Source organism: Microcoleus sp. Pol14D4, from assembly GCF_036701245.1.
GTDB lineage: Bacteria > Cyanobacteriota > Cyanobacteriia > Cyanobacteriales > Microcoleaceae > Microcoleus.
Window position 1 is genome coordinate 1 of the sequence record NZ_JAUBQM010000028.1, and the last position, 57671, is coordinate 57671.

Genomic DNA, 57671 nt, shown 5'->3' on the forward strand with positions numbered 1-57671 from the left:
CTGCCTATCTTTTTTTACCACAAGTTGGCTCAATCCTTACTAACTATGGGTTTGGGGCGGGTTGTCACCCCCCCAGGGACAGTTGACTGTTTGAACAATACCGATGCAACCGGAAACGATATTATTTGTTATTTGTTGGTTTTTGGTTGTTAGTTGTCAGTTTCAATAACCAATGCCCAATGCCTATATTTAACCTTCACCTAAATATGCTTTGCGAACAGTTTCATTTGACTGCAAATCGCTAGCAGTACCAGCGACTACAACCTGACCGGTTTGGATAACATAGCCGCGGTGGGCTACACTTAAAGCCATGCGGGCGTTTTGTTCCACCAGTAAAATAGTTGTTCCTTCAGCATTAATATCGCGGACGATACCAAAAATTTGACTGACTAACATCGGTGCCAATCCCATACTCGGCTCGTCCAATAATAACAAGCGGGGGCGCGACATCAAAGCCCGGGCGATCGCCAACATTTGCTGTTCGCCGCCGCTGAGAGTTCCCCCTTTTTGACTAATTCTTTCTCGCAAACGAGGAAATAAATTTAATGCTTTTTCCATATCCGACTTGATACCGAGAGTATCGTTGCGGAGATAAGCACCCATTTCTAGGTTTTCTTGCACCGTCATTCGCGGAAAAATCAACCGCCCTTCGGGACTTTGAGAAATCCCCAAACGGACGATCGCCTCTGTAGATAGTGCTTCTAAAGGCTTTCCCTCAAATAATATAGTGCCTTGGCGCGGCCGCAGCAGTCCTTGAATCGTGCGGAGAGTGGTCGTTTTCCCCGCCCCGTTGCTGCCGATTAATGTCACAACTTCTCCCTGCGAGACTGTTAGCGACACTCCTTTGAGAGCGTGGATATTTCCGTAGTAGGTGTGAATGTCTTTAATTTCCAACATAATTACTCTTTCTGCTTTGTGCTTTATTATATTATCCAGACTAATTATAAATTTTTATTGCATTTATTGAAAATTAACTTTTTTAGAGTAAGCAGTAATTTCACTTAGAGGAAGACTTAGCCTGAGCTCCCATAGCATCTATTTTTAGTGGTGGGGATACCAACTTTACAGAAAATTTAATCAAAAACAAAATTTCTTGACAGTAGCTTTACACAAATCTCTAAGTAAATAGGTAGTATTAATACGTAAGCAAAACCAACCGCTACAAGTTACGAATAACAGCACTTAAAATTTTTCAAATTTAAGGAAATCTACCATGAAATTCAATCACATTAGTGTATCGATCGCATTTTTATTAGCAACTCCTTTAGTAACCAGCTTGAGTGTAGGTATAGCGCCCAGCATTGCTGCCACAATAGCCGGTTCTGTGGCAGGAGTAACGATTGACAACTTCAGTCACACACCGACTGACACAGGTACTTCTACTAACACTAACGCTGAGACAATAGCTAACAGTGGTGCAGTCATTAGCCAAGCGATAGCTGAGGCAGTTTTTATATCTAACTGTCACGAATTACTGGCAGAAAATCTCTCGCAAAGTGAAGTCATAGGCAGCGGCAGCAACTATTCCGGTTTAGCCCAAAGTCAAGCAGCAGTTATCGGCGACTTCTTCATTGATGCCGAAGAAACTTTTTCATTCAATTTTCAGACATTTTTAGCTCTTTTAACATCAGTGGACAACCCTCAATCCGAACGCGCCAGGGCGAATGGCAGTATATCTTTCTGGGTGATTAACACTGTTACTAACATTTTGTTAGACTCTTTTCAATTTGCCAGCGGTTTAGACTCTTCTGGGGGAATTTATTTGAGTGGGTTCGCCAGCCAAAGCTTTAAGCCAACAAACATTAACTTTAATTTTATAGCTCAAGGAAGTACAGCAACAAGCCTCCTGTATACTTCTGGGGTGTATTCCCGGACATTCAACAGCGCTACTAACTTAACATTGGTAGAATTTAAAAACAATATCGCAGAAGCAGAAGCAGTTCCAGAACCGAGCACAGTATTAGCTACTGCAATATTTTTAGGATTGTTTGTCATGCAGAGAAAAAACAAGAAACAAATGCCGGAAGTCACATCAAAAGTTTAGGTAAACCCCCGAATATTAATCCGTAGGGTGTGCAAGGCGCACCTCCTATCGTTGCCGTTGAATTTCTAGTTATAAAATGCTGTCTTCCTAGGCAGGTTGATAAATATCATCGGTTTGCATGACAGATTTTTGGTAAACCCGCCCTAATTTTATTCGGTTAATTTGCCGTGAATTATATCCCTTATTCCGAGGATACACACTGCCCACCTCACTTATCTGTCGGCACACAATACCCATTATCCATGTCCATCTTCTTCTTTTCCCAAATATGCCTCAATCACGCGAGGATCGGCGCGAACTTCTGCCGGAGTTCCCTCAGCAATTTTAGTACCGTACTCCATCACACTCACGCGATCGCTAATTCCCATCACCACTTTCATATCGTGTTCGATCAGCAAAATACTCAAATCCAACTCATCGCGAATCCGGTAAATAAAGCGAGTTAAATCAGCCGTTTCGTTCGGGTTCATCCCTGCCGTCGGTTCGTCCAAAAGCAACACTTTCGGATCGGAAGCCAAGGCCCTGGCAATTTCCAATCTCCGCTGGTCGCCGTAGGAAAGATTTTTTGCCAACTCCGGCGCTTTAGAAGCACCTAAACCGACAAAATCAAGCATACTCAAAGCTTTTTTCTTAGCTCCCCGTTCCTCTAAAATCACAGCCGGAGTGCGGAGGATTGCGCCCAACAAACCTGTTTTTAATCGGCAGTGTCTACCTACTAAAACATTATCCAGCACAGTCATGTTGTTAAACAAGCGGATATTTTGAAAAGTTCTAGCAATGCCGAAAGTGGTCAGGCGATCGGGAGGCAAACCCGTGATATTCTTATTTTCGAGGAGCAACTGACCTGCACTCGGTTTGTAGATACCCGTAAGCATATTAAAAAATGTGGTTTTGCCCGCACCGTTGGGGCCGATTAAACTGGCTATCGCTCCTTTTTCCAAAGTTAAACTAACCTGGTTGACAGCAGTCAAACCGCCGAATTGCATTGTAAGTTGCTGTGCTTCTAATAATGACATTTTGGTTCTGTTTCCTGATATTAGTTAAGTTGTTAGAGAGTTGCCCCTTGAGTTTTAGGAAAAAAAAAGTGGAAAATTAAATGAGAGACAGTTCAGCTAAGTTTTAATATCTCTCCAGCGTCTAGCTTCAATGTGGTGCTGTTGTAGCAATCGGTTAAAGTCTTCGGTATCAGTTGTTGCAATGATTACGTCTATTCCTATTCTCTTAATAATGACGGCTTGAGCGGCTATGATTAAGTCTGCATCGTGGGCTACATAAGAATTATTGCGTGCAAAAGCCCATAGTTCAGCCGCTTCTTGCATTACGTTGCCTTCTTTAGAAGTAACTGGAAAATATACAACTCCTTGTTTTGTGATTAGTTCATCTAGCTTTTCAATAGCTTTACGAGCTTTTTCTTTCTCTTTTAGTCCTGATTTGCGATCGCTGATTCGTCGGATATGCTCGCGCCTTGCTTCATATTTCACGATTTCGGATATACCTACAGAAGATTTTTTTTCATCTATTAGCGTATCTAACCACTCACTGCATTCAATTGCTTCTCTAAGCGATTCCTTAACTTCGCTTTCAGGATTTTGAGCCAACCTAAATTTGCCTTGCTCAACATCAGGATGTATGAGTTTTCCCAGCACACCCGTATCTAAAAAAATTAACTTACTCATGAATTAGGTTGCAAGTTTTATGAGAGTTTTTCGAGCTCGTTAATATACTCTTCACGCCAGGAACGGAGAGTTTTAAGGAGTTCTTCTTTACCATCTGTTTTTACTGCATTGTTGGCTTTTTCATAGAGTGCTTTGTACGAAAATTTATCCAAAAAATCTTGGTTTTCGTGCCGATCTATTTCCCACAAAATTGCTTTGGCTGCTGTTCTGATGCCTATAGCTTGGCTGGTGATTTCATCTACTGGTCTTTTCTTAGCATAATCTTCAACTGTTTTATCGCTGATTACTGTGTGAGCTAAAGCTTTGGCTAATTCGCGACCTCTTTCTGTAAAGAAGCTTAGATAATTTTCTGCGATATCTAACAAATTAATTAGTCCTGTGTAAAACAATCTTAGTTGCTTTAATTCGTTGTCTTCAACAGATGCGGCAAGTGCATAAACTTTGACCGACATCATTGTTCTAGAAATCTTAGCCCAAACTTGCACATTTTCTATGCCATCAATAGCTTCCTTGGGAGCAAAGTCTTTGTACTTTGTCTTAAATGCTTCGACTCTAAGTTCAAGTTCTTCTAAGCTTTTAAATCTCTCCGCAGGATTGCTTCCTGATTCAATATGGAGATAAAGGTCGTAGATTGACAGCAGTTCTCTAATACCTTCCTCTGGTGCCAGAGCATCTTGAGATTGGAATGCTTTTTCTAAGGATTGTTGTATCGCTGCAAATTGTTCTCCAACTCCCTTAATTTCTTCGGTGTCATTGCTTTGGTCAATGATTTGTTTTGTTGCTAAAGTCATAGCTTTGAATAATTGGAGCGATTCTCGGGCCAAACTATACAGAGGATTGCTAATCCTGCTGCCGTGCCGGTCGAGCTTATTAATTCCTAGTTTAGCCTGCCTGAGAGCTGTTGGCAAATACTTTTGGAGGCATCTGGGTGCAGCAGTTACGATCGCCCGCGATATGCGGTATGCCAGCCACCAATTGTGTCAGTTTAGTCAAATCTCTTGACTGACGCACCCTAGTGAATTTTAGACGGGATTTTCTAGCGTACAAACAAAATAGAACTTAAAAAGATTAGATTCGAGGGAACGGCGAGGGCGATATTGTACGTGCAAATCTGCCGTCGAAAAGTTCTCAATAAGTTTGAGATTGAGTTCGTCAGCCAAAGTTGCGATATTGTCAAACCCAGTAATCCACGGTGTATACATACTTTCGTATTTATCTATGTAATCATTGATATCTTGGTAGCCCGTCGTCCTCAAAATTACCCGCTCTGACATATAATCAAAGGACAATCGAAAACTCTTCACATTGTCACGAATTTGTTCCAACGTCAATATTACATCTTTTTTGGCAAGCAAGGTTGTGTTGCCTTCCCACAAAAAATATGTCGGGCGCTCGAAATCCAATTCACTCTCTTTCAGTAAAGCTATTAAACCATCTTTGATGTAATCTCCGGGAATGTAGCGAACATTGGCGCTAATTTTGTTGGTTTTGAGAGTTTCTTCTTTTAATTGAAGAGTCGCGCGGTCGTCTATTTCAAAATAAGTGACTTTTTCGCCATTAATTCTAGCAGCGCGAGTATCCAAGCCAGAACCTAAAATAACTACTTGCTTGCAACCTCCTAAAATTTGATTTGACAAAACATCATCAAAATATTTAGTCCGCAACTTAACCATTTCTTTAGCGGCGGGAGAGTTTTGAGCTATTTTTGCAGCTATTTCTTTTGTTTCCTCATTGAGCCAAATTTTTACTACATTATCAGTGTAAAGAGGAATTGCCTCTTCGTTCTCTTCAGCTCTAAATTCCGCAACTATAAAAGCAGTACCAGTTACATTTTTCATGGCTAACCTCTCACGCTTACTAAGTAGTTGGTTACAAATAAACATTAGATGAGGAGGGGGGTTTTACACTCATAAAGTTCCTGGCATGGCAGGCTATATTTTTAGCTAAACCCACCTACAAAATACTATGTTTTTTGTCCTTACTTATTTATTGACTTCTCGCATCTGCTAAAGACTCATTGCTCGATTCAGCATCCGAATGCAGTTCAGCTTGGTGGAGCTTATCAGGAATCAGCCCCTCGGGCCGCACGATCATCATGACAACAAGAGTTAGGCCGAATAGAAATAAGCGCATTTGAATCGGGTCTAAACTGGTGGCCAGAAACTCTCGCAACTGGGGAATTGCAATCCTGGGGAGTACAAAAGTGTTTAGAAAACCCTTGAGGACTTGGGCTAATTGTGGCAGATAAAGCCGATCGGCAGACATGATAATGATAGCCCCCAAAATCACCCCCGTCATATTCCCCAAACCGCCTAAAATCACCATACACAAAATGATTACCGACACCGAGAAATCGAAAACGCTGGGAAAAATCGCGCTGATATAGGCGGCGTAAAACGCGCCTGCAAAGCCGGAAAACGTCGCTCCCATCGCAAAAGCCGAAAGTTTGGTTTTGACCAGGTTAATGCCCATCGCACTCGCCGCTAATTCATCTTCGCGCATGGCATTCCACGCCCTCCCCAAGCGGGAATCTCGCAGCCGCGAAATCATGAAGTAAGCAAAGACAACTAACAGTAAAATTAGGTAGTACCAGGGAAAGTAGTTGCCGGTGCTGAAAGTGCCGACGATGGGGAGAGATGGACGCCCGATCGGGTTTATTCCCGCTTCGCCGCCGGTGAGGTTAAAAGGTCGATCGCACCCAACCAGACACAGCACCAACTCGGGTTTACCCAAAACAGCCGCAACAATCTTCGAGACTGGTTCGTCGATCCGAATCGCGGTTAAATTCCTAAAGACAACCGGGATAATTTCGCCAAAACCGAGGGTAACGATCGCCAAATAATCGCCCTTGAGCCGCAGTGTGGGAATACCGAGGATTACACCCGCGATCGCAGCTACACCGGCCGCGATCGGCAGTACCACCCAAAAGTTCCAAGCAATATTTAACTGTCCAGAAGATAGTAAAGCCGTCGTGTAAGCGCCGATCGCAAAAAACGCCGCATATCCCAAATCCAACAAACCCGCAAAACCCACAGTAATATTCAAACCCAGCGCCAACATAATAAAGATTTGAATCTGTACTACAGTAGCAATCCAGCCGGTTTGAGCCTGAATGTCGATAAACGGAAACAGAATTAGAATAAAAGCTAATGTCACCAGAGTTGCCAGCCGCTGGCGTTCCCCCTGCAAACCCTGCAAAGCACCCATTAACGTAGCTGTCAAAATTGCGATCGTCAAACTGCAAATCCCGTACAGCAGCGTCGTCGGCAAAGCAACAGCAGGTTGACCAGACAAAGGTCTAATCAACACCCCTTCTACCACACTCGCAACTAACAGCCAAACTCCCAATCCCAAACCCGCTAAACTGCCGATCGCAGCACCCATTTTCGGGCTGTAAACCTTCTGATCCCGACAGCTCATAAATCCCGCAGCCGTACCCATCAGCCAGCCGATCACAGTGCCGCTCCAACCGCCGAATAACAAAACAGTCAAAGAGGCGATCGCCCCTAAAATACCGCTCGATTTGATCGCATTAATTATTTTTTTTGACATAGAAATAAATTATTAGCCATTAGTTATTAGTCAACAGTCAGTAGTTAGATGGAAGAATGTTAGGAATCGCAGTTTTATAGATGCGACTGACGCGGCCAGTGCCAATTTCTGCCTCAAGCAACTCGATCGACCGCTGGTTCGGGAAACTGCTGAGCGGGCTAGCTACAGTTTAGAGTCTTTTGAGAGCGATTGTTTCACCACAGCGATCGAAACTTCAAATATACTGGAACTGTTACCGCAACACACTTCAAACGGGCGATCGCTATATGGTACAAGCACCTCAAAAAACTATCACCCTCGACGAGTTTTTGCAACTCCCAGAAACCAAACCCGCTAGCGAATACATCAAAGGTGCGATTTTACAAAAACCTATGCCGCAAGGAAAACACAGCACAATTCAGGGAGAACTCATCACGAGGGTTAATGCAGCGGGCAAACCTCAGCGGATTGCTTGGGCATTTCCAGAACTTCGCTGCACCTTTGGCGGACGTTCTATTGTTCCCGATGTCGCGATTTTTGTTTGGAATCGCATTCCCCTAGACGCTGACGGCGAAATTGCCAATACATTTAACGCTCACCCAGACTGGACAATAGAAATATTGTCCCCAGCCCAAAGCCAAACCAAAGTCACAAACAATATCTTGCACTGTTTGAATGCCGGTTGTCAGATGGGTTGGTTGCTCGATCCAGATGAAAAAAACATTTTAGCCTATCCCGCAAGGCAGCAGCCTATTTCCTTGCAAGAACCAACAGATATACTTCCGCTGCCCAAATTTATGCCGGAAATGCAGTTGACTTTAGGCGAAGTTTTTGGCTGGCTCAAACCAGGGAATATTTAATTGGGCGTACAGTATTCCACTCAATTGAGAAGCGCTATCTTATACTTGGAAATAAAAATTCAATGTTGGCGATCGTCCCATTAAGTATTATTTCAGTAGTAGGAAGATGACGGCGAACGCTGACTATTTTTCATCCTTAACATATAGTTTAAGCTTTTGCTGCATGGGTAGTCGGCTTGCTCTCCTTACATAATTCTTCACCCTAGTATGCACAACAATCAACGAATTATCCATTTCACCGAGGTCTCGGCGACCGATTTCCCCACTTCCGACAACTACACGTACAAGTGCCGGGTGCAGATGCTCTCCGATGGGCGACAATCCTTGTTGCAAAAGGATTCCTTCAGTCGCAAGCAACCAAGCTAGTTATTGGCTCTGAAAACCAGGGAGACTGCACGATCGCGATTACCCCATGCTACGGGGAAGGAGACATCACTCAGCCTTGGCAAGATGCGGCAACGGTGACATTGGCGACGCAGGATTGCCTCAATGGTGAAAGCAGCGCCGAGTGAGAATTTCCGATCGCGAACTAGAATCTAGCACCTCAGTTGAAGGTGAAAACTCGCCTCACCCACAGTACCAGTGAAGGAAGTAGCAGCACACTGACGCTCTTGGGACATCAAAACGGAAATCGTCCCCTCCACGCGCCAGGAACTCAAAGCAACGGCAAAAGTCAATTCGAGATGTCCGAAATAGTTCCCCTCACACCACAAGAGAAAGTCATTTTAGCTATTTTATGCCAACTTTTATTAACATGACTTGACTGACATTCAAGACCTTCCATGTATTGTTATTTAATGTTCATTATTCGTTCCCTCTTTCACTCGCTCGCTCGGCTCTCATTTCAGCAACTCCGATTTTCTATAACTGCGATCGCTTGGGGAGAATCTTTCAGATACATGATAAAACTGTTGACTATTCCTATTCCTATTTCTATTTTGCACTTATAAATAGGAATTTTTAAGCAGAACTCGATATCAGACAATTAAAACAAGAATTACGCAGGAGAAAACCTGCAACCTTTTGGGGGAGCAGGCTGTGAAGACTCCCCCTCTTTGCTGGTTAGCGTACTCCACTTGACCAAGATATCTTCCAAGGTGTAAAGTTAGTTAGCTAGCGCTGCCCTTGTCTAAGTTCCACTAGCTTACTGCGTAGCTTTACAGGTCAGATGTTTTTTTATATCATCAGAGCCAACATGAAAATTCCAATTTATAGGAACACCACTTATCTCCTGATATCAATTCTTGTAGTTGCAGCTATTTGGCGATTTCTTCATATCGATCAGCCATTTATTGATAGCTTTAGTTGGCGTCAGTCAAGCACAGCCATGATGGCCGAAAATTTCTATCGCAAAAATTGGAATATCTTCTACCCTGAAGTTAGCTGGGATGGGCCAGGACCTAGCTATAATGGACGGGAATTTCAAACAGTTACTTATATTACAGCCCTTCTCTATACTTTATTGGGACAGCATGATTGGGTGGGACGCAGCGTCGTTGTCCTGTTTAGCTTGTGGGGAATATTTGCCTTCTATCAGTTAGTTTCTCGTATTTGGGATCGGGATCGCGCTCTTATGAGTGCCGCAATTCTCGCAATTTTTCCAGGCCATATATATGTGGATCGGTCTTTCCTTCCCGACCCGGCAATGGTGGCATTAGTTGTAACAAGTTTCTGGATGCTGATTGCTTACCTACAAACTGACCGCTGGTACTATTTATTGCTTGCCACCCTCTTTGCAACTTGGGGCTTTTTAACCAAACTACCAGGTTTAATCATTGGCATTCCGATGCTCTATACAATATTTGTTGTCCTGGGTAATCGAGGATTACTGCGCCCGAAAAAGCTGATAGTAATTGGAGTAGCTGCCATTTCCATCCTCCTGCCCGTAGCGGCCTATTATTTGTGGGCGAGGCATCTTGCTCTGACCTATCCACCTTACCACTTTGCTGGCAGCGGGAACTGGCTCTGGGATCATGGGTTACAGGAATGGTTACAAAAGAAATATTTTATCCCTGAACTTTATCATCTTATTTCTCGGAGGATTTGGACCTATCCCATCATGCTCCTTGTTGCTATTGGTTTATTCGTTCCCCCTCATTATAAAGTTCCTACCCAAGAATCAGAGCAGCAGCCAAGTAATGTAGCCACACGAGTACCAGGGATGTTTCATTGGTGGATACTTGCTTTTGCCATTTATTACTTCATTGGCGCTCAACAGCTCGTTACAAATTACTCTAATTTAAATATTGTTAACCCAGCCGCCGCCGCTCTAGCAGGAAATGGCGTGATAGCAATTGCTTCATTCGCCAAGCGAGCCGGAGGTTCATCTTCAGCATTAGCACTCATAACGGCAATACTACTAATCATTTCTGGAATTGGTTATAGACAGTTAAACCGATGGTGCTATTCTCCGGTGGCCAAAGATGGCTACGAACTAGGGATAGCTTTGCAGCAAATAACTCAACCAAGCGACCTTGTTGTTACTATAGCTAATCGTGGAGGTGGCGATCCCGTCGCTATTTATTATAGTCGCCGACGTGGCTGGGTTTTTCCTCCTGCTATTTATTGGGGTTCTCCTCCTTCGAGTCCTCAAGAGAGCATGAGAAAGAATAGTATTTATTGGAAATATCCCATAACCGATGATACTTTAATTGCCATCTTGGAAGATTTGATTACCCAGGGAGCAGATTGGATGGGAATTGTTAAATATGGCAATAAGCAAATTGCAAAAGATAACCCTAAATTGGTTGCATACATTCAAAAAACATTGGAACTCTATCAGGAAACACCCAACTGGGTCATTTATCGAATTCCTCCCAAAATTAAAACAACCAAGCGGTCAAACCAGGGTACTTTGGGGTCTTCTTTGTCGGAAGTAGATTATTGGAATGGCATGAGTGAGTGGGTTACTGGACAATCCATATAAGCTGTTTTGCATTTAAAGTGTGATACAAGCATTACCGCTGAGGGGGTGATAACTAGAGTCAAAACATTGATAGAATCAATGACATAGCCCTCATACCCCTCGGAAAAAATGGTAGTTTATTGCGCCTAATTCCGATTAATGAGCGTAATAATGTATTGACTTGCATTCCATGCCAACTCCCTGCCCCTCGCGGAGCCCAAGATTGACCATATAATCCAATTCAAAAACTACTATGGCGACGTATCGAGGACCCGTATTCAGCTAACTTACCCACATATTTTTGAATTCCCATTGCCTTGATTTTTTGACCTTGAATCCCAGCACAACTTTAAGCAACGGCGTTTGTCGCCCTCTGCGAGAGGTTTTTTCGCTCCCGAGCTCCCAATAATCCGCCTAAATAGTTCCTAAACTTCCGTTTTTGGGCTTGATGACCAAAGATATCGTCAAATCTTTGACACCATTTATCAAAGCAGGGGGGCATGGCGGCGGGGGTCGTCTCTTTCATTGCTCATTCTTTAAAACGTTATATGCTTGCTCTTCAAGCATTAGAACTTTTTAGCTCGTATTTTTTGTTTAAGTCCCGATAAGTATCTCTTGCCCTTCTTTAAACCCCCCAATTTCAAACCTTCTCCTGAACATTCTCGCCCAACAAACCCCCAGGCCGAAAAGCCAAAATCACCACCAAAACGCCAAACACCCAAGCATTAGTCCAGCGGCTCGACAAATACTGATCGCTCAAAGACGAAAGCAACCCAATCAAAACCCCTCCTAACATCGCCCCCACAATATTGCCAATACCCCCCAAAACCGCCGCCGTAAAAGCCCTCAAGCCCGCCGTAAACCCCATCGTAAAAACAATAGTATTGTTGTACAGACCAACCAGAATCCCAGCCGAACCCGCCAAAGCTCCCCCAATCAAAAAAGTCAGAGCAATAATCTGATCCACATTAATTCCCATAATTTTAGCAGCATCGCGGCTTTGAGCCGTTGCCCGCATCGCCTTTCCCAGACGAGTGTATTGCACAAACACATGAAGCAAAACCATCAATACCACCGCCACCACCAACACAATTAAATCTTTCGTAGTAAATACAATACTCGTTTGAATTCCCAAAGCTTTGAAAATATCAACTCGCGGTAACAAATCGGGAAAGCTTTTCGGAGCCGCAGAATTAGAACCCATTACGGGAATAAAAGCTTTCAATCCTCCCCAAAACAAGCCCATATTTTGGAAAATAAAAGAAACTCCAATCGCTGAAATTAAAGGAGCTAAACGAGGAGCATTTCGCAAAGGTCGATAAGCATACTTTTCCACAACAATATTCAACCCAGCACAAAACACCGAACATACAATTAAAGCGACTAACATCACCGGTATAGCAGTACCTAAAGATGCGCCATCTTGAATGCCAAAAGCCCCGAACACCGTTAGGGAAGCAAAAGCGCCCAACATATACAAATCGCCGTGAGCAAAATTGATTAACTCAATAATGCCATAAACCATTGTGTAACCCAAAGCAATAATTGCAATCAGCGCGCCGTTGACAAGGCCTACTAATAATTGTTGGATAAAAACTTCAGGATTGCTGACTATTTCTCCAACGATTTTTGGCAAATCAAATCCTGCGATCGGACCTAATAGCAAAATTATATAAACTACAGCTAGATATAAGAGAATACTTTTCCAGTTCTTCATATTTTTGAGTGATTGGGAATTGGGAATTAGGAATTGGGAGTTGGGAATTGGAAATTGGGAAATTAAAAAACTTGAATAATTTTTCTTCCTTCTTACCTCTTCTTTCTTCCCTCTTCCTTCTGATTAATTATTCTGTCTTGAGCGCATTCACGAACTCCCACTTGCCACCTTTAACAACATTTCCTGACATTGTAGTCAAGCTCGTGTCGCCATTGGTGTCAAAACTCCAAGTGCCGAGTACCCCGTTAAAATCTTTAGTTGCCAAGACAGCTTCGCGGATAGCAGCGCGGTCATTTTTGCAAACTTTATTAATTGCGCCGATCGCAACTTTAGCAGCTTCATAGGCGTAAGCTGCATAAGCTTCCGGTTCAGCATTATATTTTGCCTTGTAACTTTCGTACCACTTCGCGCCCGCACCAGTCAATTCTTGAGGAGGCAAGCCGCCAAAAGTAGCGTAAATTCCTTCGGCATCTTTGCCCGCCGCGTCAATTAAAGCTTGCTCTTTAATGCCGTCGGGCCCCATGAACTTAACTGCATCAGGCGCCATCCCGACATTTCTCATGTCTTTAATTATTTGTCCGGCATTGCTTTGAGTAGTGCCACCGAAGTAAATCAGGTCGGGATTTAAAGCTTTGATCTTATTCATTAACGCCTTGTAGTCGCTAGCTTTAATATCAATTCCCTCTCTTCCGAGGACTTGAATTCCCAACTTTTTAGAAGTTGCTTCAAAAACATCAGCGATGCCTTTGCCGTAGAGTTCTTGGTCGTCGAGAATGTAGACTTTTTGCACGCCTAAAGATTTCGCCCAGTTGGCAGCTACAGCCCCTTGAAGGTCGTCAGCGGGGACAACGCGGGTGAAATTGCGAGTGCCAGCGGGATAATAAACGTTAGGTTCTTTGGCTTCGCCTTTTCCTGGTTTAGTCAGTCCCGGATAAGTGTTGGCCGGGCTGATCATGACGATGTTAGCTTGGTTGAGCACGGGAATGGAAAGTTTGGCGGCACCGGAGTTATAGTGACCGATGACGGCAACTACCGAACCGTCAGCGACGGCTTTGTTGGAGTTAGAAGTTACTTGGGCCGGGTCCCATTTGCCGGCGGCGGCGGTGGCGTCATCGAAAACTTCGTATTGGATTTGGATTTTGCCGTCGCAAGCTTTCGAGTTGGTTTCGGCGAGGGCTTGTTGGATGCCGTTGACCATTGTTTGAGCTTGACCCAAGGCGCTGCCTGTCATCGGGAGCATGGAGACAATTTTGACAGTATTTGGGTCTCCGGGGCTGCTGACTGCGACGGGAGTGGCTGCGGGACTGGTTCCGGGGCTGCCTCCGGGAGTTGTGGCGGTGGGTGCTTGAGGATTTTGACAGCTAGCGCACAGAGAGGCTATTCCGGCGGCAAAAAGTAATTTCCGCAATCCTCCGACGCCGGGATTGTGTGTTGAGTAGGTTTTTGGGGGTGTGGCACTTTTGCCCCCTGATTTCTGGGAAAAGTTCATAGGTTGGTTTGTTTGTTGCTTGCGTCTTAGCATATTTTCACTCTGTAAGTCTGTAAGTCAAGAGTTAGCACAGATTTTCAAGTTTTACTTGAACTATTCAGACACACCACTGCAACAAGCTGTTTCTCTCGTTCCCGTGCTCTTCCTGGGAAGGCGTACCGAGCCAGCAAACGAGGCAGAGCCTCGCTCAATGGGTTTCCAGGATCTTCCGGGGAAGCAGTTAAAACCAATTAAAACCAGTTAAATCAGTTAAAAACTAAAAGGGAAAGGAAAATACAGATTTCCTTTCCCTTTCTCAACCCTCCAGCGTCAAATCAGGTTGATTGCGAGATTAAAGACGAATCTTTTTTTTCTTTTGATCGATCGACACTAAAATCTTCATAGTACGATCGCTCAGTATTCACATCCCACAAATCGTGCTTTTCGCCTAGAATATTTCTCACAGCCAGCATTCCCGTCAGCATGGAATGGTCTTGGTTGTTGTATCGGTGCATACCGTTTCGCCCGATCGTCTGCAAATTCTCAATTCCCTTCACAAAACCTTCAAGTACCTGCAAGTGTCCTCGATATTCGCCATCATAGACTGGATAAGCTTTGGGTTGGCGTATGACAACTCCATCTTCCACCTCGGCAGTTGTTGCTAAACCCAAACCAACCAACTCGCGAGTTGCTAATTCGATAAGTTCCGCATCCGACATTTCCCAAACGTCGTCGCCTACGCTACAGAAATATTCCATTCCTAAACAACTTTTGCTGGCGTCGGGAACTAAAGCGGCACTCCAATTCTTAAAGTTTTGAATTCGTCCAACTTTGACTTCGGGGGAGTGAATGTAAATCCAGTTGTCTGGAAACAAATCCTTGCGATTGACAATCAGCGATACAATCAAAAAATCTCGATATTTGAGCGATCGCGCGGCGTGCAATACCTCTTCTGGCGGCTGCGGTTTCAGTCTTGCTACCAGTGCCGATATCGGCATACTCGTAATGAAATTATCCGCCGAATATTGAACTACTTCTCCGTTGTGCTCCGCAGTAATACTTTTAATCTTATTACCTTCACGCTCAAAGCTAATGACTTTAGTATCGAGATAAACTTTGCCGTCTTTATTCTCCACAGCTTCCGCGAACTTTTCCCACATCATCCCCGGCCCCAAAGCCGGATAATCAAACTCTTTGATTAATGTTTTAGTGTCGTTGCTGCCAAACAAAGCATTAATAATTGCTGTCGTCAGCGACAATCCTTTAATCCGCTGTGCCGCCCAATCTGCTTGAATTTCCGAACAAGGAATGCCCCAAACTTTTTCAGTGTAAGTCTTAAAAAATGTTTTATACAAGCGTTCGCCAAAACGATTGATCACCCACTGTTCAAAAGTTTTTTCTTCCCGAAGCGGCCAAATTCTCACTTTCAGATAACTCAAAATAATCAGCGTACTCTCAATTATGCCCAAATTAAAGAGAGTATTGAAGGCACTGATAGGATAGTTAAAAAATTTACCTTGATAAAAAATTCGCGACAATCGCGGCACTTTAATAAACTCATTTCCCAGTACCTCTTGCCACAACTGCTGCACGGCTTCAACTTTAGTATAAAAGCGGTGGCCGCCAATGTCGAAACGATAGCCTTTGTAGCTTTCGGTGCGAGCTATTCCCCCAACTTTATCACCTTTTTCTAGTACAACAGGGATAATGCCTTGCTTGACTAGCTCGTAGGCAGCAGTCAAGCCCGCAGGACCTGCACCGACGATCGCAACAGGATAATGTTTCACTCAGCCTACCTCCAGCTTTTTTATCAAAACTATACAGTTATTTATAACTTGTCAAAGGGATCGATGCACCCGTGAATACCCTGAGAAACTATCGATCTACCTGATGTTTAAGCACAAATTACCTTGATTTATTGAGCCGATACTGGCAACCTAACTTTCCCAGTCACAGGCTTTTTTTGGTATAAGTAGCGACCTGTCCCGATCGCGAATGCCAGTCCGCTGTAAAAATAGAAAAGCCAGTGCCACGGAATAGTTTTCAGGGCAAATAGGATACCGTGTTTACGGTGAAAAAATCTGTAAAGGGGTGCATTAATTGCTACCAGTGGTATAGCCAGCAAACCAGCCAGTAGCAAAAAGCTCAGCGACCAGCACGTCCCCAAAATTGCCAGCAGCACTGCATAAGTTAAAATCACGCTGATGCGGTTTGAAACTTGCAAGTTGAGGTCGTTATTCAATTGGCGATCGCGCCAAATCAGTTCTGTCCAAGGCAGTGCTCGGTAGAAAAAGTCAGCTTTCACCATCCCCATAGGTTTCCACTGCTTTAAATGCTTCACCTGCAAGGTTTTGCACAGCCGAATGTTATAACCTGCTTGTTTCAAACGGTAGCCGAACTCAATATCTTCGATCGAAGCTTGGCGGTAACTCTCATTAAAGCCGCCCATTTGCAAAAAAATTTCCCGGCGAATCACTCCGCAAGCGCCCCAAAAAGTCGAAGCTTCTTCGTTACCTGTTTGGTGTACGTAGTGATGCAGCAAATTCCTGTACTGCGATAGAAAATCAGGATCTCCAGGAGCATCGTCGTAAGAGCCAATAAAAGCAGCTAAGTAAGGATTGTTTTTGAACACCGAAATCGCATAGCCCACGGCTTCTGGACAAACAGCGACATCAGCATCCACAAAAAACAGAATATCTCCCTTTGCAGCTTGGGCACCCAAATTCCTTGCCCGCGCTGGCCCCCCGCACTCGGGAATCCTGATGACTTTGGCGCCGAATTCCTTGGCCAGACGCCAAGAACCGTCACTTTCGCCATCTGCTACTACAATAATCTCGATCGGCCTGGGCACAGCTTGAGCCAGTTTTGACAAACAGGTGCGGAAGTAAGCGCCCCCGTTGTGGACTGGGATAATAACGGATACAGTGGGGTCGGCGGTAGAAATCATTACCTAAATTGTTTAAATTGCAGGGGCTAAAATTTGCTGGAATTTTATTGGTGCTACTTTACGAAGGGTAAAATCAGCTCTACTTTTTTATTTATAACTCGATTTCTGTTTGTCTTCAACTAGATTTTTTTCTGGTATTTTCGATTTGATTTTCCCCATTCTTACCTCTATTTTACGCCATATCTTGCTGAGACTGACCTGAGGTAGACAACAGCTTTACAAAATCTTTAAATATATCATTGTTTGTGTAAACTTGGGAAAAAGCCCCAGCAGCATTTTGATGCGGCTGTGTTGCAATGCACAAGACTTTGATTTTATAAGTAGGCACACCGTATAAAATCAAACATCGTTTATACGGACACCCGGAAGCTGTCAGGAGTTGCGCGGTACAATTTCTTTTACAGACCTCATCCGCGAGAGACTCCTGCACCAAGTCTCGATCGCGACTGCGGACTCAATGCACATTTTATGAGTTTTGGCAATATATTTTAAATATACGTCTTAAAATTTCCGACGCTGTACGATCGAGCTTTGGTAATTTGCTAACATACCCTTAGCCAGCTCCCTGTGAACCAAAAGTTTTACCTAAACCATTTTTTACATTACATGAATCCCTCACAAAATACTTTAAATCAGCCATTAGTTTCAGTCATCATACCAGCTTTCAACGCTGACAATTTTATTGCTAAAACCTTAGAGTCTGTCTTATCTCAAACTTATCAAAACATAGAAGTTTTAGTAGTTGATGACGGCTCTACAGATACAACAGCCGGAATAGTCCAATCTTTTGCTCAAAAAGATAGCAGGGTCAGCTTATTCCACCAATCAAATGCCGGTGTCGCCGTCGCCCGCAACCTAGCAATTGAAAAATCAAAAGGCGCATATATTGCTCCCATCGATGCTGATGATATTTGGTATCCGCCAAACCTAGAAAAACAAGTAAAATGCCTGACTTTCTCACCACCCTCTGTCGGAGTTGTCTATTCCTGGTCAGTTGATATAAATGAAAAAGACTTGCTCACAGGTGGATTTTATAACTCCACCATCGAAGGAGAAGTTTACACATCATTAATTTATAAATATTTTATAGGCAATGCCAGCTCATCTCTAATCCGCCGCGTTTGTTTTGCAAAAGTCGGCGGTTACAACGGCAAACTTAAACTAGAAAACGCTCAAGGCTGCGAAGACTGGGAACTTCACCTCCGCATAGCCGAACATTATCAATTTAAAGTCGTACCAGAATACTTAGTTGGCTATCGGCAGATTGCCAGCAGTATGTCTAGCAACTATGCAGCAATGGCAAAATCTCATTCTTTAATTATGGCAGATGTCAGACAGCAACATCCCGAAATTCCCAGCAGCATTTATCGGTGGTCTAGCAGCAATTTTTACATTTACTTAGCTGTCAAAAGCAACCGCAGCGGCAATCACCGGAGTACATTATCTTGGCTGTATCGAGCTTTCAAAGAAGATTTATCAATGGCACTTTTGCGCCATAATTTGTATCTGCTCTTAATAGAAAGTATATTAAAAATAATATTTACACCGCTAACTGTATCAGGGTTAGAGTTAAAACCAGCATCAGAATCGAGTGAAGGGACGACACTGGCGAGGATTGAGACGCGGACGAAGGCTCACAGAATGTTGCCGTCGCAGGTATACGAAAGAATGCGATTCAACAGTTTAGGAAATCTAAAATCTAAATAAACCAAAAATTGTAAAACCCGGTTTTTTGAATAAACCGGGTTTTATAGGAAGGGAGAGGGTGTTTAATTATGCCAGCTTGCTCGATTAAGAATCAGAAAAAAGGGTTAAATAAAAACATCTAAGTTTTCCATTCTTCCTTCTTCCTTCTTCCGACTTCCATCGAACTGACATCCGTTACATCCTCAGAAAGCGAATCCGTTGCCGAACTTCCTTCTTCCGTCTACTTAATCTCTCTAAGCGTGAGAAGCTGTAGCAGTTTGAGCTTGCGGGTGCTTACCATCGGGCGAAATAGATTCCCCTTCAATAAACGAGCGCAACATCCAAGCCATTTGCTCGTGCTGTTCCATCAAACCAGTCAAAAAGTCTGCGGTTCCGTCATCGTTAAACTCTTCACCGCACTGTTCAACGTGTTTGCGGAGATTGCGAATAATCAGTTCGTGGTCATCAACTAAACGCGATACCATTTCCGTAGCCAAAGGCAAATCGCCGATATGTTCTTTAATCGAGCCATACTTGAGAAAGCCCTCAGCAGTACCAATTGGATAGCCACCTAAAGTTCTCACCCGTTCGGCCATAGCATCGATATTTAGTGTTAACGCTTGATAGTGTTCTTCCCACAACTGGTGGAGCGATCGAAACTGCGGGCCCACTACATCCCAGTGATACTTTTTGGTTTTGATTAACAGCAGATAAGCATCTGCCAGGTCGTGATTCAATAGTTCGATAACGCCTGCACGCTGCTCGTCCGATAAGCCTATGTTTAACTTACGCATTGAAAATTCTTCCTTCAACTCTAACTTTACATTTATTAGAACAAATTACGCCAGCAACTTACATCAACCCAGAGGACGATCGAAGACGATCGCACTTTAGTAAAATATCTGCTTTTCAGGTTACAGTAATTGCAATATTGATACCCTTAGATAGATGCAATCAAACTTATTGTTCCCAAGCGCCTTTGTTTGGCGATCGCACCGATTGGGCTGCAGGTGAGCCCCTGCTCGATCCCGCTATATAAAAAGGCTGCCCTCTGATTGTTAGTAAAAATCAAGGAATTTATGTCTTAGTTAACCAACATCTCACACACTTAATTGTGTGGGCTGCTTTAAATGACGACATAGGGGACTTGGAATTAAATATACCCCAGTTATCCTAGAAGGCTAGGAAACAGATTTTCTGACATCAGCGGTGCTGACCTCTGTGATTGGGATACTAGATAATGATATTGAGTCAAACCGTTAAATCGACGTTCCAGGATGCTACCAAGAAACAGACGGGCGATCGCCGTCTAAACTTTATGGCAAAAGTGGCCGAAGACCCAAATCAAATACAGCCGTGAAACCCTTCGCCCCATCTAGTAGACCGCCGGGAGAAGTTGGGTGCTCGCTTCACCTTCAGGAACACTTGCTGCTGTGACCACCACAGCACTAAGCCGAAGGTATCAACGGCAGTGTAGCGTTTTCGGCCCCATGAAGGCTTTGTCAAACCCGACACTCGGATGAACCATCGTTGCAATGGCAACTGTTTAAACCAGGTTTTTAGCGGATGGCCCATCCAGGACATATAAAAAAGCAGTTCTCTGTGTTTGCGCGAAGGAGGAGCTCGAGGGCATTGCAGTTTGTCCTATCTGGGGAATACGAGGTAAAGTAGCGGTAGGAAAGATTTATCCATACTTTTACTAACTGTGCTAATTTCATTGTTAGCTGTAAACCATCATGCGGGAAATCTGCCAGAGCGTGGAAACCATATTTCAACTGCTGTTAGACGAACTTAAAAAGTCCACTCGCGCGTCAGAGCAGAACTGCCAAGATGTAGCAGGGCGACTCGCAGCAGAAGTCAACAGGATATGCACTGAAAGCCAGCGGATTCAATCCTCCGGAGATATAGAAGGTTCAGCCCAGACCCTCGCTCAGCACCGCTTGCAACAATGCCTCCACTATTACAATTTAGGCTCCGGACCCGGGCGAGTAGAATTGCACAGTACCCTCAGCGCGATCGTCTATCGCTACATCACTCCTCCGCAGGTACAGTCTAGTTATCAGGCGCGAGTAGAACTGATCAAAGATTTTTTGCAAGGATTTTATCTCGAAGCTTTAAAGGCATTCCGGCGCGAAACCCAACTGCCACCCACCTACAGTCCCCGCACTCGCTTAGAACTAGCAGAGTACATGGCCTTTGTAGAGCGCTTCGGCAAGCGGCGCATTCCTTTGCCTCGGAACCGCAGCCAGCAACTAATTATTTTACGGGCCCAAACCTTTTCCCAGCAGCAGCCCAAAGAAACCTCCGTAGATATGGAACAAGCCGCCGACGGAGGGGCTTCAGATTCCGACCAAACTTGGAACGACACCTCGGTGCACTCAGTGCGGGAAGCGATGGCCGGACAGGGTTCGGCGGCAATTCGTCCCCTCGGCGACGAGTCAGAGTCTCTGCGGCAAAATGTGATTGACGAATTAGTGGGTTACTTGAAAGAGCGCAACCAACAAGACTGCGCCGATTACTTCGTGCTGCGGTTGCAAGACTTGCCGACTAATGAAATAGAGTCGCTTCTGGGCATAACTCCCCGCCAAAGAGACTATTTGCAGCAGCGCTTCAAGTACCATTTGCTCAGGTTCGCCATGTCGCACCGCTGGGAACTCGTTCACCAGTGGCTGGAAGCAGACTTAGACCGCAATTTGGGTTTGCTGCCTTCTCAGTGGCAGGCGTTTGGCGAGCAAATTGGCCCAGAAGGACAGCGTTTGCTAAAGTTGAAACAACAAGGTCTGTCAGAGTCAGCGATCGCGCAAAGCCTCGGCAGCACGGTAGCCCAGGTACAGAAACGGTGGTTTAAATTGCTGGAACTTGCCTGGGAATTGCGAAATCGTTCAGATTCCGGAGAAGGGGCATCTAGTGATGAATAACGAAACGAACAGGGATGCAGAGGCTTTCGATCGCCATTTTTTAGACTGGATATTGCAGGGGCCGATCGCGAATACCTCTAACGAAGATGAGGAAAACCTCTATCCATCCCCTCGCTCAGAAGAGTGGGGCGACACAGAAGACAATTCCGGGGTGGAATACTGGGAATGGGACGAACCAGACCCGCTGGACTATCAAGTGGGGGCGCACAGCAATGCACCCGCACAACCGCAGACAATTGGAGAAATACCGACCGTGCAAGACCGTTTTCAGACCTTGTTAAAAGAAAGGCTTAGAGCCGAAATTGAATCTAACCCGCCGCTGTTCCCCTGGGAAACAGAATTCAAAAGCTACGATCACGATTACCCAGACGATGTAGCCCCGCAATGGGTTCCTCCCCTACACCTCTGGACTCCCCAACTACAAAATATCAGGTGGGGCCGCCTGCCAATTCCGATCGCCCAAGGGGTTTTTGCTCAACTGCTAGAACCTTGTCAGGAACTGGTAATGTCGTCGCTGCGGCAAGGATCGAAGTTAGTTCGCGCTGTAGATAGCTTGTTTCCGGGCCAGTCTCACGAACTCAACGAGTTAGCTGGTTTAGTGCTTCGAGGTTCTTTGCGGGGACTTCTAGATTTAGAAGATTTCCCGACTTACGAAGCGGCGAGTACCGATCAACAAATGGTGCTGTCGCTGTTGGCCGCGAGGGAAATCATTGAGTCCCTAACTTTGGATTGTCCTGTGAATCAGCCGCCTGTTTCGCGGGAGTGGCTGACTGGTTTGGGTTCGCTAACTCTGGAAGCTCAATACCTGTCGAACCGCAACAGAGAACAGCCAATGCCGTGTTTAAGAGTTGACTGCCAATTTCCGGGGGCAGGAAGTTTGGAACTCAAGGGAGGAGATGCCGAAGCAACTGCACATCGTCCGAATTCCGGGCATTTAAGTGTGGAGTTGTTTGATCCACAACCGAACAAGACTTATGCTCTAGAAGTTCGATTCCAAAACTTCGAGACCAGACCTTTGATGTTTGCTATTCGTCCAATTTTAACCGGACAAGATAGCAACTAGAAAGGTCTAATTAGAGTAAATAATTTAGGTTTTTACTCGCTGGTTTGACCTCACACAAAAACAAATGCAATTCCTCGACTACTGTCGTGGAAAGCCAAAAATTTTAGATCTTAGTTAAAGCCCGCAGATTCATCGGTGGAGTCAATCTAAAATCTAAAATCTCCAATCTACAATCTACTGCTCGTTGACTTGGATGGGTGCACATGACAACTGATAACCTGCGAAATATACCTGTTTTGGGTAAACTGTGGGAGCAGATCGAGGCCATGCCTCCGCCGGTGATTGAGGATTCTTTACTGCTGCGAATCCTAGTTCAGTTGTTGGTAATTGTGGGAATTGTAGCTACTGACGTTGCTGCTGAAGAAGCCCAGAACCTGTGGGCTGTGCCTGTTAGTATTGTGGGAGCAACTTGGAGTTGGTACCGCCGCCGCGATCGCAATGTAGCTGCTAAGTTCTGCATAGCTATTGGAATGCTGGTGGCGCTGTTCGCTTTTTTTAGCCGCTTGGTGGGAGAATTGAATGATACGCGGTTAGTTTTGGCGCAACTGTTAATCCAACTTCAAGTGCTGCACAGTTTCGATTTGCCTCGCCGCAAGGATTTAGGCTACTCGATGGTAATCGGGCTAATTTTGTTAGGGGTAGCAGCGACTCTCAGCCAAACCTTGACTTTTGCGCCGCTGTTGTTGGTGTTTTTGGCTTTAGCGCTTCCGACTTTGGTTTTGGATTATCGATCGCGCTTGGGATTTGTGAAGCCAGAATCCATTGGCGAAAAAGCACAAGGTAAAGGGAAAAATGAAAGCCTGTCGCTATTTGCTGCTACTTTATCCCCAAAGTATTTTGGTTGGCTGCTGCTGATAACTGTCGGGTTGGGGCTGACTATTTTTGCGTTTTTGCCGCGCCTCCCTGGCTATCAGTTGCGGACTTTTCCGGTGAGTGCTCCTATTCAATATCAGGGGGAGTTTGACTCGCGCAGCATTCTAAATCCGGGGTATGTCAGAGGGGGAAATCAAAAAGGAACTGGCGGAGGAAGGGGGAGAAACCCAGACTCTGGGCCAGGAGAGGTGGACTCTACTTTTTATTACGGTTTCAACCAGCGCATCAATCAAAATTTGCGGGGGGAAATGAAACCCCAAGTGGTGATGCGCGTGCGATCGCAGGCTGCGGGTTTTTGGCGGGTGTTGGGATTCGACAAATACACCGGTCAGGGTTGGGAAATTTCTCGCAACGAACAAGCTCAAAAGGTGAATAGACCTCGCTGGTCTTATCAATTTTATCTGAATCCTTTTCCCAATGCGCCTCGCACTCAAGAGGTGATTCAAAGTTATACTATTGTTGCTCAGTTGCCGAATTTGATTCCGGCTTTAAACAAGCCGAGGGAACTTTATTTTCCGACGACAGAGGTGGCGGTTGATGCCGAGGGGGGTTTGCGATCGCCTTTGGAATTAGCGGAGGGCGTGACTTATACGGTGATTTCAAATGTGCCTTTTCGCGATCGAGCTTTGTTAGGAAAAACTGGTACTAATTACCCGAAAAATATTCGCAAGTTCTATTTGGATGTGCCGCCTAAAATTGCCCAGAAGGTGCGAGAAAAAACTGAAGAAATATTGGCAGCAAGAACTAGAGTATCTCAGTCAGACAGACCGATCGATTCTCCTTACGAAAAAGCTTTGTACTTAGCTCAATATTTAAAGCAAAATCCTAATTACAAAATAGAAAAAGCTTTGCCTTACTTAGAGGAAGGTGAAGATTTAGTCGAGGGTTTTCTGTTTGGTTACAAAAATACCCAGGATGGCAAAAAAGTTACAGGTGGATATCCAGACCACTTTTCGACGGTACTGACAATTATGCTGAGGTCGATCGGGATTCCGGCGCGACTGGCGGGGGGTTTCGATACGGGAGAATTCAACCCATTTACTGGTTACTACGTTGTGAAAAATACCGATGCTTTCTTGATGACGGAGGTATATTTTCCCAATAATGGCTGGTTTGCTTTTAATCCGATTCCCGGTTATCCGCTGATTCCGGCTTCGGTGGAAGACAACCAGACTTTTAGTGCGATCGAATCATTTTGGAAGTGGATCGCGGGTTGGCTACCGACTCCTCTCAGAAGCGGGCTCGATTCAGTCATAGGTTTTGTAATTGGCTGGATAACTTTGATTGTGGGCTGGTTTCTGGGACAGTTTGCTAAGGGCTGGGTGGGGTTATTTACTGGCTTGATTGCTGCGATCGCCTTTGGCTTTATTGGCTGGTTAATTTGGCAACTGTGGCGCAAGTGGCGCCACCGCCGCTGGCTGGCGAAGTTGCCGCCGGTGGAGGGGGTTTATCAGGAAATGCTGAAGGATTTGGCGAGTAGGGGATTTGTCAAGCAGAAAGCTCAAACGCCTTTGGAGTATGCTGAGGCAATGCGCGGCAATCATGCAACTGATGAAGCTGAGGTGATTGATGAAGTTTCGCAAGCTTACGTGCGGTGGAAATATGGCGGCGAAGCGGGTAATTTGAAGCAGTTGCGGCAGTTGGTGGAAAATTTGAGGCGATCGCACTTGAAGAAACTCAAAAAGTTAAGATAAAAATCGGCGATAGAAAGAAACTGTTGGCGAATGTCTGATGGGCCAAACCCCTCAGACATTCGCCGTCCTGAATAGGCAAAATGATGGTTTAATAAGACACCATATTACAGCACTTTCCTATGCTATGAGGTACAGTAGCAGCAATGAGTGAACCAATGTCTTAAATGGTTCGGACTCATCAAATTAAGGGCAACTCCTATGATCCTGCCAATCATCTCTGGGGTCTTGGGAGACAACATTCGCAAAAAAGATTTAAGCTGCGACCACCACATTTCAAGAGGATTAAAATCACGAGAGTAAGGGGATAAACAAATAAGCCTTGCACCTACGCTTTCAATCATTGAATTGATTGAGGTTAGTTTATGGGCGGGTAAATTATCCATTACTACTACCGCACAAGAGCCACAACTGAGGGCATAAAAACTTCTTAATAAATACAGAAAATGCTGGACCGTCTATTGAGTCATTCAGGGTCATTAATGCCAGCACTTTCTTAAGACTAATTGCGCGAATAGCTGGGACGAACGCTCCTCCATAAAATGGTTTGATTTCTCCTATTCTTGTCCCCAAAGGAGCATGGGCATGACTTCTAACCAAACGAGCGCATCATGGCTGTTTCGTCTAAAAATATGCTTGTTTTGGGTCTCGATATTTCGGAGTTTTTCCCAATACTCAACTTTTAGTTTTTGTACTCTTTCTGTTCCGGCTTGGCTACTGTACCATGTTTTTTTTCGAGTGAGCCCTAATTTTTTTTGGGGCGACACAGGCGGTCCGACTCACCGATTTTCCAGTCTTCTATCCCCATCATTCACACAATTCGCTCAAAGTAGCATTGGGATGACGAGCTAAAGCATTCTCTCACTTCCGTTTCTGCATCATTTAAATGACTGAATCGGGGTTTTCCCCTCTGTTTGGGAGGTGAATTTTCCTCAGTTTGTTGTTGCTTGACCAGTTTTTGAACTAGACTTTTAGTAACGTCTAAGCGAGCAGCTACTTTTCTCGCTTGACATCTTCTCTGCCAAATGCGCTGTCACTATTTTTGAGCGGAGGTCTCAATAATAGGATTTCATGAGCTTTAGCTATCAGGTGCTTTTCACTTCATTGAATCTCATAAAATCGGCAAGTGCTGTATTTACTTTCCCCGATTTTAAATTTCTACTTTTAGATGAGGCTAAAAAATCTCTAAAGGCATAAATGTTGTAATATCAATGCTGCAAAGTACGGTGGCGTATAGATAGCCTGCCCGCTATCTGTAGGGAAACGGCACTGCTGTTTCCCTACCCAGAACTAGCCCGATCGCTCGTCTAATTCCCTACACATAACTAAGCTAAAAACTGGAATTGAGAACCGTTAACTGCCAATGCAAACGGACTCGCTTGTTCAAATGCACCAGTAAGTTCAAAGCTGTTGGTATTTAAAACTATCCCGACAATCTGTCCGGTAATTATGTTCTCAATCACCATGTCGTTGATAATTCCGTCATTATCGTAAGCAATCAAATTGTTGTCTTCAAAGAAAAGGTCTAGTTCTGTTAAACCGTCCGTCAAACCGATGCGATCGCCCTCGTCAAAGTTAAAATCGGTAATGACATCTGCTCCATTTATACCAAATGCTTCATCGTTGCTTCTGAGCACGAATATATCACCACCGAGGCCTCCCGTGAGTACGTCAACTCCCCGATCGCCTGCTAAGAAATCGTCGCCTTCATTGCCTTCTAAATCGTCGTCTCCTTGCCCTCCCCGCAGGATATCGTTCCCGAACCCTCCGAAGATCAGGTCATTTCCGGCGTCGCCCCTAACTACGTCGTTGCCATCATTTCCATCCAGGCGATCGTCATCTTTCCCGCCGTAAATGATGTCATTTCCGCCGCCACCACCGATAATATCATTGCCATTATTTCCTAACAGACGTTCGTTGGAATCCGATGAACCTCCTATAGTATCGTTGCCATCGAGTCCCCAAACTCCCCAGGGAAAAGACGACAAATTTCCATTCCCTACGTTAATCTCATCGGGTGTAGCGAATCCCAAAAGACGTGGCCCGCCCCCAGCAAATACAGGAAATCCCGTCACATCGCCAATGAGATTGTTAACCGTTAAAGCCATAACTATGTCCTTTCAAAAATCCTGTTAGCTGTATTATATATGTTAATTCTTGCCTTGCCAAATAGCAAGTTAGATTGAAATTTTGGTCGCAAGTTTATTTGCTAAATTAGTGACAAGCAACCTGCTTGCCAATTATTAATTACCTACCAATTACCAATTCCCAATTCCCAATTACCAGGGCTGTGCCTCATTCAACCCAAAGCTGCTATATATCTCACCTCGGAGTCAAATAGCATTAATTGCTGACACTATCCGCTACTGTCTACCGCTTATAATGGGTGTTACCCCCCAGGCGGTAAACACGTTAATATCACCTATAACGTCGAGACTGAGAGGTTGTTTGTGAATAAAAGTAAAAGTCCCTGGGCCCATCGTCCGAGAAAAAACCCAGTTTCCGATACCCATACACAAACTTTACAAACAGGATCTAAGCTCTTTACAAAGCCATAATCGCCGATCGCTGACATTTTTTGGCAAAATCCACTGCTTTCAGGTGTTTTACTCATGTCTACTCCTAAATCGTCTTCCCATCAAAACAACAACTCCGTAAAATCGCCAGCGACAGATATCGTCCCAACAAAGCAAGACAGTAACAATCTGCCCAGCGAACCAAGTATAGAACAGCTACTGGAAGCTTTGGCGGGCCAAGTACCCAGTCAATCTTCTGAAATTGAACCCTTGAAAACGTGGAAACAAGATTTACAGCGACTGTTTCAATTTCTCGGCGACCGCCGCGTTTTAATCGCAGTAATGCAACCGGGAACTTTTGCCCTGCGGTACGCTAACGCAGCATTTTGCCGCTTGGCCGGTTGGGAGGAAACGTCCTTGGCAACTCAATCTACCAACGGTTTGTTTGCAGAAACCGACATCACTCTGCTGCAACTGTTCGAGGATGGGGACGGCAAAACAGCAGAACAATTGTACCGCCGCCACCTTTTACACTGGGTATTTAAGCAATATTATCAAATTGACATCGACGGTTTGCGGGTGCTAGAAGAACCTGTCACGGCGAGTGTAAAAAACCCCAAACACCGAGAACCCAGATTCATTGAATTTTGGCTGGGTTCGGAACAGTTAAAAATTACTCGAATTGACTCAAAAATAGATGAATTTGCGGATGTTTCTTTAAGATTAATGCCTGTAGCGGAACGGGAAGCTTGGCTGATGCAGCCCAATCAACTGGAAAATTTAGCCGATCGATTGCAGTTGGATAATTATCGCGTAGAAGGTTTGCTGCTGCTAGAAGGTTTTGATGTCACTGTGCAGGAGCAAATTCGGCGGCTGACTCAGTTATTGATCGATCGAGATTCGATGCTGCGGCCAGACAAATTTGAGAAAATCGATCGGTGTTTGCGATCGCTCTTCAATGCTGACGGCACTTTACTGCTGCGGCCCGACGGCGAACAGGTACAGCTATTAGTTGCAAAAGAGGGCGAACATTTGCAGCCGATTCTTTATTCAATGCACTCCCTAGAAGCTTCTCACTTTTTGAAGGCCACAGCAGCAAATCAAGTTTGGAACGTGCCAGACTTGCGTAGGGAGTGCGAAACCGAGTGCGATCGAACTTTGCGGAGAATGGGAACTCGATCGATGCTGCTGGTGCCCCTGGTAGTCAAATCCGTCACCCGCGAGGGGCGCGGGCAGCGGATTTTGGGTGTTGTGGGGCTGTTGTGCGATCGGCCAAACCACTTCAACGGCATTGACGCTCAACACGCCCAAGAACTCATTCCCGCCTTCATTGCAGCCCTGCGGCAAGCCATCCAGGAGCGGTTTACCCACATTCACAACATCCACCCCGCAGTCGAGTGGCGGTTCGCCCAAGAAGCAGAAAGGCGAAGTTGGGGACTGCCTCCAGAAACAATCGTATTTGCTGACGTTCATCCGCTGTACGGAATTTCGGACATTCGCGGTTCTAGCGACGAAAGAAACCGAGCCATTCAAACTGATTTGCTCGAACAATTTCGCTTAGGTTTAGTCATAGCTGATGCCGTTTGCCAAACACAAACTACCCACCTCGGCGAGCAACTGCGGCTCGACTTGCTCGACTACATCCAGCATTTAAAACAAAAAGTAACAGTCGATATGGAGGTGCGAGCCGCCGAGTATTTAAACGAGCATTTAGAAGTATATTTTGACTATTTTGTGCAGTGCGGGCCCAAGGTTCAGGCAGCCGTTGAAGCTTACCAAGCAGCCTGTGAAAATGAACACAACTGCGTTTACAGCGATCGCAATCGCTACGACCAAATGCTGAACTTAATCAGCACCAAACTCCAAGAAACCTGGGCCCGCTGGCAAGAAAAAATGCAGCAAATTCTTCCCCACTACTGCGACATCGAATGCACCGACGGCATGGATCACATGATTTATGTAGGAAAATCGATCGATCCCAAATTTAGTCAGTTTCACCTACACAGTTTGCGCTACGAACAACTGCGAGCTATTTGCGATTGTGGCCGCACAGTTTTTCGCCTGCAAGCCGAGTCTCAAATTAACATGGAACTCGCACATTTAGTATTAGTGCAGAATACCACGATCGACATTTTTCACAACGAAAATACCGAAAAAATGTTTGATGTCAAAGGCACTCGCGACATCCGCTACGAACTTGTCAAAAAGCGGATCGAAAAAGCCGTTGACAAAGACGCACAAGAGCGGATTACTCAGTCAGGGATGTTGACTGTTGTTTATTCCACCGAGGAGGAGTGGGAAGAATATCAGCAATACTTGCGCTACTTGTCTCGCGAAGGTTGGGTAGAGCCAAAAGTTCAGACTGGTATGGTAGAATCACAACAAGGAGTTAGCGGTTTAAAATTCGCCCGCGTGCGTATTTTGCCTGAACCGGAATCTATTTCTACTATCTGTGAAGTTACAGTAGTCAGCGATTGAGAACCAGTTCAATTGCCTGTTTGACGCAGAGTGCGATCGCTCCCATCTCCTGTTGTTTGACGCGGAGTGCGATCGCTCCCATCCCCCTGAAAAATTGTGCAGCGAAAGCATTCGGGACTCACACACAAGACCAATATTACATTTAAGATGTTTGTTGACACCAATGACCCAGGCCACATTTTCACGTAGTGTATCTTCCCTGTGATTGCGAATCGCAAAATACACGATCGTAATCACACCAAATCAAGATTAAGTAGTGTTAATCTAATAAAAATTAGCTCCTGTAATTTCTAACTTAAGTGATGTTAACCTTATCAGAATACCAAATAACTTCTACTCTGCACGAAGGCGTCGAAACAATAATCTATCGCGGACAAACACCGACAGACACGCCCCCAGCAATTCTGAAAGTTCTCAAAGCCGAATATCCCTCCCTCGAAGCCATTACCAGGCTCAAACACGAATATCAAATCCGCCAAAATTTAGACAGCGAACAAATCGTCAAAGCCATCAGTCTCGAAACATTTGACCACCGATTAGGAATCGTTTTAGAAGACTTTGGCGGCGAATCCCTCGCCCAACTGCTGGAAAGAGAAACCTTGAGCCTGCCAGCAAATTTAAACATCGCCATCCAAATAGTCAAAGCCTTACAATACCTGCATTTTCAGCACATTATTCACAAAGACATTAAACCCAGCAACATTATAATTAACTCGCAAACAAAACAAGTAAAACTCACAGACTTCGGCATTGCTACAAAACTCAACAAAGAAAACCCGCAATTTAACAATCCCAACTCAGTCGAAGGCACATTAGCCTATATGTCACCCGAACAAACCGGGAGAATGAACCGCACCCTCGACTACCGCACAGACTTTTATTCCTTTGGTATCACATTATATGAAATGCTGACAGGAAAATTGCCTTTCCGCAGCAACGACCCCTTAGAAATAGTTTACAGCCACATCGCAGTTCAACCAATATATCCCCATCAAATCAATTCAGAAATACCTGTCGCCATCTCAGAGATAGTGATGAAATTGATGGCAAAGAATGCCGAAGATAGATATCAAAGTGCTGCCGGATTGTTAGCCGACTTAGAAATTGCTTTGCATCAGTTACAAACCACCGGACAAATTGCCGACTTCATCCCCGGACGCTTAGATATTCTCAGCCAATTGTTAATCCCCCAAAAATTGTACGGTCGGGAAAATCAGGTTAATGAATTGCTAGCAGCATTTGAACGTGTAAGAGGGGGCTTAGCCAACAATTTGTCAGAAAAACAAGCAACCTTAGAACAAAAGTCGCCCCCATCAGGAAGCAGCGAATTAATGCTAGTATCAGGCTACTCAGGCATCGGTAAATCTGCAGTAGTTAACGAAGTTAGCAAACCAATTACCCGGTCAAAAGGTTACTTTCTCAGCGGCAAATTTGACCAATTAAAACGCAACATTCCTTATGCCTCCTTAATCCAAGCATTTAACTCCTTGCTGCGGCAATTGCTAACAGAAAGTGCACTTTCATTAGAAATATGGCGCACTAAAATTTTAACAGCAGTGGGAACAGACGGCCAAGTAATTGCCGACGTAATTCCCAAAGTTGAATTAATCATCGGCAAACAGCCAGAAGTCCCAGAACTCGCCCCCGTAGAATCCCAAAATCGATTTAATCGGGTATTCAAAGAATTTATTCGCGTTTTCGCCCAAAAAGAACACCCCCTAGTTATCTTTTTAGACGATTTGCAGTGGGCAGATTCAGCAACATTAAAGTTGATGCAAATACTGATAACTGACCCTGACCAAGAATATTTGTTGCTAATCGGTGCCTATCGAGACAATGAAGTTAGTCCGACCCACCCCTTAATTCAGACTGTAGAAGAAATTGAAAAAAATGGTACAATAGTCAACAATATCGTGTTGCAACCGCTGGATTTAGCAAATGTGACGGAATTAGTGACGGAAACCCTTAACATTTCCACAGAAAAAGTAACAAATCTAGCCGAGTTAATCTGGAATAAAACGGGTGGTAATCCTTTTTTCTTGACTCAATTACTCCAAGCACTTTATCAAGACTCTCTTTTAAAATTTGAATTTGATCACATTACAAATGAGGAAAGTCAAAGTGGCTGGTATTGGAGTATCGATGAAATCCAAGCCATTGGAATCACCGATAAAAGTGTGGTGGAACTGGTAGCTTCTCGCATTGAAAAGCTGCCCGCACCCACGCAAGAAGTGTTGAAGCTAGCAGCTTGCGTGGGAGATAAATTTGCTCTAGATGTGCTGTCACTTGTCAGCGAAAAGTCAGCTAATACTACAGCAACTGAACTTTATTCAGCTTTGCAAGCCGGGTTAATTCTGCCCTTGAGCGATGCCTATCGCATTCCTTTAGTTTTCGATCGAGCCGAATCAATCAATCTCAAATTAGACACTTCGCGGGTTAGTTACAAATTTTTGCACGATCGCGTTCAGCAAGCCGCATATTCGCTAATTCCCGAAGACCAAAAACAATCCACCCATTTAAAAATCGGTCGATCTCTGTTACAAAACACTCCCGAAGAACAGCTAGAAGACAACATCTTTGATATCGTTAATCAGTTGAATGTCGGAATTGACACAATTAGCCAACAGTCAGAAAAGACGCAGTTAGCAAAATTAAATTTAACTGCTGGACGCAAGGCAAAAGCGGCGGCGGCTTATGAAGCTGCTGTTAGGTATTTGCGGGTTGCTATGGAATTATTGCCTGCGGATTCTTGGCAAAGTCACTATGACTTAACGTTAGCCATTTACGAGTCAACGGCAGAAGCTGAATACTTAAACATCAACTATGAAGATTCAAAAAAGCTGGTTGATATTGTCCTGCAAAAATCTAAAACTTTACTCGAAAAAGTGAATGTTTATGAACTTCAAATCCAGTCTTATAACGCTCAAAATAGAGTGGTAGAAGCCCTCAACACAGGACTGGAAGTGCTAAAACTGTTAGGCATTTCTTTTCCTCAAAATCCCCACGCGCTACATATTATGGCGGGACTGAGTAATACCAAACTGAGCTTGGGATTGAAACGAATTGAGGATTTAGCTAACTTGCCAGAAATGATTGATCCCGAAAAACAAGCAGCCATGCGGATTTTATCAGGGATTCTCAGCAGTGCTATTCAGGCAAAACCCCCACTGATACCGCTGCTGGCATTTAGGATGGTCAAGCTGTGTATTAAATACGGTAATTCCCCTTATGCAAGTATTGCCTACGTTTATTATGGCGTAGTTATGTGCAAGTTAGGGGACATTAGTTTGGCATACCAATTCGGTCAACTGGCAATTAGGCTGTTAGACAAATTTCCCTCCCGTTCAATCAAAAGTAGAGTTTATGCAACATTTGGTTCTTTTATTCACCACTGGAAAGCCGCTCTCAAGTCAGGATTAGGCGATCTCAAAGAAGGGTTTAAAAATGGGATGGAAACTGGAGATTTGGAATTTGCTGGTTATGCTATAGGTGCATATTGCTTAAACAAACTGTCGATAGGAGAGCCTCTTGATTTGGTGGATCAGGAGACTGGTAAATATATGAAACTAATGCAGCAATCTCAACTTGAAATGGCTGTACAGTATATAAGTATAGCTAGCCAGACAGGCCTCAATTTGCGCGGTCAAGCTGTCGAACCCTGTCATTTAGTCGGTGAGAGATTTAATGAAGTCAAAACGCTCCCCATTTTAATAGAATGTAAAAACTTTTTTTTAGTTGGGTTGGTTTATAATGCCAAAACTCAGCTTAATTTTCTATTCAGAAACTACGCGCAAGCATTAGAAAATTCAAGGTTATTTGAGAAACATGAGGAGTCTGTAGCCGGATTTGATGTGGTTGCTCTGAATAATTTTTACTCCTCTCTCAGTATCATAGCTTTGTATCCCCAAGCTGGCAAAATGGAACAAAAGCAATATTTGGAAAAAGTGCTGCAAAACCAAAAAAAGATGAAAAAATGGGCCGTTCATGCTCCCATGAATTATCAACACAAATACGACTTGGTTGCAGCGGAAACAGCGCGAGTGTTGGGGCAAAATACCGAAGCAATGGAATTGTACGATCGCGCAATTGATGGAGCCGCCAAAAACGGTTACATTCAAGAGGAAGCATTAGCCTATGAATTAGCAGGAGAATTTTATCAAGCTTTGGGTAAAGAGATAGTTTCTCAAGCATATCTGACTAAAGCCTATTATGGATATATCCATTGGGGAGCCATAGCTAAAGTTAAACACTTAGAATCAACACATCCTTTCTTAGCAGCACAGACGCGCACAATTCCAAGCCCAACCCTCGATGTCACCCGCACTGCTACGGGAAATACTACCAGTAGTAGTTTAGGCGATTTATTAGACTTAACTACTTTTATTAAGTCGGCGGAAGCCATTAACGGTGAAATTGTTCTAGAAAAATTGTTGACCAAATTAATCAAAATTATTTTAGAAAATGCGGCGGCTCAAAAAGTAGTGCTGCTGCTGCTGAAAAACGATATTCTCTGCATAGAAGCTACTGGCACTCATGCGGACGATCACGTGACACTTTTACCGTCTATTCCCGTAGAAAACCGTCAAGATGTTCCCCTGTCGGTGATTAATTACGTACACCGCAGTCAAAAGCATCTGGTTTTAGACAATGCTACTGTTGCCGAACCTTTTAATGTAGATACATACATTCAGAAATATCAACCCAAATCAATTCTCTGTTTGCCGATGATTTATCAATCTCAGCGGCGCGGAATAATTTATTTAGAAAATGCTTTGACAGTAGGAGCTTTTACAGCAGAGAGAGTAGAAGTATTCAAAGTGTTAATCTCTCAAGTTGCTATAGCTGTAGAAAATGCTGGTTTGTACGCGCGCGAGAAAGAGAAATCTCAACAGTTAGAAAAATCTTTCAATGAACTGCAACAGGCGCAACTGCAACTCATTCAAAGCGAAAAAATGTCTGCTCTCGGCAACTTAATTGCAGGGGTTGCTCACGAAATTAACAATCCTCTCGGTTTTATTGCGGGCAATCTTGATGCTGCTGCTGAGGCTAGCTTAGATTTGATTGATTGCTTACAACTTTACCAAGAAAAATTTCCTAATCCTGGAGATGAATTACAGGATAAAGCATCGGAGATTGATTTAGAATATTTGATCGAAGATTTGCCAAAAATGCTTTTATCTATGAAATCCGGTACAGAGCGCATCCGCAATATTAGCAAGTCTTTGCGGACTTTTTCCCGCGCTGACAGTGCGAATAAAGTGTCAGCAAATATTCATGAGGGCATCGACAGCACTTTGATGATTTTACAGTATCGTCTGAAAGCTAAAGATACTCGCCCGGCGATTAAAATTATCAAAGAATACGGAGATATCCCGCCAGTTAAATGTTATTTTGGGCAACTGAATCAGGTATTTATGAATTTGCTGGCAAATGCGATCGAGTGTTTTGACGAATCCAATCAGGGTCGCACTTATGCTGAAATTGAAGCTTTACCGAATACGATCGCCATTATCACTCATCTCGGGGAGGATAACAACAGCGTGGTGATTAAAATCAAAGATAACGGTCAAGGAATGTCCTCGGAGGTCAAGTCGAAAATATTTGACCATTTATTTACTACTAAAGGAGTAGGAAAAGGTACGGGTTTGGGGTTGTCTATCAGCAGGCAAATTGTGGAAGAAACCCACGGCGGTAAACTAACTTGCGAATCGGTGCTGGGAGAAGGTTCGGAATTTGCGATCGCCCTTCCCCTGAATTAAGATTATGGAACTATGGCGTGTTTTAAAACCCGGAGATCCCTCCTAACCCCCCTTAATAAGGGGGGGACAAGAGCATACTCAAAGTCAACCCCTACTCCCCTTTTTAAGGGGGATTTAGGGGGATCGAGACTCGGCTAAAAACTGCACAACACATATATGAAAATTTGTCAATGCCTAATTATTTCTGGAAAAGTCCGCTGTTCACAGTCTACATTCGGCAGTATGCAGTTACATTATTAGCTAAATGTAATAACTATATTTGATAGGAGTTTTTCGAGTGAACGCTGCCGAACAAGCCAAAAATATAGAAGTTGCCAGCAAAATTGCTGCGGTTGTTAATTTATTCAAGTCCGAATTCCCGGATGCAAAAGTCGATTTGAAACCTTGGATGAATGACCAGGATACCAGAGAACTTGTAGATCCAGATTCGATCGACATTGGCTTCCATTTTCCCGGTAGAAGCCGCTTGCTGCAAAGCCGCAGCATTTTGATTCAAATCCGATTTTACCAAGATCCGGTGGAAGGATATCGGCGGGCGATCGGAGTTGAGGCAGCCGGTTACGATCATAGCGGTCAACAGTGGCACTTTTCTACTGTGGAAAATTGGAATTTTCTCGGTCCAACCGAACCTGCGGTGGAGTCGGCGCAAAAACTCAAAGACTTTTGCCAGCAGATATTCGATTTGTTTAATCAATCTTTTTGAGGAATTCAGTTTTCACTGCGAACCTGTTTGTAGTAAGGACTTTAGTCCTTGCTATTATCGCAATTGTCGATCGACCTACAGCCAACCGGATAAACAGATTTGTAAGTAGTCGATCGCTTGCCAAACAAAGTATAGCGGTTATCGCGGACTTGTTCGTACACGCGATCACCCATCCACTTCATCCCCGGCATTGCCCGATAAGCAGCCACAAACACCTCGCCAGCAGGCAATATCCGTCCGATTTCCTCCGCCGCATCGCTGCCCTGCCAGCGACGTTCTGGATTCTCTGCATCTATCAAAATCATCCCCATTTCGCAGTCACCAGAAGTTATTCCAAAGCGCTCTAATTCCTCTAGATCTTGCATGGAAATATACTCAAAATTCTGGCCTTTATCTAAATTTTCTAGTAACTGCACCAAGGTAACGCAGAGATTGCAATTGCCGTCGTAAATTACGTTATATTTCATTAGTTGACTGTTGACTGTTGACTGTTGACTACTGACTACTGACTATTCCCCACAGGAATCTCGATCGCAAATTCCGTGCCTTGACCCGGTGCGGAATCGCATCTAAGCTGCCCGCCGTGCTTTTCCACCACTATTTGATAGCTGATAGACAGCCCCAAACCAGTACCTTTACCAGGTTCTTTCGTAGTAAAAAACGGATCGAACAGCCTTTTGTGAACATCTATCGGAATCCCCGGCCCGTTGTCAGCAATCCGAATCACAATATGAGAGGGATGGCGCATTGAATCCTCAGAAACAGCAGAATCTGCCTGCATCAAAGCATCCTGTTCATATTTTACATCCGTACAAATCCGCAGCGTCGGCGAAGGACAATAAGGAATAGGCGCCAGTTGTCCCTCTGCCCAGTGTCCAGTCTCCATTGCCTCTTCCAAAGCATCAATTGCATTGCCAATAATATTCATAAAAACCTGATTCAACTGTCCTGCATAACACTGTACGCGGGGCAAATTGCCGAACTCTTTAAGGAGCACAATTTTAGGACGCCCTGCCGTTTCTTTCAACCTGTGCTGCAAAATCAACAAAGTGCTTTCAATCCCTTCGTGAATATCCACCTGCTTTTGTTCGGCTTCATCTAATCGCGAAAAATTCTTTAATGACAGCACAATTTGCCGAATTCGCTCGGCTCCCATTTTCATCGAATTTAACAAGTTAGGCAAATCTTTGAGCAGAAAATTTAAATCTACATCATCTATCTCTTGTTTAATTGCCGGTGTTGGGTTCGGGTATTCCTGCTGGTAAAGTTGCAGCATTTTTAGCAAGTCTTTAAAGTAATCGTCAGCGTGCATGACGTTGCCGTAAATAAAGCTAACTGGATTGTTGATTTCGTGAGCAACGCCAGCGACTAATTGCCCCAAACTTACCATTTTTTCATTTTGAACCATCATGCTTTGAGTTTTATGCACGTCCCGTAGGGCTTTTGCCAATTCTAGATTTTTAGCCCTCAATTGACTTTCGGAAAGCTGCACCGCTTCTTCGGCGTGTTTGCGCTTGGTAATATCTTTGCGAATTGCTACATATTGATGAGGTTCTCCGCTGGTATTTAAGCAAGGTACAATCGTAGTATCCAACCAGAATAATGTACCGTCTTTAGCTTGATTTTTCATTTCTCCCCGCCAAACCTTTCCCTGGCGGATGGTTGACCAAAGCTGCTTAAAAAACTCGGCTGGGTGATAACCAGAATTGACAAGTCTGTGGGTTTTGCCGATCAGTTCTTCTCGGGAATATTTAAATTGTTCGCAAAATTGATCGTTGACATAGGTAATGACTCCGAATTCGTCGGTATTCGAGACTATCGCCGATTGATCTAAGGCAAATTTTTCAAATTCTAATTCTTGGAGAGTTTGGCGCAATTCTGCTTCGGCTTGTTTGCGATCGCTAATATCGGTAATCATCCGCAACACCCCCGAAAATTCGCCATCCGCATCGAACATCGGCGTCGCCGACACGATCGCCCACAAGTGAGATCCGTCTTTGCGAGTAAACTTAAAATCGTGTCGTTCGCGAATGCCTTGCCGCCTGCGCTGCACGTAACTTTCTGCTATTTTCCTAGACTCGCAGTCTATAAACTCAAATAGCGATCGCCCCTGCATTTCCTCTACAGTATACCCCAGCATTTCGGCCATCCGAGAGTTAGCAAAAGTCGTGATGCTTTCGCGGTCAAACATCCAAACGCCCTCCGAAGCCGTCTCGACAATGCAGCGATAATAATTCTCCCTCTGCCTGAGTGTTTCCTCTGCTTGCTTGCGATCCGTAATATCAGTTTGCACCGCAATAAAACCTTCGAGTTCACCAGTTTCTTCATAAATTGGGGCAATCGAAAGTGCCACCCAATAACCCTTTCCATCCTTTTTGTAATTGTAGATTTCCTGATTAAACGGCACGCCTGCAGCCAAAGCCAATCGCAGTTGAGCAATAGTTAGCGGGTCTGTTTGAGAGCCTTGCAGTACATCACCCGGTTTTTTTCCCTGCATTTCTGCCAGCACATAACCGCTAATCCGAGTAAATCCTTCATTTACCCATTCAATGCAGCCTTGAGCATCAGTAATAATCACACCATTTTGCGTTTTTTGAGCCACAATAGCCAACCGGGACAATTCGGTTTCATTTTTTTTTCTTTCCGTAATATCTTCAGCAATACCCAGAATGTACTTAGGCGCGCCCGAATCGTCAAACAAAGGAACTTTTTTCGTGTGCAAAATCCGCTTTCCCCGGTGGGGAAGTTGGATAGTTTCTTCTGGCAAATCGACACCTTTTCTCGTTGCTAGCACTTCTAAATCTTGTGCTTGCAAGTAATTTGCTTCCTCTGAGGTCAACAAGTCAGCAGCATTGTTTAAGAGCACTTCATCCCTCGAATAGCCAAACAATTCTTCGCTAGCAGTATTCCAATAAATAAATTTTTGCTCTACAGCATCTTTAATAAAGACGCTAATCGGCAGATTTTGGAGTACCGCATTCAGAAAATCTTGAGTGTTTCGCAGGTTCTCCTCAGCTCGCTTTCGTTCAGTAATATCCAAAATCACTCCGTCGAGATAGACAACCCCAGACAGAGAATTTGCGATCGGCGAAACCGGCGAAACCGGCGAAACCACAGCCGACAAAAAGCCCTCCATTTCCCCTTGTTCCTCTTGTTTTCCTCTAGCCTCTTCCGCCTCGCAGCAAACAGCTTTGCCTTTTTCGTAAACCCAGCTAATTTCGCCGTCAGCGCGGACAATCCGGTATTCAAGGATGTACGAAGTTCTGGTTGCTACACTTTTTTTGACAGCAGCATCCACATTTTTGCGGTCTTGAGGATGGATAATGCTGGCAAAAGAACGGACGCGATCGTTGATAAAATCAGAAGAGGGATAGCCTGATATTTCATGAACAGCCTCGCTCAAAAACGCCATTGTCCGTGTTAATTCCCCGTCGTCCGTCAACTCGCAGGTACAGCGGTAGACAGCACCGGGAATATTAGCTACTAAATTTTTATATCGTTCTTCGCTTTTTAACAAAGATGAGCCGTCTTCGTTATTACGATCGCCGTTCTTAAATTTAGAAGAATTGGAAGAAATTTGCATGGTTTTTTTTTCACTTGTGAGTGCGGGGGCAAGTGGTAGAGTAGATGACCCTATAAAAAGTGAATTTAATGTGCGAAATAATTCGTTATAAACTAATATAGTACAAAATTAGTTCTGCGAACCTTCAGAAAATTTGAGGGCGGGTAATAGGTAAAGCTAATCAAGGCTAGAGATATAGAAAACAGTTCGGAAACGCATTGTTTAACGGATTTAATGGATTTAACTCACGGCCAGAGCACCATACTCAAGAACAGGCTTTCCGGCCTGTTCCACAACAAGTGCATTTTCCTATGGGGTGGGCAGAAGAGTCCGCTCATAAAAAGCTTATTGAGAATGGTGCTCTAGGTGTGAGTTTAACGGATTCAACAGATGGATGTTGAGGTTCGAGGGAAAGAGGGAAGATTTTGCCATTTTCCCAGTCTCTCAGTCTCCCACTCCCCCTTCCCCGCTCTCGTTAGAATAAGATAAGTTTCCTTGCTACCGTGAGCCCCTCAAACAAAACACCATGACTCAACAACAACCCCGGATTTGCATTCTCGGCGGAGGCTTCGGCGGACTCTACACAGCCCTGCGCTTGAGTCAGTTACCCTTCTCCAAAACCGAAAAACCCGAAATTGTTCTAGTTGACCGCCGCGATCGATTTTTGTTCGTTCCCCTGCTGTACGAACTCCTGACCGGCGAACTCCAAACCTGGGAAATTGCCCCACCGTTTGCCGAACTCTTGGAAAACACAGGCGTGCGCTTTTGTCAAGGCACTGTTTCCGGCATCGATGTAGAGGAAAAGCGAGTGAAGTTGCACGACGGGCCTGAAATTCCGTGCGATCGCCTGGTTTTAGCTTTAGGCGGCGAAACCCCCCTAGATATGGTCAAGGGTGCCGTTGAATATGCTTACTCGTTTCGCACTCTCGACGACGCCTACCGCTTAGAAGAAAGACTGCGATTTTTAGAAGCCAGCAATACCGATAAAATTCGGGTGGCGATCGTCGGCGCCGGTTATTCGGGAGTAGAATTAGCTTGCAAATTAGCCGATCGACTCGGAGAAAAAGGTCGCGTGCGGTTAGTCGAGCAAAGCGACATGATTCTGCGGACATCACCGGAGTTTAACCGCGAAGCCGCCAGCCAAGCTTTAGAAAAACGGAAAGTGTGGATCGACTTAGAAACAGAAGTAGAGGCGATCGAAGCGGACACAATATCCTTACTTTACAAAGGACAATTAGATGTTCTCCCCGTAGACATAGTGCTGTGGACAGTAGGGACTCAAGTTAGTCAAGCAGTGCGATCGCTACCCCTCAAACAAAACCGCCGCGGTCAATTAATAGTCAATTCGCAAATGCAAATTATCGACCATCCAGATATATTTGCCTTGGGAGACTTAGCGGAATGTCACGATGCAACTAATCAAAAAGTCCCCGGAACAGCCCAAACAGCCTTCCAGCAAGCTGACTACACCGCCTGGAACATTTGGGCCTCCCTCACCGATCGCCCATTACTTCCTTTCCGCTATCAGCCCCTAGGAGAAATGATGACATTAGGCATTGACAACGCCACCCTGGCCGGTTTAGGAATTAAACTCGACGGACAACTAGCCCACATTGCTCGCCGCCTAGCTTATCTCTATCGGATGCCAACCTTCGATCATCAACTAAAAGTTGGTTTTAATTGGATTAGCAAGCCGATTCAGGATTTGCTTAAAAGTTAGTTGATTGTAGACTGTTAACTGTTTACAGTTGACGGTTTATTATTGATTGTAGGACTTATGAGGGCGGTTCCGAAACCGGGTTTTTCACGAAAATACTTCACTACTACGCGCATATTTGGTAAAAACCTGGTTTTTTCTGTCGGAGTGTAGATTCAGAGAATATTAGGCACGAGAAAAAATGCAAAATTCCACATTTCAACAGCCAAAAACTGAAATTCCACCGTTGATAGAGCGGGAGATTCTGTTCGGAAATCCTGAAAGAACCAGCCCCCAACTTTCACCCGACGGCAAGTATATCGCCTACATTGCACCAGATAAAAACAACGTTTTGCAAGTGCAATTGCGTACCGTCGGTCAAGCAGACGATCGCCAACTGACAGCAGATAAAAAACGAGGCATTCGCATCTTTTACTGGACTTACAGCGGCGAAGAGTTAATTTACCTCCAAGATGCTGAAGGTGATGAAAAATGGCATTTATTCTCAGTCAATATCCACTCAAATCTGGTTCGCGACTTGACACCATTTCAAGGCGTTCAAGCTCATCCGATCGCCCTTGACCGCAACTTCCCTAATGAAATTTTAGTGGAAATGAACATCCGCGATCGCCGCAAACACGATGTTTACCGCATCAACCTGCAAAACGGTGCCGTTGAACTCGACACCGACAACGCCGGTAACATCATGGGTTGGACTTGGATTGCTGACGCCCAATTTCAAGTGCGGGCGGCGACAGCCACAAATGCCGACGGCAGTACAGAATTGGTGTTTCGAGAAACTGCGGACAAGTCTTGGGAAAGCTTGCGACGCTGGGGGCCCGATGAGGAAGGCGGTGCCGTCATGTTCTCAGAAAACGGCAAAATTCTTTACATCACCGGCAATCACGATGCTAACGCCAAACGTTCGATCGCACTCGACTTGGAAACCAAACAAGAAACTGATATCGCCTCTGATCCAGAATATGATATCGGCGATATTTTGATACACCCGACCAACCGACAGATTCAAGCAGTTTCCTTCTACAAAGACAAGCAAGAATGGCAAATTTTAGATCGAAGCATAGCAGAGGATTTTGAGAATCTCGGCAAATTCCGCCCCGGCGAATTCTCCATCACCAGCCGCAACCTCGCCGATACTGCTTGGCTAGTCGCTTACAGGACAGACGACGGCCCAGTCTACTACTATACCTACGATCGCACTTCCAAAACTTTCACATTTCTGTTCAGCAACCAACCCAAACTCGAAGGGCTACCGCTATCATCAATGGAACCAATTTCTTACACCGCAAGAGATGGTTTAACCATTCACGGCTACCTGACAAAACCGGTTGGTGTCTCAACACCCGTACCGACAGTCTTGCTGGTTCACGGCGGCCCCTGGGCACGCGATACCTGGGGTTACAATCCACAAGCCCAATGGCTGGCAAACCGAGGTTACGCCGTTTTGCAAATCAATTTTCGCGGTTCCACCGGCTACGGCAAAGCGTTTCTCAATGCCGGCAATCGCGAATGGGCCGCTAAAATGCACGACGACTTGCTAGATGGCGTAAATTGGCTGGTAGAAACAGGAATTGCCCAACAGGATAAAATTGCGATTATGGGCGGTTCTTACGGTGGTTATGCTGCCTTAGTCGGATTGACTTTTAGTCCTGATGTTTTTGCCTGCGCCGTCGATATTGTCGGGCCAAGCAATTTGATTACGCTGCTGCAAACTATTCCGCCTTACTGGGAACCGAGAAAAGCAAGTCTGTATCACCGCGTGGGCAATTTGGAAACAGAACCAGAGTTTTTGAAATCGATCTCGCCTTTATCTTTTGTCGATCGCATCCAGAAACCTTTGCTAATCGCCCAAGGTGCCAACGACCCGCGAGTTAAAGTAGCAGAAAGCGAGCAAATTGTCAATGCCATGAAGCAAGCCGGCAAACCTGTAGAATACGTGCTTTATACAGACGAAGGACACGGATTTGCGCGGCCGGAAAATCGGCTGCACTTTTATGCGATCGCCGAAGAATTCCTAGCCAAATATTTAGGAGGCAGATTTGAACCTGCGGGCAACATTGCCAATCATTCTGGCGTGGTGAATCCGCAAACAACTCATTAGAACGAAGAAGGAAAAAGGAAGAACAAAGAAGGAATTACTCAAATCTCTTTTCTCTTCTCTTCTCTTCTTTTCCTCTGTGTTCTCTGTGTCCTCTGTGGTTGAATCATTCCGATGCAACCGGATGTGCGATAAATCCTCTTTCCTTTTCCCTTTTTCTTCTCAAATGACCAAAATTATTTTTCTAGACGCTGCAGGTACACTATTTGATGTTCGGGGCAGCGTCGGCGAAGTCTACGGAAAATTTGCCCAAAGGTTTGGAGTAACAGTTAAGAGTGAAGAGTTAAATGCTGCATTTTTCCAAAGTTTTGCCGACTCAAATCAGATGGCATTTCCCGGAAGAGAATTAGCCAAAATTCCCCAGCTAGAATTTGAATGGTGGCAAGCAGTTTGCGCGAACGCTTTTCAAATAGCAGGCGTTTTCAATCAATTCTCAGACTTTCCAAAGTTCTTTGCGGAACTATACGCTCATTTTGCCACCGCCGAACCTTGGTTCGTCTATCCCGACGTATTTCCTGCATTAAATAAGTGGCAGCAACAAGGAATTGAATTAGCAGTAGTCTCGAATTTCGATTCCAGAATTTATGCAGTATTAAAAGCACTAAAATTAGCTGAATATTTCACATCAGTGACAATTTCTACCGAAGTTGGTGCAGCCAAACCCCAGTCTCAAATTTTTACCGCCGCTTTGCAAAAGCACAACTGCATTGCAGAAAATGTGTTACATATCGGGGATAGTTTTAAAGCAGATTATTGCGGTGCTAAAAATGCCGGGTTAAACGCAATTTGGTTGAATCGCCAACAGGAAAAAATAGATTCAGGAAAGTTAAATTTAACTAATTTCCAAAAAGTAGAAGAGTTTCCTAGTCTGGATTTTATATAAGTCAGTCCTGGACGCACTCCCACAAAGAAACCGGGTTTTTTACCTAATCTGCAGGTTGCAACGTGTCTTTTCGTAAAAAAAAACCCGGTTTTGCATGATATCCCATGCGTCCAGGACTATAAATATGAATTTTATGAGGTCAAGGTTATGATTTTTATGAATTGACTTTGAGAGCTATTTATTGAAGAATATGGATAATTTAACCACAGAGAGCGCAGAGGGCGCAGAGGAAGAGAAGAGAGGGGTGATTTATATATATAATTTTAACTGGAAATAACTCTATGGAACCTCGACTCACTCAAACTCAATTAGCACAGGCGATCGCTGAAATCGACAAGTTATCGCAGCAGCGCGAGTTAGAATTGGAACCCGATCAGGTAAGAGAAATTTTACGGGAGTTGAATCTTCCTGATGAGCTTTTAGAAGATGCGATCGCCCAAATGCGCCGCCGGGAAGTCCTAGAAAAACAGCAGCGACGCAACCGCTGGATCGCGATCGCCTCGACAGCAGTTGTCATATCTGCGATCGGTATAGGTGTACTGTTCGGGCAAAATCAAAAGCAGCAAACTGCTCAAATTGTCGCAGGAGAAGACAGGATTGCCCTATCTCAAAAGGGTGGTGACAGCCTCACTCAAGTCAACCGTCAAATCAACCCCCGCATCTACTACCAGGTGACGTTGAAAAATGCTCCGATCGGCAATCAGTTGTCTCTGCAATGCGATTGGATTAATCCCAGCGGTGACATTGTTCATCAGGGCAGGTATCAAACTCGCACGATCGATACTGCGGTTTGGAATACCCACTGCTTTTACGATCTCGGATCTGCTGCTGCCCCAGGCAAATGGGAAGTTCGGATGTCCCTGGATGGGCGCGTCATCAGCACTCAGCCGTTCAAGGTAAAGTAGATGGGTGCGATTAGCAAACCTTCACACTTCTTAGGCTACTGGGGGCGGGACGATTCCCTAGGGGATAGCTTCGCCGCGCGTACAGAAATGCTGCAATGTTTAGCCCCAGACTACTGCATTCGGCAGGGCAAATTATCCGAGTGGGCGATCGCCTCTGAATCTGTACTCACGGCTGACACAGTGACGCTGAATGCTTGCGGGCGCGATCGGGCGACGGATTTTCCGGGAGATGCTTGGGCGGCGGTAGAATCCCAACAGCTAAGGCTGGGGCGCGATCCGTTTGGGCGAGTGCCGCTTTATTGGATACAGTTGGGAGAAACTATTTGGTTTTCGACGCGGATGCAATTGCTGCTACCGCTGATTGCTTCCCCTCAAATTAGCCCGATCGCCCTCCACAGCTATGCTTGCTTTTCCTACGTGCCCGCGCCGTTAACTCCGATCGAGCAAATTGCCTCCGTAGCAGCCGGAAGCGAGATGATTTGGGAAATCGCCGATGTTAACGATCGGCCGAAAGTACGCGCGGCGAAGCTATCCTCTAGGGAATCGCTGCAATCGGCTTGGCAAGAAGCGCCCCAATTACTGCGCCGTGAGGATCAGGCGATCGCACAATTGCAAGGGCTGTTGCAACAGGCGATCGATCGACAAGTGGCCGATTTGCCGATCGACGAACCCGTGGGCGTTTTACTCTCCGGTGGGATCGATTCTTCCCTGGTGACGGCGCTGCTAGTGAAAGCAGGCTTGCAAGTGCGCGCCTATGCCCTCGATTTTGGTGTCGAAGCCTATTCCGAACTGCCCTACGCCCAACAGGTGGCGGACTTTTTCCAGATTCCGCTGATCCGAGTGGCGGCGACGGGCGATGCAGTGTTGCGGGCGATCGGGCCAACCGCCAAAGCCCTCGATTTACCCTATGGAGATGGCACGACGGCTGCACTGTTTTTGCTCAAACAGGCGGCGGCGCAAGACGTGCGAGTTGTATTCAATGGCGAGAATGGCGATCAGCTATTTGCCGGATGGACAAACAAACCTTTGATTGCCAACGGAGTTTACAGTGCAGAACATCCCGCCGGAAAAGAAACTTTTGAACAGCAGTATTTGCGGACGTTTCAGCGATTTTATGGTTATGAAAAACAGATTTTTTCGCCAGAAATGCTCGATCGCATCCAGTCTCACGATTTGAGCGTTTACCTGCAAGACGCGATCGATCCCGAAACCTGTCCTTCCCTGCTAGCGAGGCTGCGGCGCGCTTCGCTGATGCTCAAAGGTGCCCAAAATATTCAGCCGAGGGCAACGGCATTGGGGTTTGCTTGCGGTTTGTGGGTGCGATCGCCCTTCTGCGACCCGGACCTCACAGCATGGACGTTTCAACTCCCTGGCGAGCTGCTGCTGCAAGGTGCGTGCGAAAAATACATCCTCAAAAAAGCGTCTGAACGCTGGTTGCCGCCGGAAATTGTCTGGCGGGAAAAGCGCGGTATGGGTGTGCCGTTGAAGGTTTGGTATTACCGGGAGTTTTGGGCTGCGATCGGCGATCGGCTGAATCCGAATCTGTTGCGATCGCAAAATTGCTGGCAGCCCCATTTGGCCGACTCGATGTTATCGGGAGAACTTGGAGTTGCCATGCGCGATCGCTATATTGGCAATAATCTCTGGTTGCTGCTGATGTGGCAGGCATGGCGAACCGAGGTTTTAGGCGAAATTCCGGTTAAGCGATCGCTGGATCATGTGTTTTGGTTGCCGCCTGCGATCGGACAACGCATTTGGAAATATCGAAGGAGGTTGACTGTTGACTGTTGACTACTATTCACTCGATTTTACAATCTTCCCTCTTCCGAACATCCGTTAAATCCGTTACATAATCCGTTGCCGAACATCCGTTACATCCGTTACAAAATCCGTTGCCGAACTTCTTCTATATGACTGAATCTTTGCTACACAATGAAACCAAAACACATTCGCCGCCGTTCTCCGAAGCATTAGCCAAGCGACTTTTGTCAACTTATGGTTCGCCCTTATATGTGTATCAGGCCGAGATCCTCAATCACACCCTTGAGCATATTACGCGATCGATCGACTATCCCCGCGTTCAGTTTCATTTTGCTAGCGTCACCAACGGCAATATTGCTCTGTTGCAATTGATTCAGCAAGCTGGTTGGGGGCTACACGCGAATACACCGGGGGATGTTTTTTTGGGGCTGAAAGCGGGTTTTACGAGCGATCGCATTGTCTACACCGGCAGTAACCTCAACAGGGCGGATATTCAGCAATTGATCGAGTGGAAGATCGAGCGATTTAACTTCGATAGTCTGTCGGAACTCCAAGATTTTTGCGAATATTGCGGGAGTCAACAGCGATCGATCCGTGCCGAAATTGGACTGCGCCTCAACTCACCGGAATTGACGGGAGACAGTCGGATTGGAGTACGTGCCGCCGAATTTGAGAAAGCCAACAAAATCGCGCAGCAGCAGGGGTTGAAGATTACCGCATTGCATTTTTATCGGGGGACTGGAACTAACGCCACGAGTGCTTTTACGCAGGCGATCGATCGCCTAATTGCGATCGCCCAACAGTTGCCCGATTGGCGAACCCTCGATTTTGGCGGTGGTTTTGGCTATCCCTACCGAGGCGGTGCGGTGTTTGACTGGCGGGAGTTTGGTGCGGCGATTGCTGAACGATTGAGTGCGCTATCTCGCCCGATCGAGTTGGTGATTGAACCGGGACGATCGGCGATCGCAGGTTGTGGCGTTTTGCTTGCGAAAGTTGTGTCGGTGAAGTGGTTGGGCGATAGGCAAATTGTCGGTGTGGATACGACTGTATCAAATCTATCGGTGCCTGCGGTGCACGGGGGCTATCGGGCGATCGCAACTTGGGAAACTGGCGATGTATCGCGACATGAAACGGATATTTGCGGCAACACGACTTATTCGCGGGATTATTTGGGGCGCAACTGTTGGCTACCGAAACTCAAAATTGGAGATGCGATCCTGATTTTAGATAGCGGGGCTTACGGCTATGCGATGTCGTCACATTTTCTGCACCGCCCCCGCCCTGCTGAGGTGTTGATTGATGCTAAGGGCGATCGATTAATTCGACAGCGAGAAGAGTATTCCATTTTGTTAAACGGGCAAATCTTTTAAGAGGGCATTGGGCATTGGGCATTGGGCATAGTTTCTTCCTTGTTCCTTCTACTTATTATCTCTCTTCTCTTCCTCTGCGCCCTCTGCGCCCTCTGCGGTAAAACCCTCCCAAAACAACCGTCAACGATATAAGTCCATTAAATTAATCAGGAGTAAGCGAAATGGGAATGAAATGCGTCCAGTGTCAAACCGACAACATTTTGAGCGATCGTACCAGGAACTCAGGTCGCTGTAAACAGTGCAACCATCCGTTTGTCTTTGAACCGAGTACCGTCACTGATAAAAAGTTGGCATTCACCGATCCGTTTTTCAAAAATGCGATTGAAAATATTTCGAGCCAAAATATGTTGTTTTTTACGCAGAAACAGTTTTTGTATTTTATTGACCAAAAGCTTAAATCTCGCGCGCCCGAAACCAGTTGGATTTTTCTCTACTTCTTTTATAGCGGATTTATAGGCATTTTCGGCATTAACTGGGCTTCTGCTATTTTTTCGTCCCAATTAGCAGTTGTTATTCCCTTCGCTCTCTACAATTTGATTTGGATAGGGCTATTGTTCCACTACAGCAAATCTCCTGCTCAAGGTATTCGCGGCAGAAGAAATAATGCTAAAAACCTCCAGATTTTAGGGGGAATTCTTTTAGTGCTGGGCATTTCAGGAAGCCTAATATTTGATTATTCTTCAGGATACATCGTAGCGATTACACTAGGGCTATTGTCCTACGGACTCGGCATTTCACAAAAAAAACGCCCACAGATAACGGGTGAAATATTTCTCGTTAATCAAGCGCAGAGCGATAAATGGCTGCGAGACTGGCAAACAGTAAACGGCACATTAGAAAAACTGCTCCCTGCTGCTCGTCAAGAGGCTTTGCCCGCAACCATCGATCGCGAAGTCAGCGCCTACAGCTTCGATCGCGCAATTATCTGTGACAGTGACGAAATAGCTCAATTCCTCATTGCTAACAATGTCCATTTTGAAAACAACTGCGCCATTCTTAGTATTAGTGGCTATCCCCAAAGCATCTTCAGTACCGTAATAGAAATGCTGCGCCGTAATGCCGATTTAAAAGTCTATGCACTGCACAATGCGAGTCCTGGTGGCGTTGGTTTGGTAAATCAACTGCGGACTAATCCCGAGTGGTTTGCGAATCAACAGGTGACAATTTTTGATTTGGGAATTTCTCCCCGTCAAATCTTAGCAACCCGCGATATGTTTGTGCAGCAATCTCAAACAATGGCACAAACGGCCCGTCAATTACCCGACGCTGTAAGGCAAAGTTTAACAGCCGAAGAACTAGCATGGCTAGATGCCGGCAATTTTGTGGAATTGGAATCGTTTACGCCGCAGCGGTTGTTGCGGGTAGTGAATTACGGACTTGCTCAGAGTGGCGATCTGCAGGGTAACGAGGGCTTAATATTAGTGGATGATAATGTTGGATATGGCGGCGGCTATGTGTTTGTCTCCGATAGTTTTGGTTAGGGCGTGTTTTCAAACTTTATATTAGACTTATTAATAATAAGCTTAAAAAGTCTTGAAACTTAGTCTGAATAAGATTTTTAGCGCTCTTTTGTTAAAATCATAAAAAGCTTATTTTTGTAAGGGCTTCAGCGATTTTAAAATGAGGAGCAAAAAAGCTGAGATTAACTCGGTGAGTAAAGGTTTCAGATTTTTTAATTTCCCCCCACGGGGGGAAGTTGAGTTTAAATTGTGTGAAATTTGCCTTCAACTTTCTCTCGTCTGGTTTTGTTTGTGTAGGCGCGGTTTCTAACGGCCCGGACTTCTAACTGCCTGGACTTATTTAAGTCGTATACTCCGCATTAATCTTCACGTAGTCGTAACTCAAATCGCATCCCCAAGCTTTCGCAAAACCGCTGCCATTCCCCACACTAACCTGAATTACAACCGTATCAGCCTTCAAATATTCTCCCTCCGCAGCCGCTTTCATATAATTACTTGCAGCAGCGCGATCGAACTCTTTAGGTTGTCCGTTTTCCATCATCAAAAAATCCCCCAATTGAATCCGCAAATTCTCTTGATCGAAAGGTACACCAGCGCGCCCAGCCGCCGCCGCAATTCTGCCCCAATTCGGATCGCGTCCGAAAATAGCAGCTTTCACCAAGGAAGAACCGACAATTGTTTTGGCAATTTTACTCGCAGAAACTTCATCTAGCGCGCCGCTAACTTGCACTTCTACCAAACAAGTTGCACCTTCGCCGTCACGGGCGATCGCCTTTGCTAAATGCACGCAAACTTCTGTCAGCATCGCCTCTAATTTTTCAGCATCTGCCCCCATTTCCGTAATTGCGGGCGTGCGGGATTGACCGTTTGCCAAAGCAATTAGCGAATCGTTGGTACTGGTATCGCCGTCAACAGTAATTTGATTGAAACTTCTGTTAGCCGCCCGACTCAGCATTTCTTGCCACAAATGCGACGACACTGCTGCATCGCAAGTTACAAATGCCAGCATTGTTGCCATATTCGGGTGAATCATTCCCGAACCTTTGCAAATGCCGCCGATGCGGACGGGTCGATCACCAAACATGGTTTCCAGGGCGATCGTTTTCGGCACTAAATCAGTCGTACAAATAGCCTTAGCCGCCGCATCGGAACCAGTTTCCGATGCCTCAGCAACTAATCGCGGAATTCCCGCCCTCAGCGGCTCCATTTTTATCCGCTGTCCGATGACGCCAGTGGAGGCCAAAAGAATCGATTCTGGAGGAATATTCAGCGCTTCTCCCAACAATTTGGCACTTTCGAGGGCATCTGCCAAACCTTGTTCGCCCGTAGCAGCATTAGCTTGTCCCGCATTGCACAAAATTGCTTTCGCGCTGGGTTTAGCTTGCAAACGCTGGCGGCAGTAGTCCACGCAAGCGGCCCGGACAGTGGAGGTTGTGAAGACTCCGGCGGCGATCGCGTCTACCTCTGACAAAATTAAACTTAAATCCGGCAAGCCTGAAGGCTTCAAACCCGCTGTAATTCCCGATGCTCGATACCCTCTGGGTGCTGTAACTCCGCCGTCAATTTCTTTCCAGTCCGACATGATGACCTCCCTAGTAGCCTTCAATCTGCTGAAAGGGGATTATACCATTTTAGATTTTAGATTTTAGATTTTAGATTTCGGCGTGAGCGCTCAGTCGAACGATTTTAGATTTTAGATTTTAGATTCCCCATTCTTTTGGACCCAATTTGCCATTCCCAATTCCCAATTCCCAATTCCCCATAAAACTAATCGCGGCTTCCAATCTAGAGTTAGAACTCAAGAAGAAGTCGCGACGGTTTTGTAATTGACATTATTAATTTTTAGCTGGCAAACAACACACTCGATTCAACTATCTCGCCGTTGAAAAAAGGAGTTATTTGCGATCGATACTCGCTGGAGAACCAGCATCTAAACCCACTTCAGCAGCCACACGGCTCAGCATGGATTCCTGACGGTTTTTGACTACGTGTTGATGGCGCATCATCAGGTTGCGGGCTTGTTCTTGAGTTGACATAACTGATTTCTCCAAATTATAGGTAATAACTTCGTAGACAATAGTCGAAATTGAGATTGCCCTAGCTCATAGTGGCGTTGCTGCGATCGTAACTGGCTTGAAAGCTGGGCTGCGGTTTGCCTTGAATGTGACCCCAGTAGTGCGTATCTTCCATCCCGACTTCGGTGGCGGTGCGGTTGAGCATGGATTGCTGGCGGTTCTTCACCAGTTGGTGGTGGCGCATCATCAGGGAGCGAGCTTGATTTTCGGTAGACATATGCGGTTCCTCCGTATTCTTTAGATTAATGTTGGGCTGGTTTTTTCTTCTCTTCTATCACTATAACAGACAATTCTGTATCTAAAGCTACCAAATTAAAATTGTCACAAAACTTTACAATTGGGCTATGGGGCGAGAATCTCGATCGAGGTTGCGGGGAGTGCGATCGGGCTTGGGCTAGTAGATTCAGGCCCAACCCCAAGCAGCAGTTGGCAAAATTTGACAATATTTATCTTCTAAGTGCCACATTTTAGTGGCTACCTAATTGCCAAGCGCAAAAATAACTTTATAGTTTGGTTCAGAGTTATAGATGCAGAATTTTGCCTCTCAAGAAAGTCGAATTTGCCTTAGTTAACAGTAAATTTAATAAGTAGCGAATCACAATTAGATTTACAATGATTAAGCAGCTATGCTCAAGCATACTCAAGTTTTTTGTAGTCAACTAGATAATAGAGTTGAGCCCAAGTGAACCGCCCTCGCCATCCTAAAAAAGCGAGCTTTTTTTGTTAATAAAAATAGATTAAGTCCCAGCAGCCTCCCCACAAAAAAGAGCGATCGTCCTCCCCTAGAAAAACAATCGCCCACTCACCTATAATTTCAATTAACCTCAAGTCCCGCCCTTAAGAAACGATGCTGTACCCACAATTACAGAGCTCCCCCTAGCCTCTTTTTCAGGAGGATGCCAGGAGGAGCCAAAGGCTCTGACGTTAGTTTTTCAAGTTGTGGGTACAGGGTAGCCCTTAAGAAATGCGTGCCGGGGAATAAGCGGCCCTAATCGTCAAACAGTAGACTGGTACTACATAAGACGTTAAGTTGACACGAATGCTACTCGGCGACTTCAGCTTCAGCTTCCGCTTCAGGTGCATCTGGCACATCCTGCTTGATCGTCAAATAGCGAATCACTTCTTCGCTCAGACGCATCGCGCGCTCCAGGGTAAAAATTGCAGCGCCCGGAGCTGTATAGTTCATTTGAACGTATACTCCGTCCCGGTGCTTGCCGATTTCGTAAGCCAAACGGCGCTTGCCGCGGTGCTGAGTTTCGATGTTTTCAGCACCTTGATCGCGCAAAATAGTTTGATATTTAGCGATCGCCTGGTCTGTCATTTCTTCACCCAAATCAGGGCGCAGAATGTACATAGTTTCGTAAATAAACGGTTTCATGGCAATAATCCCCTTATGGACAACAAGGCTTCTCACGAAGCAAGGACTTATTATCATATCCCAACAATGAACAATCTCAAAACTAAAAAACCAAATTCCCCAAACCACACTCCCTCGCGGTGGAACACCCTGTGGACGTACAGCATCATGAGCGCGATCGCACTTTTAATGCTGTTTCCCTTGCTGTGGCTGCTCAGTACCTCCCTCAAATCCCCCAACGAAAACATCTTTCAATTTCCCCCGCAACTGTGGCCACAACAGCCCACCCTCGAAAACTTCATCAAAGTTTGGCAAACCAACCCCTTCGGCCGCTACCTGTTCAACAGCACCCTAATTGCCGGCCTCACAGTTAGCATCAACGTCCTCTTTTGCGCCCTCGCCGCTTACCCCTTAGCCAGACTCAAATTTCGCGGCCGCGAAGCCATCTTAATCACAATCATTTCCACAATCATGATTCCCTTCCAAATAGTCATGATTCCCCTATACATATTGACAGTACAACTCGGACTAAAAAATAGTTATTTAGGCGTAATCTTTCCCGGACTAGCCTCAGCCTTCGGCATATTTTTATTACGACAAGCATTTCTAGCAGTTCCCAAAGAATTAGAAGAAGCCGCTCGCATCGACGGCTGCAGCGAATTAGGAATTTGGTGGCACGTCATGATTCCGGCAATTAAGCCAGCTTTAGTCACTCTAGGAATTTTCGTATTTATCGGTTCTTGGAGCGACTTTCTGTGGCCACTGCTAGTTTTAGACAGGCCGGAATATTACACTTTACCTTTAGGGGTAGCCAATTTAGCCGGGACATTTTCTTTAGATTGGCGTTTAGTTGCGGCGGGTTCTATTATTTCTATTGTTCCAGTTTTGGGAGTATTTTTGCTATTGCAAAAATATATTGTACCAACAGAAACTGCGGCGGGAGTCAAAGGATAGAATCAACACAAAAAATCTGCGTTTATCCGCGTTCATCTGCGGTTAAAAATTAAAATCTTTTGAATTCACAAATAACCAAATTTATTTGTGATGGACGAACGGCCAGAAATCCGCTGGATTGTTGACGACCGCGCTGGGGTTGTAGATATCATCGCTTTTGCAAATGCGATCGATGCCGAAGACTGGCAAAAATTGCGATCGCACTTAGCTGCCGAAAGAGAGATCGACTCTTCGGAATTTTGAGGAATCAAACAAACTGTGGTAATTGTCAGCCACAATCCTGAAGTGCATGGCGCTTTACCGGGCAAATCGCAATGAAATCTGATTCACAACTGAAATGCGAACTGATTTTTCATAAGTAAAAATTTCCTCCTATCTGGGAGTGAAAACTGCACTGGGGTAAGCAATGCGCTTGTGATTGAACTGTTCCCAAACCCGCACAAAAATCTCGGCAATTAGAGACATATCCTCCCGCGTTAAATCCGAATCAATCAACTGATTATCCTGCCAGCGAGCCCTCAAAATCCGATTAACCATATTCAAAGCCTCTTCATGAGTAGCATCCTTGAGCGATCGCAAAGCAGCCTCGCAAGAATCCGCCAGCATCAGAATCCCCGTTTCCCGCGACTGCGGAATCGGCCCGTCGTAGCGAAAATCCTCCTCCCTCACTTCCCGACTTGCGATCGTTAACTTTGAATTATCCGCATCTGGCAAAGCCCTCTTTAAATCTTCTATTTCTTTTGCAGCAATTTGCTGCGCTTGGTGGTAGAAATAAGCAATTAACATTGTACCTTGGTGCTCGGGAATAAACGCCTGAATCGCCTTCGGCAATCGATGCTTCCGCGCCATCACCAAGCCCTCGGTAACGTGCTTTTTAATAATCTCCGCGCTCGCCCAAGGGTCATTTATTTCATCGTGTTTGTTGGTCCCGCCCATTTGATTTTCACAAAATCCGAGGGGGTCGTGCATTTTTCCAATATCGTGGTATAATGTGCCAGTTCTGACCAACTCAACATTGCAGCCGAGCTCCCGGGCAGCAGCCTCCGCCAAACTCGCCACAAACAGCGTGTGCTGAAAAGTGCCCGGAGCCTCGGCAGCCAACTTCTTCAACAGCGGGCGGTTGGGATTGGCAAGTTCTGCCAGTCGGATCGGCGTAATCAAGTCAAAAACGTGTTCCAAATAAGGGCTGATACCGATCGCCACAACGCTCCAAGCCAAACCGGCTAAACTTTGCGCGCCCACCGTACCGAGCACGACGTACCAAATCGCACCGGCAGCCGCGCTGGCAATCAAAGTCCCCACCAGATAAACCGTACCCTGAGTCAAGCCGACAGCCAAGCCCAAAAGAGCCAATTCCTCGCGCGATCGCAGCCGCCCGGCCATAAAAGCGCCCAGCAAACCGCCCGCCCCGCTAGCAACCAAATGAATCAACTCCACATTTAAGCCAATGGGCAGCAGCGCCGACAGCAGCCCCACCACAGTCACTCCCACCGCCGAACCGTAGAAGCCGCCCGCTAAAATCCCGATCGCGGGCAAACTCGTCCAAGGCAGGCCCAAACTAACCAGCACCGGCGCGCTCAAAGTCAGCAGCAGCAATAGCAAATGATCTCTGCGGCGCAAGCGGTAGTGCCTTTCCACCAGCAGTACGATCGCTATTGCCCCCGCCACTAAACAAACAAAGCCTGTCAGCCCCAGCCAATTCACCCCCCGCCGACTTAAACCAAAATAGTCCAGCAACAGGAAATCTTGCTGCGAGATCTCTTGTCCTTGTGCAACAATTATCTCGCCCTGATCTACTGCGATCGTCACCGGTTTCACCTTTTGCGCTGCTAATTCAGCTAGCTGTTTGGTTTCCTCGCGATCTCTCACCAGATTTGGCTGCAAAATCGCTGTTAAACCCTCCACCGCCAAAGATTGAGACTCTAACGGCACTTCATCAGCCACTTGCAGCTTCACAGCTTCTTTCAAAATGTCTTTTGGCAAGCCCTGCGGGATACCTTGAGCCACCATCCTTTTTGCCGCCCGACTCATGCCGGTTTGGGTTTTCTGCCAAGCTGCATCCGACAAATCAAACAACGAAGTATCGTAAATCTGTGGGAACTCTGAAACCGAAGGTTTTCCCAGCGCCTCGACAGCATTGAGATAGCGCCGACGAGCAGAGGAAATACTGTCTGTCAGGCGTTGAAAGTCTTGTTCCCGGGCCGATCGGCTATAAGCTTGCAGTTGAGCGATAGCATCTTGCCGAGATTTGTTCTCCGTCTGCCCAGCAACTGCAGGGGAACTCAAACTCAATCGCTCGGAACTAGCACTTTTGTCCCCAGCTTGCGCCAAAATCGATCGCCACTCCCACTCGGGACAGCCCCGCAAGTAAACCTGAGCAGCATTTGAGAGCACTGAGGGACTCGCAAACGGAAACAGGCCTACCGCCTCCCGCAGCTCGCTTCCCTTCTGCAAAAATTGTTGCAATTCTTGATAAATTTGTCGATCGACCGCAGGATCTAGCATTAATATCGCTACAGCCCCGATCCGCGCTGCTTTCCGCTGTTCTTCAGTAGTTTTGTAATCCGCGACATTAGCAGTATCAGGAGCCTTAATCGTCTGAGGAGCTTTCGTTCCCACATCAAGTTTCGGCTGGTTGTAGAAGCGATGGCCCAGAGTGCTACTTAGAGAAACTACCGCGACCAGCGCCAACAT

The 57671-nt window shown here is 45.4% G+C and carries 42 protein-coding genes and 1 pseudogene (1 of these 43 running past the window's edge); 22 read left to right on the top strand and 21 right to left on the bottom strand.

Annotated elements, in window-relative coordinates:
- Positions 1 to 189: 189 nt before the first annotated feature.
- Positions 190 to 897, bottom strand: a complete 708-nt coding sequence (locus QUA33_RS12560; RefSeq protein WP_333100273.1) for an ABC transporter ATP-binding protein — start codon at positions 895 to 897, stop codon at positions 190 to 192.
- A gap of 316 nt (positions 898 to 1213) precedes the next feature.
- Between QUA33_RS12560 and QUA33_RS12565 the strand changes: the two genes are divergently transcribed.
- Entirely contained in the window at positions 1214 to 2044 is an 831-nt protein-coding gene (locus QUA33_RS12565) for a PEP-CTERM sorting domain-containing protein (protein ID WP_333148870.1), read from the top strand.
- A gap of 236 nt (positions 2045 to 2280) precedes the next feature.
- Here the strand turns inward: QUA33_RS12565 and QUA33_RS12570 are convergent, their stop codons facing one another.
- The 5 genes from QUA33_RS12570 to QUA33_RS12590 all read right to left on the bottom strand — a co-directional run bounded on the left by QUA33_RS12570 (position 2281) and on the right by QUA33_RS12590 (position 7272).
- Positions 2281 to 3060 carry an ABC transporter ATP-binding protein gene (locus QUA33_RS12570; protein WP_333148871.1) on the bottom strand — a complete coding sequence of 260 codons (780 nt, stop codon included), beginning with the start codon at positions 3058 to 3060 and terminating at the stop codon, positions 2281 to 2283.
- 96 nt (positions 3061 to 3156) lie between these two features.
- The gene (locus QUA33_RS12575) at positions 3157 to 3720 is read right to left on the bottom strand and encodes a hypothetical protein (RefSeq protein ID WP_333148872.1); all 564 of its coding nucleotides are present in this window, start codon (positions 3718 to 3720) and stop codon (positions 3157 to 3159) included.
- A 17-nt stretch (positions 3721 to 3737) separates the two neighbouring features.
- Positions 3738 to 4511, bottom strand: a complete 774-nt coding sequence (locus tag QUA33_RS12580) for a hypothetical protein (RefSeq protein ID WP_333148873.1) — start codon at positions 4509 to 4511, stop codon at positions 3738 to 3740.
- A gap of 231 nt (positions 4512 to 4742) precedes the next feature.
- Entirely contained in the window at positions 4743 to 5558 is an 816-nt protein-coding gene (locus QUA33_RS12585; protein WP_333148874.1) for a class I SAM-dependent methyltransferase, read from the bottom strand.
- 148 nt (positions 5559 to 5706) lie between these two features.
- Positions 5707 to 7272 carry an ABC transporter permease subunit gene (locus QUA33_RS12590; protein ID WP_333148875.1) on the bottom strand — a complete coding sequence of 522 codons (1566 nt, stop codon included), beginning with the start codon at positions 7270 to 7272 and terminating at the stop codon, positions 5707 to 5709.
- A gap of 266 nt (positions 7273 to 7538) precedes the next feature.
- On the opposite strand from QUA33_RS12590, the gene QUA33_RS12595 reads away from it, so the two are divergent.
- The 4 genes from QUA33_RS12595 (at position 7539) to QUA33_RS12610 (ending at position 11037) form a co-directional block, all read left to right on the top strand.
- The gene (locus QUA33_RS12595; protein ID WP_333148876.1) at positions 7539 to 8111 is read left to right on the top strand and encodes a Uma2 family endonuclease; all 573 of its coding nucleotides are present in this window, start codon (positions 7539 to 7541) and stop codon (positions 8109 to 8111) included.
- Between the two features lie 287 nt (positions 8112 to 8398).
- Positions 8399 to 8623 (top strand): hypothetical protein, encoded by a 225-nt coding sequence (locus QUA33_RS12600; protein ID WP_333148877.1) that lies wholly within the window; start codon positions 8399 to 8401, stop codon positions 8621 to 8623.
- A 42-nt stretch (positions 8624 to 8665) separates the two neighbouring features.
- Complete coding sequence (locus QUA33_RS12605; RefSeq protein ID WP_333148878.1) at positions 8666 to 8869, top strand: hypothetical protein; 204 nt, start codon at positions 8666 to 8668, stop codon at positions 8867 to 8869.
- Positions 8870 to 9306: 437 nt separating this feature from the next.
- Positions 9307 to 11037 (top strand): glycosyltransferase family 39 protein, encoded by a 1731-nt coding sequence (locus QUA33_RS12610; RefSeq protein ID WP_333148879.1) that lies wholly within the window; start codon positions 9307 to 9309, stop codon positions 11035 to 11037.
- 334 nt (positions 11038 to 11371) lie between these two features.
- Here QUA33_RS12610 and QUA33_RS12615 read toward each other — a convergent pair.
- The 5 genes and pseudogenes from QUA33_RS12615 to QUA33_RS12635 form a co-directional block, all read right to left on the bottom strand.
- A pseudogene (locus QUA33_RS12615) lies at positions 11372 to 11542 on the bottom strand (IS701 family transposase); the annotation flags it as partial.
- Between the two features lie 114 nt (positions 11543 to 11656).
- Positions 11657 to 12733 (bottom strand): branched-chain amino acid ABC transporter permease, encoded by a 1077-nt coding sequence (locus QUA33_RS12620; RefSeq protein WP_333148880.1) that lies wholly within the window; start codon positions 12731 to 12733, stop codon positions 11657 to 11659.
- 127 nt (positions 12734 to 12860) lie between these two features.
- Positions 12861 to 14222: a branched-chain amino acid ABC transporter substrate-binding protein gene (locus QUA33_RS12625; RefSeq protein ID WP_333148881.1), complete on the bottom strand. Its 1362-nt coding sequence runs from the start codon at positions 14220 to 14222 to the stop codon at positions 12861 to 12863.
- Positions 14223 to 14536: 314 nt separating this feature from the next.
- Positions 14537 to 15988, bottom strand: a complete 1452-nt coding sequence (locus QUA33_RS12630) for an NAD(P)/FAD-dependent oxidoreductase (RefSeq protein ID WP_333148882.1) — start codon at positions 15986 to 15988, stop codon at positions 14537 to 14539.
- Between the two features lie 128 nt (positions 15989 to 16116).
- Positions 16117 to 17148, bottom strand: coding sequence for a glycosyltransferase family A protein (locus tag QUA33_RS12635; protein WP_333148883.1), 1032 nt, complete (start codon positions 17146 to 17148; stop codon positions 16117 to 16119).
- Between the two features lie 606 nt (positions 17149 to 17754).
- Here QUA33_RS12635 and QUA33_RS12640 point away from each other — a divergent pair.
- A complete protein-coding gene (locus tag QUA33_RS12640) occupies positions 17755 to 18855 on the top strand; it encodes a glycosyltransferase family A protein (protein ID WP_333148884.1) in 1101 nt (366 codons plus the stop codon).
- 233 nt (positions 18856 to 19088) lie between these two features.
- Here the strand turns inward: QUA33_RS12640 and QUA33_RS12645 are convergent, their stop codons facing one another.
- Entirely contained in the window at positions 19089 to 19628 is a 540-nt protein-coding gene (locus QUA33_RS12645) for a Dps family protein (RefSeq protein WP_333148885.1), read from the bottom strand.
- Between QUA33_RS12645 and QUA33_RS12650 the strand changes: the two genes are divergently transcribed.
- From QUA33_RS12650 to QUA33_RS12665, 4 genes are all read left to right on the top strand, one after another.
- Positions 19628 to 19873, top strand: coding sequence for a hypothetical protein (locus QUA33_RS12650; RefSeq protein WP_333148886.1), 246 nt, complete (start codon positions 19628 to 19630; stop codon positions 19871 to 19873). The genes QUA33_RS12645 and QUA33_RS12650 overlap by 1 nt on opposite strands.
- 697 nt (positions 19874 to 20570) lie before the next feature.
- Entirely contained in the window at positions 20571 to 21752 is a 1182-nt protein-coding gene (hetZ, locus tag QUA33_RS12655) for a heterocyst differentiation protein HetZ (protein ID WP_333148887.1), read from the top strand.
- The gene (locus QUA33_RS12660; RefSeq protein WP_333148888.1) at positions 21745 to 22815 is read left to right on the top strand and encodes a hypothetical protein; all 1071 of its coding nucleotides are present in this window, start codon (positions 21745 to 21747) and stop codon (positions 22813 to 22815) included. The genes hetZ and QUA33_RS12660 overlap by 8 nt, the downstream gene beginning before the upstream one ends.
- A gap of 203 nt (positions 22816 to 23018) precedes the next feature.
- Complete coding sequence (locus tag QUA33_RS12665) at positions 23019 to 25382, top strand: transglutaminaseTgpA domain-containing protein (protein ID WP_333148889.1); 2364 nt, start codon at positions 23019 to 23021, stop codon at positions 25380 to 25382.
- Between the two features lie 122 nt (positions 25383 to 25504).
- Here QUA33_RS12665 and QUA33_RS28235 read toward each other — a convergent pair whose 3' ends face one another.
- A complete protein-coding gene (locus tag QUA33_RS28235) occupies positions 25505 to 25822 on the bottom strand; it encodes a transposase (RefSeq protein ID WP_445243241.1) in 318 nt (105 codons plus the stop codon).
- An 882-nt stretch (positions 25823 to 26704) separates the two neighbouring features.
- Positions 26705 to 27487 carry a calcium-binding protein gene (locus tag QUA33_RS12670; RefSeq protein WP_333148890.1) on the bottom strand — a complete coding sequence of 261 codons (783 nt, stop codon included), beginning with the start codon at positions 27485 to 27487 and terminating at the stop codon, positions 26705 to 26707.
- A 504-nt stretch (positions 27488 to 27991) separates the two neighbouring features.
- On the opposite strand from QUA33_RS12670, the gene QUA33_RS12675 reads away from it, so the two are divergent.
- From QUA33_RS12675 to QUA33_RS12685, 3 genes are all read left to right on the top strand, one after another.
- Entirely contained in the window at positions 27992 to 30373 is a 2382-nt protein-coding gene (locus QUA33_RS12675; protein WP_333148891.1) for a GAF domain-containing protein, read from the top strand.
- A gap of 302 nt (positions 30374 to 30675) precedes the next feature.
- Positions 30676 to 36132, top strand: a complete 5457-nt coding sequence (locus QUA33_RS12680; RefSeq protein ID WP_333148893.1) for an AAA family ATPase — start codon at positions 30676 to 30678, stop codon at positions 36130 to 36132.
- A gap of 277 nt (positions 36133 to 36409) precedes the next feature.
- Positions 36410 to 36835 (top strand): hypothetical protein, encoded by a 426-nt coding sequence (locus QUA33_RS12685; protein WP_333148894.1) that lies wholly within the window; start codon positions 36410 to 36412, stop codon positions 36833 to 36835.
- Between the two features lie 41 nt (positions 36836 to 36876).
- Here the strand turns inward: QUA33_RS12685 and QUA33_RS12690 are convergent, their stop codons facing one another.
- Together QUA33_RS12690 and QUA33_RS12695 are read right to left on the bottom strand one after the other, a co-directional pair.
- Positions 36877 to 37302, bottom strand: coding sequence for a DCC1-like thiol-disulfide oxidoreductase family protein (locus QUA33_RS12690; protein ID WP_333098433.1), 426 nt, complete (start codon positions 37300 to 37302; stop codon positions 36877 to 36879).
- A gap of 35 nt (positions 37303 to 37337) precedes the next feature.
- A complete protein-coding gene (locus QUA33_RS12695; RefSeq protein ID WP_333148895.1) occupies positions 37338 to 40418 on the bottom strand; it encodes a PAS domain S-box protein in 3081 nt (1026 codons plus the stop codon).
- 505 nt (positions 40419 to 40923) lie between these two features.
- Here QUA33_RS12695 and QUA33_RS12700 point away from each other — a divergent pair.
- The 7 genes from QUA33_RS12700 to QUA33_RS12730 all read left to right on the top strand — a co-directional run bounded on the left by QUA33_RS12700 (position 40924) and on the right by QUA33_RS12730 (position 50612).
- Entirely contained in the window at positions 40924 to 42117 is a 1194-nt protein-coding gene (locus tag QUA33_RS12700; RefSeq protein WP_333148896.1) for an NAD(P)/FAD-dependent oxidoreductase, read from the top strand.
- Positions 42118 to 42295: 178 nt separating this feature from the next.
- A complete protein-coding gene (locus QUA33_RS12705; protein WP_333148897.1) occupies positions 42296 to 44215 on the top strand; it encodes a S9 family peptidase in 1920 nt (639 codons plus the stop codon).
- Between the two features lie 163 nt (positions 44216 to 44378).
- Positions 44379 to 45095, top strand: coding sequence for an HAD-IA family hydrolase (locus QUA33_RS12710; RefSeq protein WP_333148898.1), 717 nt, complete (start codon positions 44379 to 44381; stop codon positions 45093 to 45095).
- A 281-nt stretch (positions 45096 to 45376) separates the two neighbouring features.
- Complete coding sequence (locus QUA33_RS12715) at positions 45377 to 46000, top strand: DUF3859 domain-containing protein (protein WP_333148899.1); 624 nt, start codon at positions 45377 to 45379, stop codon at positions 45998 to 46000.
- Positions 46001 to 47791, top strand: coding sequence for an asparagine synthetase B family protein (locus QUA33_RS12720; RefSeq protein ID WP_333148900.1), 1791 nt, complete (start codon positions 46001 to 46003; stop codon positions 47789 to 47791).
- Between the two features lie 119 nt (positions 47792 to 47910).
- Complete coding sequence (locus tag QUA33_RS12725; RefSeq protein WP_333148901.1) at positions 47911 to 49131, top strand: decarboxylase; 1221 nt, start codon at positions 47911 to 47913, stop codon at positions 49129 to 49131.
- A gap of 167 nt (positions 49132 to 49298) precedes the next feature.
- Complete coding sequence (locus QUA33_RS12730; RefSeq protein WP_333148902.1) at positions 49299 to 50612, top strand: hypothetical protein; 1314 nt, start codon at positions 49299 to 49301, stop codon at positions 50610 to 50612.
- 319 nt (positions 50613 to 50931) lie between these two features.
- Here QUA33_RS12730 and argJ read toward each other — a convergent pair whose 3' ends face one another.
- The 4 genes from argJ to rpsF form a co-directional block, all read right to left on the bottom strand.
- Positions 50932 to 52173, bottom strand: a complete 1242-nt coding sequence (gene argJ, locus QUA33_RS12735; protein WP_333081021.1) for a bifunctional ornithine acetyltransferase/N-acetylglutamate synthase — start codon at positions 52171 to 52173, stop codon at positions 50932 to 50934.
- Positions 52174 to 52486: 313 nt separating this feature from the next.
- Positions 52487 to 52627 (bottom strand): hypothetical protein, encoded by a 141-nt coding sequence (locus tag QUA33_RS12740; RefSeq protein WP_015176121.1) that lies wholly within the window; start codon positions 52625 to 52627, stop codon positions 52487 to 52489.
- Positions 52628 to 52688: 61 nt separating this feature from the next.
- A complete protein-coding gene (locus QUA33_RS12745) occupies positions 52689 to 52883 on the bottom strand; it encodes a hypothetical protein (RefSeq protein WP_006631905.1) in 195 nt (64 codons plus the stop codon).
- Between the two features lie 825 nt (positions 52884 to 53708).
- On the bottom strand, positions 53709 to 54044 hold the full coding sequence (gene rpsF, locus QUA33_RS12750) for a 30S ribosomal protein S6 (RefSeq protein ID WP_015176119.1): 336 nt from the start codon (positions 54042 to 54044) through the stop codon (positions 53709 to 53711).
- Positions 54045 to 54059: 15 nt separating this feature from the next.
- On the opposite strand from rpsF, the gene QUA33_RS12755 reads away from it, so the two are divergent.
- Positions 54060 to 54977 (top strand): carbohydrate ABC transporter permease, encoded by a 918-nt coding sequence (locus tag QUA33_RS12755; protein ID WP_333148903.1) that lies wholly within the window; start codon positions 54060 to 54062, stop codon positions 54975 to 54977.
- 87 nt (positions 54978 to 55064) lie between these two features.
- A complete protein-coding gene (locus QUA33_RS12760) occupies positions 55065 to 55220 on the top strand; it encodes a hypothetical protein (protein WP_333148904.1) in 156 nt (51 codons plus the stop codon).
- 129 nt (positions 55221 to 55349) lie between these two features.
- On the opposite strand, the gene QUA33_RS12765 is transcribed toward QUA33_RS12760, so the two are convergent.
- Positions 55350 to 57671 carry the 3' portion of an HDIG domain-containing metalloprotein gene (locus tag QUA33_RS12765; protein WP_333148905.1) on the bottom strand. It continues 234 nt past the right edge of the window, so the window shows 2322 of its 2556 coding nt (coding positions 235–2556); its start codon lies off the right edge, out of view; its stop codon occupies positions 55350 to 55352.

What these genes read in the sequence shown, in the direction of transcription:
- QUA33_RS12560 (WP_333100273.1), bottom strand. Translation starts at nt 897, where the DNA reads ATGTTGGAAATTAAAGACATTCACACCTACTACGGAAATATCCACGCT.
- QUA33_RS12565 (WP_333148870.1), top strand. Translation starts at nt 1,214, where the DNA reads ATGAAATTCAATCACATTAGTGTATCGATCGCATTTTTATTAGCAACT.
- QUA33_RS12570 (WP_333148871.1), bottom strand. Translation starts at nt 3,060, where the DNA reads ATGTCATTATTAGAAGCACAGCAACTTACAATGCAATTCGGCGGTTTG.
- QUA33_RS12575 (WP_333148872.1), bottom strand. Translation starts at nt 3,720, where the DNA reads ATGAGTAAGTTAATTTTTTTAGATACGGGTGTGCTGGGAAAACTCATA.
- QUA33_RS12580 (WP_333148873.1), bottom strand. Translation starts at nt 4,511, where the DNA reads ATGACTTTAGCAACAAAACAAATCATTGACCAAAGCAATGACACCGAA.
- QUA33_RS12585 (WP_333148874.1), bottom strand. Translation starts at nt 5,558, where the DNA reads ATGAAAAATGTAACTGGTACTGCTTTTATAGTTGCGGAATTTAGAGCT.
- QUA33_RS12590 (WP_333148875.1), bottom strand. Translation starts at nt 7,272, where the DNA reads ATGTCAAAAAAAATAATTAATGCGATCAAATCGAGCGGTATTTTAGGG.
- QUA33_RS12595 (WP_333148876.1), top strand. Translation starts at nt 7,539, where the DNA reads ATGGTACAAGCACCTCAAAAAACTATCACCCTCGACGAGTTTTTGCAA.
- QUA33_RS12610 (WP_333148879.1), top strand. Translation starts at nt 9,307, where the DNA reads ATGAAAATTCCAATTTATAGGAACACCACTTATCTCCTGATATCAATT.
- QUA33_RS12620 (WP_333148880.1), bottom strand. Translation starts at nt 12,733, where the DNA reads ATGAAGAACTGGAAAAGTATTCTCTTATATCTAGCTGTAGTTTATATA.
- QUA33_RS12625 (WP_333148881.1), bottom strand. Translation starts at nt 14,222, where the DNA reads ATGAACTTTTCCCAGAAATCAGGGGGCAAAAGTGCCACACCCCCAAAA.
- QUA33_RS12635 (WP_333148883.1), bottom strand. Translation starts at nt 17,148, where the DNA reads ATGATTTCTACCGCCGACCCCACTGTATCCGTTATTATCCCAGTCCAC.
- QUA33_RS12640 (WP_333148884.1), top strand. Translation starts at nt 17,755, where the DNA reads ATGAATCCCTCACAAAATACTTTAAATCAGCCATTAGTTTCAGTCATC.
- QUA33_RS12645 (WP_333148885.1), bottom strand. Translation starts at nt 19,628, where the DNA reads ATGCGTAAGTTAAACATAGGCTTATCGGACGAGCAGCGTGCAGGCGTT.
- hetZ (WP_333148887.1), top strand. Translation starts at nt 20,571, where the DNA reads ATGCGGGAAATCTGCCAGAGCGTGGAAACCATATTTCAACTGCTGTTA.
- QUA33_RS12660 (WP_333148888.1), top strand. Translation starts at nt 21,745, where the DNA reads ATGAATAACGAAACGAACAGGGATGCAGAGGCTTTCGATCGCCATTTT.
- QUA33_RS12665 (WP_333148889.1), top strand. Translation starts at nt 23,019, where the DNA reads ATGACAACTGATAACCTGCGAAATATACCTGTTTTGGGTAAACTGTGG.
- QUA33_RS12670 (WP_333148890.1), bottom strand. Translation starts at nt 27,487, where the DNA reads ATGGCTTTAACGGTTAACAATCTCATTGGCGATGTGACGGGATTTCCT.
- QUA33_RS12675 (WP_333148891.1), top strand. Translation starts at nt 27,992, where the DNA reads ATGTCTACTCCTAAATCGTCTTCCCATCAAAACAACAACTCCGTAAAA.
- QUA33_RS12680 (WP_333148893.1), top strand. Translation starts at nt 30,676, where the DNA reads ATGTTAACCTTATCAGAATACCAAATAACTTCTACTCTGCACGAAGGC.
- QUA33_RS12690 (WP_333098433.1), bottom strand. Translation starts at nt 37,302, where the DNA reads ATGAAATATAACGTAATTTACGACGGCAATTGCAATCTCTGCGTTACC.
- QUA33_RS12695 (WP_333148895.1), bottom strand. Translation starts at nt 40,418, where the DNA reads ATGCAAATTTCTTCCAATTCTTCTAAATTTAAGAACGGCGATCGTAAT.
- QUA33_RS12700 (WP_333148896.1), top strand. Translation starts at nt 40,924, where the DNA reads ATGACTCAACAACAACCCCGGATTTGCATTCTCGGCGGAGGCTTCGGC.
- QUA33_RS12705 (WP_333148897.1), top strand. Translation starts at nt 42,296, where the DNA reads ATGCAAAATTCCACATTTCAACAGCCAAAAACTGAAATTCCACCGTTG.
- QUA33_RS12710 (WP_333148898.1), top strand. Translation starts at nt 44,379, where the DNA reads ATGACCAAAATTATTTTTCTAGACGCTGCAGGTACACTATTTGATGTT.
- QUA33_RS12715 (WP_333148899.1), top strand. Translation starts at nt 45,377, where the DNA reads ATGGAACCTCGACTCACTCAAACTCAATTAGCACAGGCGATCGCTGAA.
- QUA33_RS12720 (WP_333148900.1), top strand. Translation starts at nt 46,001, where the DNA reads ATGGGTGCGATTAGCAAACCTTCACACTTCTTAGGCTACTGGGGGCGG.
- QUA33_RS12725 (WP_333148901.1), top strand. Translation starts at nt 47,911, where the DNA reads ATGACTGAATCTTTGCTACACAATGAAACCAAAACACATTCGCCGCCG.
- QUA33_RS12730 (WP_333148902.1), top strand. Translation starts at nt 49,299, where the DNA reads ATGAAATGCGTCCAGTGTCAAACCGACAACATTTTGAGCGATCGTACC.
- argJ (WP_333081021.1), bottom strand. Translation starts at nt 52,173, where the DNA reads ATGTCGGACTGGAAAGAAATTGACGGCGGAGTTACAGCACCCAGAGGG.
- QUA33_RS12740 (WP_015176121.1), bottom strand. Translation starts at nt 52,627, where the DNA reads ATGTCAACTCAAGAACAAGCCCGCAACCTGATGATGCGCCATCAACAC.
- QUA33_RS12745 (WP_006631905.1), bottom strand. Translation starts at nt 52,883, where the DNA reads ATGTCTACCGAAAATCAAGCTCGCTCCCTGATGATGCGCCACCACCAA.
- rpsF (WP_015176119.1), bottom strand. Translation starts at nt 54,044, where the DNA reads ATGAAACCGTTTATTTACGAAACTATGTACATTCTGCGCCCTGATTTG.
- QUA33_RS12755 (WP_333148903.1), top strand. Translation starts at nt 54,060, where the DNA reads ATGGACAACAAGGCTTCTCACGAAGCAAGGACTTATTATCATATCCCA.